Raw genomic sequence first — 56977 nt, forward strand, 5'->3', positions numbered from 1 at the left:
CCACCCCGAGGAACTCCTCCACGGCAACACCCACCCACCCCCGAATTAGTCACGGGCCCAACGCGGTTGGATGAACACGCCCTCGGCCTCGACGGTCAGGCCTTCATCGTCGGCGAGGTGACCGACGGCGTAGGTCTTCACGCCTTCGGTCCTGGCGATCCTGGCTTCGGCCCGCAGGTCGCCGAGCCGGGTGGTCCGGACATAGCGCAATGTGATGGTGCCGGTGAGCCGCGGCTTGTCCGGGGTGCTGGCCGCCGCGCCGAGGACGTGGTCGAGCACCAGCGCCGCGACTCCCCCATGGACATGGCCCGGCGGGCCTTCGTAGGCCGCGCCCAGATAAAAGTCGGTGAATACGCTGCCGTCGTCGCTCTGCTCGATCACAAGCGGCGGCGCCACTGGATTGCGCACGCCGATCACGACATTGCCCCACGGCATCTGATCGCCGTCAGCGGTGAACCGGATACCGAATGAACCGTCGACCTGCCCGCTGCGCAACCGCGCGGTGGCCGCGTCGATCTCGGCCTTGGCAGCGGCCACCGCGTCGGCGCCGACCTCGGTGCGAATGGTGGCGTCGATCAGCGCCCGCACAGATTCCGTGAGTGGCTCGTATATCGACCGCAACCGGGCTACGTCGTCCGCGCTGAGGTTTTCCAGGGTCCAGTCCAACACCTTTGAACTAGAACACGTTCTAAAGCGCATTGTCGAGTCAGCCCGGTGCGGGACCGACCAGCAATTGGCGGATCACCGGGCGGGCCCAGCCGATCAGCTCGTCGTGGCTGAGATCGGCGACCGCGGGATTGGCCAGCACGTAGCGCGTGGCGGCCAATCCTATGACGAACGCGCCCATCAGGCCGGCGCGCTGGGCGGGATGGTCCGGCGTGACGACGGCCAACTTCGGCGCGACCTGAGTGGCGAAGATCTTGCGCATGGTGTCGGCCGCCGTCTGGCTTGTCATCGCCGCGCGCAGCAACGCCACGAACGTCGGATCGTTCTCCCAGACCGCGAAGAAGCTGGGCAGCAACGCATCTGCCACGCCATTGGGGTCCACCTCCGACAGGTCGGGCAGGTCGAGAGTGAAGTCCGCTGCCTCCGCGAACAGGTCCTGCTTGCTGCCGAAATACCGGATCACCAAGGCCGCGTCGATGCCGACGTCGGCGGCCACCGCCCGCAGCGTCGTGCGCTCATAGCCGTCGGAACCGAACCGCCGGCGTGCGGCGGCCAAGATGTCGGCGCGGGTCTGCGCCGCATTGCGGTTACGGGGCGATGCCATGGCACGAGAATAAGTCATCGATCGTTGACATAGCCAGGCCGGCGGCCTACCGTCTAAGTCACCAGGCGTTGACTTATCCGGAAGGAGTCGCCATGACCTCCTCTGCTGACCTGCCCGTCCTGATCGTCGGCGCCGGTCCCACCGGCCTGACCGCCGCACTCGAGTTGTCGCGTCTCGGCGTCGGCGTCCGCGTCGTCGATCGCGCGCCCGACCGCTCCCTCACTTCTCGCGCGCTCGGCATCCAGGCCCGCACCATCGAACTGTTACGCGTCCGCGGCGTCGGCGACGAGCTCGTCCGGTTGGGTAACCGGGCCAAGCGGACGGCGCTCTACTCAAGCGGTGACCGCATCGCCGCCATCGAATTACACCGCATGCCAAGCGAATTCAACTACCTGCTGCTTCTCGCCCAGTCCGAGACCGAACGCCTGCTCACCGAACAGGTCAACCGTCAGGGCGTGAAGATCGAGCGGGCCGTCGAATTGACCGCGCTGACGCAGCGATCCGACCGCGTGTCCGCGGTGCTTCGTAGCGGCGACGGATCCGAAGAAGCCCTCGACGCGTCCTACCTGATCGCCGCCGACGGCTCGCACAGCCAGATCCGCAAGTCACTCGGCCTGCCGTTCGCCGGCAGATCGCTGACGCACAACTACGTACTCGGAGACCTGCACCTCGCAGGCGACGTGCCGCAGGACCAATTGTCGATCTTTTTGGCCCGCCACGGTTTCCTCGCCGTTTTCCCCATGGGTGACGGCCGGTTCCGCTTCATGGCCACCGACCCCGACGGCATCACCGGTGACACCGCGGAGCCCACGCTCGAGGACATTCAGAAGCTCTACGACCGCACCGTGCACCTGCCCGCGCGGCTGTACAACCTGAACTGGAGTTCGCGCTTTAAGATCAACAGCCGTCATATGACCACGCTGCGCGACTGCCGCGTGTTCTTCGGTGGAGATGCCGCTCACGTCCACAGTCCCGCGGGCGGACAGGGGATGAACGCCGGCATCCAGGACATGATCAATTTGTCCTGGAAACTCGCGATGGTGCTCAACGGTCAGGCGCCAGATCACCTGCTCGACACGTACGAATCCGACCGGCTTCCGGTGATCCGCCAACTCGTCCGGATGACCGAGCGCGCGACCACGGCGTTCAACTCGACCAATCCGCTTGTGCACGCCGCCATCACGCGGTTGGCGCCGAGAGCGCTGGCTCGCTCGCGGGTACAGGACAAGGCCGGACCGCGGCTCGGGCAACTGGCTGCAAGCTACCGGGCATGCCCGATCGCCAAGGGCGGCGGGAAGCTCGGCACGCTGCACGCCGGGGACCGGGTGCCCGATCTGCGCGTCGGCGACGGCAGGCTCTACGACCTGCTCGACCTGTCCACCCTCACCCTGTTCATCACCGGGTGGCCGGTCCCCGAGGTGTACGAGCCGTGGTGCGACACCGTCACGCTGCGCCATGTGTCCATCGACGCGATGCCGGCCGGCTGGCTGTTGGTCCGGCCCGACGGTTACCTTGCCGCCGCAGGTGGACCCGACGACGGCGCGACGTTGTCCCGATGGCTCGACAGGTGGCTCATCGCACCAGCGCGTTGAGCGCATCCCGCGCGGCCGAATCACGATGGCCGAGTTCGAGTTCCATCAAAGCGCACTCGGCCGTCGCCGCGATCCACAGCCGCGCGGACTGCCGGGGATGCTCTGCGCCCAACGCCTCGAAGTCGGCCGCCACCACGTCGACGCTCATCCTGTTACGGCGGGTCACTTCCTCGGCGATCGGCAGATGGCCGCGCGCCTCGAGCAGCAGCGCCTTGACTCCGCGGTCGCGCAGACAGCCGTCCAGGTATGCGTCGGCGGCGGCCGCAAGCCGCTTCCCGCCTGGTGGCATGTCGTCGATGATCGACATCATCTCGGCGAACAACACGTCGTGGAAGCGACGGTGCAGCGCCACCAGATAAGACACCCGATCCGGGAAATGGTGGAAGAACGTGCCTTTCGACACTCCCGCGCCCGCGACCACCGCGTTCACCGACAAGCCCTCCAGCCCCAACTCCTCGGCAAGCGCCAGTCCGGTCTCGATCAGGTTCGCCCGCGTCTGCTGGGCTGCCGCCGATCTCTTGTTCACCACATTCACATGCGTTATGGTAACTGACCGACCGACCGGTCAACGAAAGGGCGTGCTGATGGCGACGATGCAGACTTCATTCGGCACTGTCTCCTACTCCGACGAGGGCTCCGGACCGCCCATCGTGCTGCTGCACGCGGCGCTACACGACCGGACCGATTACGCACCGGTTGCCGCGTCGCTCGGCAGTGGCCGTCGCGTGATTGCGCTCGACTGGCCAGGACACGGTGGCTCTCCCCTGCCCGAAACCCCGCTGCGTGCCGTCGAATTCGGCGATCTGCTGGTCGAATTCGCCGATCGGCTCGATCTGGCCGGCGTGGTGGTCGTCGGTAACTCGGTCGGCGGATACGCCGCCTGCCGCCTCGCGCTGGACCGGCCCGACCGTGTCGCGGGCGTCGTGCTCGTCAACACCGGCGGCTTCACGCCGCACAGCGTGTTCACCCGGTTGGGCTGCGCGGTGCTGGGGCGGCCCGCGGTGATAAAAGCCGTCTTCCCCGCATTCGTCCGCGCGTACATGCGGGAGAAGAGTCCAGCCGACCGAGCGGTCGTCGATCGCGTGCTGGCTCGCGCGAAGACAACCGCGGGCGCGCGCACCGCCGCCGCGCTGTGGGCGAGCTTCACTGACCCGGGCCACGATCTGCGCGCGCGGGCCGCGGAGATCACCGCACCCGTACTGATCACCTGGGGCGCCAAGGACTTCACCGCGCCACCCCGATGGGGGAAGGCCGTAGAAGCCGCCATCCCCGGTTCCCGGTTCGAAACGTTCCCGACGGGCCACGTGGTGTTCTCCTCGGAACCGGAGGCCTGGCTGGAAACGGTGCTGCCGTTCGTCGAGTTCGCCGAACTGCACAGCTAACACAACACACGCCCGCCATCCAGCTGTCGAGAATCGACAGGCATGGCTGATGTCGCGCGTGGACCGCCCAGAGGGGCCAGAATTGTCTGCCACACGTCGGCCTCTTACTCTGCGTAAGTGATGGACACCGCGACCGTTGTCGTGACGATCCTGCTTGCGGCGCTGTTCACGTTCGCTGCGAGCATCAAGTTGCTGGGTGTCGCGCAGTCGCTGGCGATCCGCGATCACCTCGGTGTCAAGCCGCTGCAGTGGCGGCTGATCGGCGTGTGCGAACTCGCCGGTGTGGCGGGCGCGCTCGTTGGACTGGTCTGGGCGCCGATCGGCGTCGCCGCCGCGATCGGACTGGCGCTGCTGTCGATCGGAGCCATCGCTTTTCATCTGCGAGCGTCCGACGGCGCCAAGGACATGGCGGCCGCCGTGGTCGGGCTCGTGCTCGCAGTCGCGGCGGCCGTGCTGCACACGTTGTGAGGTAACGGCCGTCACACCGACCCGGGAATTTGTCTTAGATTACCTAAATTTTCGTAGTCAACTGTCTATGAAATGCCTACGCTGCTGGTGTGGCCGCTCGAACGAACAGCGTCGACCCCCGCGCGGAACGGGTCAGGACCCTGCTGCGCGACGCGGCGTTCGCGCTGGCCCATGAGCGGCCCGTCGACGCGTTGACCGTCGGCGACATCGTCGCTCGCGCCGGGGTGAGCAGGCAGGTGTTCTACCAGCACTTCACCGACCGCGACGACGCCGTCGCGAATGCGTTCACCGTGGCGTTCTCCGCCGCGACCGCGGACATCAGCGGCGATGCCCGTGCCCGCATCGCGCGACTGTTCGACTTCGCCGCCGAACACCGCTCCATGTACCGCAACATCGTGCCGAGCGCGGTGACCCAACGGGTCGTCACGGCGTTCCGCGCTGAACTGCTGCCCGCATGTGAAGAGATTGCCGCGCAGGGCATGCCGGTGGTGTCGCCGATCGCCGGCCTCACGCCGAAGTCCGTCAGCCGATTCCTGGTCGGCGGGTTCACGGAGGTGCTGCGGGACTGGATGGAGGAACCGGGAGCAACCGACCTGAGCGGCCGTGTCCGCGCCGCACTCGACACCGTCAACGCACTACTCGCATCTTCGAAGGAAGCAGAGAATGGCTAAACACCAAGCCGCCGAACGGCATCCGGTGCGCGACCGCGCCGCCGTCCGGACCGTGGCGCTCGCGCTGGCGGGGCTGACCTTGTTCGTGCTGGCCATGATCGCCAGCTACTCGGGCGCATTCGCCAAGCCGACGTTGCACAACATGTCGGTCGCCGTGGCGGCCCCGCCGCAACTAGTCGACGGCATCCGCGGTCAGGACACGCTGACGGTCACCGAAGTCGGCGACGTCGCCGCCGCTCGCGCCCAAGTCTACGAGCGCAAGACCGACGCCGCGCTCGCCGTCGTCCCCACGGGTGAGTTGAAGATCTACGTCGCGGGTGGAGGCGGCAAGAGCGTCGCCACCGCCGCCGAGACGGTCGGCCGCGCCATCGCCGCGAAGGCCGGGTTGACCGCGGCCGTCGAGGATGTCGCGCCGGCCTCGGCGGGCGACCCGTCCGGCACCGTCGAGTTCTACGCGATCATCTTCATCTCCATCGGCGCGTCGGTCGGCGCCTCGCTGCTGGGACGGCTGATGGGCACTGTCCGAACGCCGCTGGCGTTCGCGCTGCGGACGGCGTCGCTGGCCGGGTTCTCCGCAGTGCTGGCGGGCGCGGTGACCGTCTACGTCGACGTGATCCTCGGCGCGCTGACCGGTCATACCTGGCAGGTGTTCGGCGCGCTGTGGCTGTACTCGATGTCCGTCGCTGGGGCGATCACGGGTGCGGCCGCCGCCCTCGGTTCGGCGGCGTCGCTGGCGCTCACCGCCTTCCTGGTCGTCGTCGGCAACGCTGCCGCCGCCGGTCCGGTGGGTCGACCGCTGCTGTCAGGGTTCTATTCGACCTTCACCACCATCGTGCCGCAGGGTTCGGGGGTGTCGCTGCTGCGAAGCGTCTGCTACTTCGGCGGTAACGGGGTGCAGACGCCGATTGTCACACTGGCGCTCTGGGCCGCTGCGGGATGCTTGCTCGCAATCGCCGCCACCGCTTCGCGAGTGAATTATCGTGCGGTCTATGCGCGTTTCACCGATCGTGACCGATACATACTACGACCTGGGGTCGTATCACCGGCCGATTGAGACGCCGTCGCCACAGGCACAGGTGTGGTTCGACCGAGGCATGGTCTGGGCCTACGCGTTCAACCACGACGAGGCGGTCCGGTGTTTCGAGCGTGCCCTCGAACTCGACCCCGACCTGGCCGTGGCCCGCTGGGGCATCGCCTACTCGATCGGCCCGAACTACAACAAGCAATGGGAGGCCTTCGATCCCGTCGACCTGTCCGCGTCGCTGGCGCGCGCGCGGATGGAACTCGGCCTGGCCGCCAAGGGCCGGGCATCGGCCGTCGAACACGGGCTGATCGAGGCGCTGCAGGCCCGCTTCCCCACCGACGACCCCGACGACACCGAGGGACTGCAGGCCGGGCACTCGGCCTACGCCGACGCGATGGTCACGCTGGCGCAGGCGTATCCGGATGACATCGACGTCCAGGCGTTGTCCGCCGACGCGCTGGTCAACATCACGGCTTGGGCGTTGTGGGACACCGGAACCGGTGAACCCGCACCGGGGTCGCGGGTGGTCGAGGCCAAGCGGATCCTCGACAACGCGCTGACCACTCCCGCAGGCCGCGCACATCCGGGCGTCCTGCACCTGTACCTGCACACGATGGAGATGTCGGGCACCCCGCAGGAGGCGCTGCCCGCCGCGGACCTGCTGCGCGGTCTGGTGCCCGACGCCGGACACCTGCAGCACATGCCGAGCCATATCGACGTGCTGTGCGGCAACTATCGCGACTCGGTGGTCGCGAATCTGGCTGCGGTGCAAGCCGATAGAAAGTTCGTCGAGCGTGAGGGTCCACTCAACTTCTATTCGCTGTACCGCGCACACAACCTGCACTTCATCGTGTATTCGGCGATGTTCGAAGGCAATTCGAGAGAGGCGTTCGACGCTGCCGACGAACTCACATCACAGCTGACCCCTGAACTGCTGGCAATCGAGTCGCCACCGATGGCCGACTGGCTGGAGGCGTTCGTACCGCTGAAGGTTCACGTGCTGGTCCGGTTCGGCCGCTGGGACGAGCTGATCGCCCTACCACTGCCCGACGACGTCGAATTGTATTGCAGCACAACGTCGACCATCCATTACGGGCGTGGCGTCGCGCACGCCGCCAAGGGCCAGCTACCGCAGGCGCATGCCGAGCGGGAGGCCTTCACCGCGGCCTACGCCCGTATTCCCGACAGCCGATACTTGTTCAACAACACCGTCCGCGACATCTTGGCGATCGCCGGTGAGATGCTGGACGGCGAAATCAAGTACCGGGAGGGCGATTTCGACGGCGCGTTCGCCCATCTGCGCCGCGCGATCGAACTCGACGACGCACTTCCGTACGACGAACCGTGGGGCTGGATGCAACCGACCCGGCACGCCTACGGCGCGCTGCTACTCGAGCAGGGCCGCGTCGAGGAAGCCGCGCAGGTGTATGCCGCCGACCTCGGCCTCGACCCGACGCTGGCCCGGCCATGCCAGCACCCCGGCAACGTGTGGAGTTTGCACGGCTACCACGAATGCCTGCAACGGTTGGGTCGTAGCCAGGAGGCAACCATCATCGGGCAGAGCCTCGAATTGCTCAAGGCGCGGGCTGACGTGCCGATCCTGGCGTCCTGCGCATGCCGGCTCGACGTATGTCACTGAAGTCCATGTGGCGGTTCGTCAAATCGGCACCGCTGACCTATACCTGGCTGGTCGTGCTGCTCTTCACCACGATCATTCAGCACACCATCCCGGCCAGACATCTGCATGCGCTGCTGCAGAAGGAGTCGACGAACCTGCACCACCTGGGCACCGATCCGATCCGGGTGCTGATCCAGAGCCTGCTCTGGATCGACGGCCAGTACTGGTGGCCCTACCTCATCGTGTTCACCCTCTTCGTCGCACCGGCAGAGCGCTGGCTTGGGCCGCTGCGGTGGCTGACCGTCGGCATCACAAGCCACGTCCTGGCCACCTACCTGAGCGAGGGCTACCTGTACTGGCGCATCCAGGAGGCGCTCACGTCGCCGCGGCTCATCGACGCCAGAGACATCGGCGTGAGCTACTTTGTCGTCGGCATCGTCGGCGTGCTGACCTACCACATTCCGCGGCGCTGGCGATGGCCCTACGTCGTCGGCGCGGTCGCGGTCTTCGCGGCCGTGCTGGCCGTCAAACGCGACTTCACCAACGTCGGCCACTTCAGCGCGCTGTTGATCGGGCTGGCCTGCTACCCGCTGACCCGGTCGCGGCGGCGCGAACCGGTGGCTGCGTAGACTCCGGCCTGTGGCGATCAGCGACGACGACCTCGAACGCCTTCGCCGCTGCGTGGACCTGGCGCGGGTGGCCCTCGACGACGGCGACGAACCGTTCGGGTCGATCCTGGTCGACAGCGACGGGGTCACCCTGTTCGAGGACCGCAACCGCGTCAAGGACGGCGACCACACCCGGCACCCGGAATTCGCGATCGCCCGCTGGGCAGTCGACAACCTGACGCCCGAGCAGCGGGCCCGCGCCACCGTGTACACCTCAGGGGAACACTGCCCGATGTGCTCGGCGGGACACGCGTGGGTGGGATTGGGCCGCATCGTCTACGCCGCCTCATCGGAACAGCTCACTCAATGGCTGGCCGAATGGGGCGCGTCACCGCCGCCCGTCGCGCCGCTGCCGGTCAACGCCGTCGCGCCGGGACTGACCGTCGACGGCCCGGCATTGGAACTGGCCGACGCGATGAAAGCGCTGTACGAGGCGAAGTTTCGGCCATGACTGAACCGAGCTGGGTCGAACACGTCATCTGGTGGCAGGTCTACCCGCTCGGCTTCGTCGGTGCGTATCCCGCCGACGCACCCCCGACCGCCGACCAGCACCGGTTGCGCCGCATCGCCGACTGGTTCGACCACGCCATCGAACTCGGCGCGTCGGGAATCGCGTTCGGACCGATCTTCGCCTCGCGCACGCACGGCTATGACACCGTCGACCACTACCGCATCGACTCGCGACTCGGCGGCGACGGCGACTTCGACCACCTGATCGTCGAGGCCCGCAGGCGCGGATTGCGGGTGCTGCTCGACGGCGTGTTCAACCACGTCGCGACCGACTTCGCGCACACCGAGTGGTTCCGTAAGCGCGGCAACGACTTCGACACGTTCGAAGGACACGGCGAGCTGATCGCGCTCCATCACGACAACCCCGACGTGGTCGCCTACACCGTCGACGTGATGACGCACTGGCTGCGCCGCGGCGCCGACGGGTGGCGCCTGGACGCCGCATACGCCGTCGCCGACCGGTTCTGGGCGGCGGTGCTCCCCCGGGTCCGCGAACAGTTCCCCGACGCATGGGTGGTCGGCGAAGTGATCCACGGCGACTATTCGGCCCGGGTGCGTGACTCCGGCTTCGACTCGGTCACCCAGTACGAGCTGTGGAAGGCGATCTGGAGCAGCCTCAACGACGGTAACTTCCACGAGCTGGACTGGGCGTTGGTGCGGCACAACGAGTTTCTCGACGACTTCGTACCGATGACGTTCGTCGGCAATCACGACGTCACCCGTATCGCCAGCCGGCTGGACAACACCCGCCACCTCGAACACGCGCTCGTGCTCTTGTTCACCACGGGTGGCACGCCGAGCGTGTACTCCGGTGACGAAGCCGGCTACCGCGGCGTCAAAGAAGAACGGTTCGGCGGCGACGATGCGGTGCGACCGGAATTCACCGCCCCGCTGATGGGTGTCGACGAACAGGGCCACGACGTCTTCCGGTTGCACCAGTACCTCATCGGGTTGCGCCGCCGCCATCCCTGGCTGCACACCGCCAGGACGTCACCGTTGCAGCTGACCAACACGCAGTACGTCTATGCCACCCGCAGCGGTTCCGACGCGCTCTTGGTGGCGCTCAACATCGACGATGCGCCGATGCGGGTGTCGCTCGGCCAGGCCGGCTTCGGCGAGGGTCAGGTGATCGCCGGTTCGGGTGCACCGCCGCAATCGGTGGCCACCGACTTCGAGGTGCCGCCGCACGGCTGGCTGATCATCGCGCCGCGTTGAGAAGCTCCAGGGTGGCAGGGTCGTCTTCGCCGTCGTAGAACTTGTCGAGCACGGCGCGGAAATCGGTGTCGTCGTCGGTAGCCCGAGCGAACAGCGTCATCGACGAGCGCACCTTCATGTTGTCGGGCCAGCCGAAGATCTCGTCGACCGAGCGGCCGTCGATCGCGGCGACCAGTCGGGTGCACTCGCGAAGCCGCGGCCCCAACACGGGATGGGCCAGATACGCACGCGCCTCGTCGAGTGAGCCGATGCCGTAGTGCTGCGCAGTGCCGCTGCGGCCGAGCCCGCGCAACTGGGGAAAGATGAACCAGATCCAGTGGGTAAGCTTGGCGCCGTTGCGAAGTTCGTCGACCACCGTGTCGTACACGCGATCCTGGGCGTCGACGAAGCGACCCAGATCGAACGATTTCCCCACTGCCATGTCATCGGCAAGTTTCGCAGGCTAAGGTTCGGGATTCAATGACGACAACCAGCGACGCGGAAGCCCCCGTCGAACCCGAATCGGCGCCCGCGCCGAGAGGCCGCAGCCTGCGTCGTCGAATCATGTCGCGGATCAGCATCCAGTCCAAGCTGTTGGTGATGCTGTTGGTGACCAGCATCCTGTCGGCCGCCGTGGTCGGCGCCATCGGCTTTCAATCCGGGCGCAGCTCGCTGCGCGCCGCGGCCTTCGACCGGCTCACCGAGATCCGCGAATCGCAGTCGCGACAACTCGAGGCGAAATTCAACGACCTGGAGGACTCGCTCGTCGTCTACACCCGCGGCGCGACCACCACCGAAGCGATCGAGGCGTTCACCGCCGCGTTCGACCAACTCAACAACGCGCCCGTCAGCCCGCCGCAGTGGCAGTCGGTGCTCGACTACTACAAGAACCAGTTCGAGAAGGCCGAACAGGCGCAGACCGGAAGCCAGATCGACATCACCGGGTTGCTGCCGACGACGAACGCGCAGAAGTACCTGCAGGCCAACTACACCGCCCGATTCGCGAACTGGGATCAGGCGATCCGGTTCGACGACGCAGGCGACGGCAGCGCGTGGTCGGCCGCGAACGCCCGGTTCAACGAATTCTTCCGGGAGATCGTGCTGCGCTTCTCGTTCGAGGACGCGTTACTGCTCGACACCCGCGGCAACGTCGTCTACAGCGCCTACAAAGGAGTCGATCTCGGCACCAACATCCTCGACGGCCCCTACCGCGAGAACGAACTCCGCGACGCCTACACCAAGGCGCTGGCGACACACGCGGTGAACTACGTCGGGGTCACCGATTTCGGCGATTACCAGCCCGCCGACGAGCCGACCGCGTGGATGGTGTCACCCGTTGGCCCGCCAGGACGGGTGGAAGGCGTTCTGGCACTGCAGTTCCCGATCTCCAAGATCAACGATCTGATGACGGTCAACCAGAAGTGGCAACAGGCAGGCATGGGTGAGACCGGGGAAACCTACCTGGTGGGCCCGGACGACCTGATGCGGTCGGATTCGCGGTTGTTCCTGCAGAACCCCGAGAAGTTCAAAACCGATGTGATCAACGCCGGAACGTCACCCGACGTGGCCGAGGAATCCATCCGTCAGCACGGCACGACGCTGGTGCAACCGGTAGAAAGCGAAGCAATCCGGTTGGCGCAGCGCGGCCAGCGAGGGACCCTGATCGAGGACGACTATCTGGGGCATCGAACCCTGCAGGCGTATGCACCCGTCGACCTGCGGGGACTGCATTGGTCGATCGTCGCGAAGATCGACTCGAGCGAGGCGTTCCAACCCGTCGCCAGATTCACCCAAACCCTCGTCATCTCAACGGCCGTCATCATCTTCGTGGTCTGCCTGGCCGCCATGCTGCTGGCGCGCCTGTTCGTCCGGCCGATACGCAGACTCGAAGCGGGCGCCCAGCAGATCAGCGCGGGCGACTACGACGTCGCCCTGCCGGTGAAATCGCGTGACGAATTCGGCGACCTGACCGTGGCATTCAACGACATGAGCCGCAACCTCGCGATCAAGGAGGACCTGCTCGCCGAGCAGCGCAGCGAGAACGACCGACTGCTGCGCTCGCTGATGCCGGAACAGGTGGTGCAGCGCTACCGTCAGGGCGAGGAGACCATCGCCCAGGACCACCAGAACGTGACGGTCATCTTTGCCGACATCGTCGGTCTCGACGAGCTCTCCGACGACCTCAGCTCCGAGGAACTGCTGGCGATCGTGAACCGGCTGACCCGCCAGTTCGATTCCGCTGCAGAGAATCTCGGGGTCGAGCAGGTCCGGACGCTGCACAACGGATACCTCGCCAGCTGCGGTCTCAGCACCCCCCGCCTGGACAACGTGCGGCGCACCGTCGACTTCGCGATCGAGATGCAACGCACCATTGACCGGTTCAACGCCGAGACCGGCAACGACCTGAAGCTGCGGGCGGGCATCGACACCGGCACCGTGACGAGCGGCCTTGTCGGCCGGTCCACGTTGGCCTATGACATGTGGGGGTCCGCCGTCAATCTGGCGTACCAGGTGCAGAGCGGGTCGCCGCAGCCAGGGGTGTACGTCACCGCGCGCGTTTACGACGCGATGCGCGACACCCGCACGTTCACATCCACGGGCGCCATCACCGTCGACGGTGAAGAGCAGCCGATCTGGCGATTGGCAGAGCGCCAACCGTGACCGAGCTGCTGGACTCCCCCTGGTTCTACTGGGCAGCCGGCGTGGCGATCGGCTTCCCGATCTGCCTGGTGCTACTCACCGAGCTTCAGAACGCGTTGCGCAGACGAGACAGCGCACTGGCGCGCCCGGTCTACTTGGTGCGCACCTACATACTTCCGCTCGGCGCACTGCTGATTCTGCTTGTCGGAGCGATGCAGATCTCCGGCGAGACCACCCCGGTGCGCATCGTGGCCACGGTGTTCGGCTTCGTCGTCCTCGTGCTGCTGCTGTCCGGCACCAACGCCACCGTGTTCCAGGGCGCCCCAGAAGGCTCATGGCGCAGGCGGATTCCGTCGATCTTCCTCGACGTCGCGCGGTTCGCGCTGATCGCCATCGGCGTCGGACTGATCCTCGCCTACATCTGGGGTGCGCATATCGGCGGGTTGTTCACCGCACTGGGTGTGTCGTCGATCGTGCTCGGTCTGACCCTGCAGAACTCCGTCGGCCAGATCATCTCCGGCCTGTTCGTGTTGTTCGAGCAGCCGTTCCAGCTCGGCGACTGGATCGAGACCCCGACCGCCCGCGGGCGGGTGGTCGAAGTGAACTGGCGGGCAACCCATATCGACACCGGCAGCGGTTTGCTCGTGATGCCGAACTCGGTGCTGGCCGCCGCGTCGTTCACCAACTTCAGCCGTCCGCCTAGCACCCATTCCCTCGTCGTCACCACGCAGTTCGGGCTCGACGATCCGCCCGACGACGTCTGCGCGCTGCTCAGCAGAACCGCGGCGGCACTGCCGCAGCTGCGCCCCGATGCCATGCCGGTCACCAGATTCGGCGGCGGCCTGAACTATCGGACGGTGATACCGCTGCGCACGCCCGCGGACGACATCGCCGCGCAGGCGACCTTCCTGCGTTGGGTTTGGTATGCGTCGCGGCGGGCCGGGCTGCACCTCGACGAGGCCGAGGACGAATTCGAGACGCGGGAACGGCTGGAGGCGTCGTTGCGCATCGTCGCCCCGACGCTGCGGCTGACGCAGGCCGAGCACGAGGAGTTGCTGCCCCGCGTCCGGCTCGCCAGGTACGGCACCGACGAGCACCTCCAGGCGGCGGGCCAGGTGCCCAAACGGATGTCGTTCATCGTCAGCGGCCATGTTCGACTTGTCGTGATGGGCGATGACGGCGCCGTGATTCCGGTGCGTACCCTCGAGAAGGGCGACTTCCTGGGCAGCACCACGCTCACCAGGGAGCACGCCGCCACCACCGCCTACGCGCTCGAAGAGGTGACCGTTTTGCAGATCGACCGGGAACACATCGAAGAACTGGTTGGCCGAAAGCCGCTCCTGCTCCAGGACATCGGCCGCACCATCGAACAGCGAAGGGCCAGCGTCCAACGCGCGTTGGCCGCCGACTGAAAGATGGCCACCATGAAGCGCCGGGTGCCCCGGCCCAGCGAACTGGCACCGCTGATCGGCTTCAAAAAGCCGCAACTCAACGCGACGCAGCGACGGCTGGACGCGGCGTTGACCATCGAGGACCTGCGCCGGATCGCGAAGCGACGCACGCCCAAAGCCGCGTTCGACTACACCGACGGCGCCGCCGAGGAAGAGCTGTCGTTGGCTCGCGCCCGACAGGCGTTCCTGGACATCGAGTTTCACCCGACCATCCTGCGCGACGTCGCGAAAGTCGATACGAGTCGCACCGTGCTCGGGGACCATGTTGCGCAGCCGTTCGGGATCGCGCCGACCGGCTTCACCCGGCTGATGCAGACCGAGGGTGAGATCGCGGGCGCCCACGCGGCGGCCACAGCAGGCATCCCGTTCTCGCTTTCGACGTTGGGCACCAGCTCGATCGAAGACGTCAAGGCGGCAAACCCGCACGGCCGTAACTGGTTTCAGCTCTACATGTGGAAAGACCGGGACCGCTCGATGGCGCTGGTGGAGCGGGCGGCAGCGGCAGGCTTCGACACGCTGCTGGTCACCGTCGATGTGCCGGTCGCGGGCGCGCGGTTGCGGGACACCCGCAACGGCATGTCGATTCCGCCGACCCTGACGCTGCGCACGGTGCTGGACGCGGTGCCGCGGCCCCGCTGGTGGATCGACCTGTTGACTACGGAGCCTTTGTCTTTCGCGTCGCTGGACCGGTGGCCGGGTACCGTCGCGCAGTACCTGGACACCATGTTCGACCCCACCGTGACGTTCGAGGACCTGGCCTGGATCAAGACCCAGTGGCCGAACAAGTTGGTGGTCAAGGGAATTCAGACCCTGGAGGATGCCAAGGCGGCGGTCGACCTCGGCGTCGACGGCGTGCTGCTGTCCAATCACGGCGGTCGGCAACTCGACCGGGCGCCGGTGCCGTTCCACCTGTTGCCCGCGGTCGCGCGTGAACTCGGTGGCGACACCGAGATTTTGCTGGACACCGGAATCATGTCCGGCGCCGATATCGTCGCGGCGATCGCGCTGGGCGCCCGCTTCACGCTGGTCGGCCGTGCTTACCTCTACGGGCTAATGGCAGGCGGCGAGGCGGGCGTGAACCGGGCCGTCGACATCCTGTCCGCGCAGGTCACCCGCACGATGCGACTGCTCGGCGTGACTTCGCTCGACGAGTTGACCCCGCGGCACGTGACCCAATTGCACCGGTTCGGGCGCGCCGCGATCGACCCCGTCGGCTAGTCACATCCGTAACGGCTTTCCCACAGGTCACAGGCCAGATCCGGGTTTCTCGAGTCCGGCCCGAGTCGGAATCGTTAGCCAACCGCGACTTCGCAACACTGTGTCGGGACGGCGGCAGGCCCGCCTGAGCGTGTTTCATTACGCCCGAAGCAACGGCAATTGCTTTGTGGAAAGTAATGAAAGGTGGGTTGGTTGCCGTTATGAAGTTATTGGAGAGGTTTCGGACCAAGTGGTCCCGCCGACTGGCGGTGAGCGCCGTTGCGGCGGCGATCCTGCCCGGGCTGATCGGCTTCGTCGGGGGTTCGGCGACTGCCAACGCGTTCTCGCGACCGGGTCTGCCCGTCGAGTACCTGGATGTCTTCTCGCAGTCGATGAACCGCAACATCCGGGTGCAGTTCCAGGGCGGCGGCCCGCACGCGGTGTATCTGCTCGACGGCCTGCGCGCCCAGGACGATTACAACGGCTGGGACATCAACACGGCGGCGTTCGAGTGGTACTACCAGTCGGGCCTGTCGGTCGTCATGCCAGTGGGCGGCCAGTCGAGCTTCTACACCGACTGGTATCAGCCGTCGCGGGGCAACGGCCAGGACTACACCTACAAGTGGGAGACGTTCCTGACCCAGGAATTGCCCGCCTATCTGGAGGCCAACAAGGGCGTGTCGCAGAACGGCAACGCGGTGGTCGGTATCTCGATGGCAGGCAGCACGGCGCTGACGTACTCGATCTACTACCCGCAGAAGTACATCTACGCCGCATCGCTTTCCGGCTTCCTCAACCCGTCTGAGGGTTGGTGGCCGATGCTGATCGGGCTGGCGATGAACGACGCGGGCGGCTACAACGCCGAGAGCATGTGGGGTCCGTCGTCGGACCCGGCGTGGAAGCGCAACGACCCGATGGTGAACATGGCGCAGTTGGTGGCCAACAACACCAGGATCTGGATCTATTGCGGCACCGGTACCCCGTCGGATCTAGACGTCGGTGACGACGGCGGCAACCTGATGGCCGCGCAGTTCCTCGAAGGGTTCACGTTGCGGACTAACCAAACCTTCCGCGACAACTACATCGCGGCCGGTGGCACCAACGGCGTGTTCAACTTCCCGGCGACGGGCACGCACAGCTGGGGCTACTGGGGTCAGCAGTTGCAGCAGATGAAGCCCGACATCCAGCGGGTGCTTGGAGCGCAAGCGTCCGCCTGAGTTCCACCCACAAAGGGAGCCTGCCGTCACCCCCGAGCGGCAGGCTCCCTGCTGTGTGCGCTAGCCCTGAAACCGTTGGTCTGACGGCGATTTCGCCTCGACGCCGTGCGCACTACATCGTCCGTAGACTCCTGCCGCAGCGCTTCCATCACCGTGCGCAGGCGGTCGGTGCGCCGCGCACCGAGCACGACGGCAGCGCCCTGCGAGTTGACGCGCGGTGGCCACGCCGACGCCACTGCTGGCGCCTGTGATGGCGATGACGGTCATCTGACTAGTGTGGCGCCTGCTACCTGATGCTGACCCTCGGGCTCAGCCTGGCCGTCGCACTGGCGACCACCGACCCGAGTTGATCCTGTCGGGCAACACGGTGGTAAACGGCATCAGCGGCTGATCTTCCTCGGCAGCTGCGTGATCGGCACGCCGCTGACACAGGTGGTGGCCCAGCGGTTTCAACCGGGCGACGACGAGCCCGCGCCAGGCGCCGAGCAGTACGCGCGCCGGGTCCACATTCTGCTGTCAGCGATGTGGGGCGTCGGCCTGCTGATCGAGGTGGGCGTCCGGCTCGTGCTCATCGCCAGGCTGTCGGTCGACGTCGCGGCCGGTGTCACCTCGATCGTGTCGTGGACCACGGTGGGGCTGCTGATGGCGGACACGTTCGCGATCGGCGGGCGTGCCCATGCGCGGTGGGAACAAAGGAGCGCCGTCCAGGGTTGAGTCGGTCAGACTGAACTTTGGAGGATTCATGGCTGAAGCCAAATCTGTGCCCGTCTTGTTCTTGAGCGACTCGATCGTGCTGCCCGGCATGGTCGTCCCCATCGAATTGGACGATGCGGCACGCGCGGCGGTCGACGCGGCGCGGGCCAGCGAGTCCGGTGAACTGCTGATCGCGCCCCGTCTCGAGGACCGTTACCCGTCCTACGGTGTGTTGGCGTCGATCGTGCAGGTCGGTCGAGTGGCCGGCGGCGGCATGGCAGCGGTGGTGCGCGGTAATAGCCGCGCCCAGATCGGCGCTGGCGTCAACGGGCCGGGACCGGCCCTATGGGTGGAGGTGACCGAGGTCACCGAACCCGACGCGACCGACGAAACCCGCGCCCTGGCAGCCGAATACAAGAAGCTGCTGCTGGCCTATCTGCAGCGGCGCGAGGCGTGGCAGATCGTCGACTTCGTCAACCAGTTGACCGATCCGTCGGCGCTGGCCGACACCGCCGGGTACGCGTCGTATCTGACCCAGGTGCAGAAGCGCCAGTTGCTGGAGACACCCGACGTGGCCGAGCGGTTGCGGGCCTTGATCGAGTGGAACAGCGACCACCTCGCCGAGGTGGAGGTCAACGACAAGATCGCCGAGGACGTCCGCGAGGGCATGGAGAAGACGCAGAAGGAGTTCTTGCTGCGTCAGCAACTCGCCGCCATCCGTAAGGAATTGGGCGAGGGCGAGCCCGATGGTTCTGACGACTACCGGGCGCGCATCGAGGCCGCCGACCTTCCCGAGAAGGTGCGCGAGGCCGCGCTGCGTGAGGTCGGCAAGCTCGAGCGGGCCAGCGAGCAGAGCCCTGAGGGCGGCTGGATCCGCACCTGGCTGGACACCGTGCTCGAGCTGCCGTGGAACGTCAAGACCGAGGACTCCACCGACCTGACGGCGGCCAGGGAGATCCTGGATGCCGACCACCACGGCCTGGAGGACGTCAAGGACCGCATCGTCGAGTACCTGGCCGTGCGGGCGCGTCGCGCCCAGCGCGGTATGGCGGTGGTCGGCGGACGCGGCTCCGGCGCCGTGATGGTGCTGGCCGGTCCACCCGGCGTCGGCAAGACGTCGCTGGGTGAAAGTGTCGCAAAGGCGCTGGGCCGCAAGTTCGTTCGCGTCGCTCTCGGCGGCGTGCGCGACGAGGCCGAAATCCGCGGCCACCGGCGCACCTACGTCGGCGCGTTGCCTGGCCGCATCGTCCGCGCGATCGGCGAGGCTGGGTCGATGAACCCCGTCGTGCTGCTCGACGAGATCGACAAGGTCGGCTCCGACTACCGCGGCGACCCGTCGGCGGCGCTGCTCGAGGTGCTGGACCCGGCGCAGAACCACACGTTCCGCGACCACTACCTGGAACTGGATCTCGACCTGTCCGACGTCGTGTTCCTGGCGACAGCCAACGTGATCGAGAACATCCCGTCGGCCCTGCTGGACCGCATGGAGTTGATCCAGATCGACGGCTACACCGAAGACGACAAGGTCGCGATTGCCCGCGACTTCCTGCTGCCCCGGCAGCGCGAACGGGCGGCGCTGACCGAGGACGAGGTGACTGTCACCGAGGACGCGCTGCGCAAGATCGCGGCCGACTACACCCGCGAACCCGGGGTGCGGCAGTTCGAGCGACTGCTGGCCAAGGCGCTGCGCAAGGTCACCACCAAGCTGGCCACCGAGTCCGGCCCGATCACCATCGATGAGCCGGATCTCGTTGAGTACCTTGGCAGGCCGCGGTTCCTGCCCGAGTCGCGGGAACGCACGGCGGTGCCTGGCGTCGCCACCGGCTTGGCGGTCACCGGCCTCGGCGGCGATGTGCTCTACATCGAGGCCGGATCGACCGACGGTGAACCGGGTCTGCAGTTGACCGGTCAACTGGGCGACGTGATGAAGGAGTCGGCGCAGATCGCGTTGTCGTATGTCCGTTCACACGCTGAGCAGTTGGGCGTCGACCCGAAGGCGCTGGACCGTCGCATCCACGTGCACGTGCCCGCGGGCGCGGTGCCGAAGGACGGTCCGTCGGCGGGCGTGACGATGGTGACCGCGCTGGTCTCGATGGCCACCGGCCGGAAGGTGAGGTCGGACGTCGGCATGACCGGTGAGGTGACGTTGAACGGCCGCGTGCTGCCGATCGGTGGGGTCAAGCAGAAGCTCCTTGCCGCGCAACGGGCAGGATTGTCAACGGTTTTCATCCCGCAGCGCAATGAGCCCGACTTGGATGACGTTCCGGCGGATGTGCTCGGGGCGCTCGAGGTCAAGCCGATGACCGACGTTGCGGAGATCGTCGCGCAGGCGCTGGAGCCTGCGACCGCCGCGACCGCCGCGGCCTGACCCGTGCCGGAAAGGGTCATGGTGAAAAGACCTTTGCGCAAGCTGGGGTTCCTGACCATCGGCCGGTTCGACGAAGCCGATCCAGGGCCAGGGCACGAGCAGACGCTGTCGATGATCGAGCGCGCCGAAGCGCTCGGCTTCGACAGCGTCTGGTTGCGGTGCCGCCACCTGCAGCCGGGTATCTCCTCCCCCGTCGCGATGATGGCCGCCGCCAGCCAACGCACCAGCCGCATCGAGTTGGGCACCGCGGTGATCCCGCTCGGCCTGGAGAATCCGCTGCGGCTCGCCGAGGATCTGGCGACCGTCGACATCCTCTCAGGCGGACGGATCAACCCCGGCGTTTCCGTCGGCACGCCGATGCTCTACGAGCACTACAAGACCAAGCTGTACCCGGAAACCCATGAGCTGGAAAACTTTTCGAAGGACAGGGTGCTGCGGCTGCTGGAGTGCCTTCGCGGTGATCCGGTGAGCGACTTCGAGGGCAAGGTCGGCATCGAGGACTTCAGCAGGCGGGTGCAGCCGTACTCCGAGGGTTTGGCGTCGCGGGTCTGGTACGGCGGCGGGCTGTCGTCGGCGATCTGGGCGGGCCGGCAGGGCATCAACTACATGACCAGTTCCGTGGTCAGCATCGAAGGCACCGAGTCGCGGGATTTCGCGACCATTCAGGCCGAGCACATCGACGCGTTCCTCGGTCACCATCCCGACCCGGAGCGGGCCAGGGTGTCGCAGGGCTTGGTCGTGATTCCGACCGACTCGGCGTCACGCGAACAGATCGAGAAGTACCGGGCATACGCGGCGGCGCGCTTGGAGCGCACGAAGTCGCCGCAGGGCCCCCGGGGCGCGTTGTTCTCCCCCGACTACGTCGGCACCTCCGACGAATTGGCCGAAATGCTGGGCGCCCATCCGGGCTTCCAACGCGCCGACGAGGCCGCATTCGCATTGCCGTTCTCGTTCGACGAGGAGGATTACGTCCAGATCATCACCGATATGGCGGAGAAGCTGGGACCGAGATTGGGCTGGACGCCGGCATCGGGTACCTCTTAGCCGTGACAACCGAGACGTTTACGACTCGGCCGATCACAGGGTCGGATCGTGGACCGTCATCGCCGACGGACATTGAATGTCGGTGACGGGCGCTAACGTCCTGGCATGGCCTACGACGAAGACCTGGCCGACCGCATCCGCGAGCTGGTCGCCGCCCAGCGCGGCGTCGACGAGAAGCGGATGTTCGGCGGGCTGGCATTCCTGATCAACGGCAACATGGCGGTGTGCGCCAGCGGTCGTGGCGGCCTGATGGTGCGCGTGCCGCCGGACGAGACCGCCGAACACCTCAGCCGCAACCACGTCGAACCCATGGTGATGGCGGGGCGGCAGACTCGCGGCTGGATCCGGGTGTCCGACGACGGCGTGAAAACCAAACGCCAACTGCAGGCCTGGGTGACACGCGGCGTCGACTACGCGAAGAGTTTGCCCTCGAAATGACGCGGGTACGCCAACCGAGGTGGACAGCAAGCAGGTGGTTCGCAGTCTGCTGGAGCAGGCGGGCACCACCTACGCCGCCGAGGCGGGCATCCGACTGAAAGACCAGCCGATGCCGCTATTTCAACTTTTGACACTGTCCATGCTGGCGAGCAAGCCCATCGAGGCTTCCATCGCGGTGCAGGCCGCGCGGGAGTTGTTCCGCGCCGGTCTGCGCACGCCCGACGCGGTCCTCGAGGCCGACCGGAGGGACATCATCCGGACATTCGGGCGCGCACACTACGTCCGCTACGACGAAAGCTCGGCGACCCGGTTGGCGGACATTGCAACGGCCGTCCGCGACGACTACGGCGGCGATCTGCGAAAGCTGGCCACCGGCGAGGTGCCCGGCACCGTCCGTTTGCTGAAGCGCTTCAAGGGAATTGGTGACACCGGCGCGGACATCTTCTTGCGCGAGGCGCAGCAGGTGTGGCCGTGGGCCAGGCCGTACTTCGACAAGCGGGCCGTCGCCGCCGCCCGGCAACTAGGGCTGCCTGCTGACCCCGAGAAGCTCGGCGCACTCGCAGGGGCCAAGACTGCAGAGTTGGCCGCGGCGTTGGTCCGCGTATCCCTGGACGACGACCTGCGCGTCGAGGTGCAGCAGGGAACATGATCCGTATCGGCACCTCTGGGTGGTCCTACGACCACTGGGCCGACGTGCTGTACCGGCCGGGGTTACCGGTCGCCAAGCGGTTGGCCCGCTACGTCGAGGAGTTCGACACCGTCGAACTCAACGCCAGCTTCTACCGGTGGCCCAAGGACGCGACGTTCGCCGGATGGCGGCAGCGGTTACCGGACGGCTTCACCATGTCGGTCAAGGCGCACCGCGGGCTGACGCATTACCGGCGGCTCGGCACCCCGGAGCCGTGGGTGGAGCGGTTCGAGCGGTGCTGGACGGCGCTGGGCGAGCGGCGCGAGGCGCTGCTGGTGCAACTGCATCCGGGCATGGAACGCGACGACGCGCGCCTCGATCACTTCCTGAGCGTGCTGCCCGACTGGATTCCCGTCGCGATGGAACTACGCAATCCCACGTGGGACGACCCAGCCGTCTACGCGATGCTTGAACAGCATGGTGCTGCCTACGTCGTGATGAGCGGGGCCGGACTGCGGTGCATCCCGCGGGCCACCAGCGACCTGGTGTACGTCAGGATGCACGGTCCGCCACAGGATTCGTTGTACGCAGGCTCCTACCCGGAAACGGAACTGCGGCAGTGGGCCGACCGAATCGCCCAGTGGGACGCAGAAGGCAGGCGGGTGCTCGTCTACTTCAACAACGACCTCGGCGGACACGCCATCCGCAACGCCAGGACCCTCAAGGAGATGCTGGCGGCGAGTAGGCTCGGCTGACATGACATCGTCGTCAACATTCGCCATCGTCGGCGGCGGCCTGGCCGGCGCCAAGGCTGCAGAAGCATTGCGCGACAAAGATTTCGACGGCCACATCGTGTTGTTCGCCGCCGAGGAACACCTGCCCTACGAGCGTCCTCCGCTGTCGAAGGAATACCTGGCGGGTAAGAAGGCGGTCGCCGACTTCACCACCAACGCGTCATCCTGGTACCGGGATCACCACGTCGAACTGCACTTGGGCACCGAGGTCTCGGCGATCGACCCGACCGCCCGGACCGTCTCACAGCCCGACGGCAGCACCGTGCGGTACGACAAGCTGCTGCTGGCCACCGGATCGCGACCTCGGCGGCCACCCATTCCCGGCTCCGACGCTGCCGGCGTGCACTACCTGCGCACGCTCGACGACGCCGACGCGCTGAATTCCGCGTTGGTGGAGGGGTCCTCGCTGGCCGTCGTCGGCGGCGGGTGGATCGGTCTCGAGGTGGCCGCGGGCGCCCGCGAGCGCGGCGTCGAAGTCACCGTCGTCGAGGCGGCCGAGCTACCGCTGATGGCCGCGCTTGGACGCGAACTCGGCGAGGTGTTCGCCGCGCTGCACCGCGAACACGGCGTCGACCTGCGCCTCGGCGCGTCGGTGCAGGAGATCGTCACCGCCGACGGCAAGGCGACCGGCCTGCGGCTGGGCGACGGCACGTCCGTCGACGCGGACGCCGTCCTGGTCGCCGCCCGGGCGGCTCCCAACATCGCCATCGCCGAGCAGGCCGGGCTGGCCATCGGCGATGGCGGCGTGCTGGTGGACGCGTCGCTGCGCACGAGCGATCCGGACATCTTCGCCGTCGGCGACATCGCGGCGGCCGAGCATCCGCTGTTCGGCACCCGGATTCGCACCGAGCACTGGGCCAACGCGCTCAAACAACCCGCCGTCGCGGTGGCGGGCATGCTCGGCAAACCCGCCGAATACGACGAACTGCCGTACTTCTTCACAGACCAGTACGACCTCGGGATGGAGTATGTCGGCCACGCCCCGGACTATGAGAAGGTCGTGTTCCGCGGTGACGTCGCCAAGCGCGAATTCACCGCCTTCTGGCTGGACCGCGACGACCGGGTGCTGGCCGGGATGAACGTGAACATCTGGGAAGGACTCGACGACATCAAGTCGCAGATCCGGTCCCGCGAACCATGGGGAGACGCTTGATCCGCCGCCGCCTGGTCACGCTTGGCGCGACCGTCCTGCTTGCCGCCGGCTGTTCGAGCGGGACCGTGATCAACACGTCGGACAGCGCCGCACCGCCCGCCGCGGCCACCAGCGCGCCGCCATCGGCTCCGCCGAGCAACGCGCACCTGGTCAACGCCTTCGACTTCGTCGGACACGACGGCGACACCACCGGCTATTACTTCACCACGCCCAGTGGCAAGTGGAAGTGCGCCATCGTGACGCACACCAAGGCGGGCTGTCAGGCCTCCAGCAGTTGGCAGTCCGGCCTCGGCGTGGACGGCGAACCGGACTCGACCAACGCCATCGTCGTCGACGAGGAGGGCGATCCGCAGTTCGTCGCCCTCGACGAATCCGAGTTCGCCGGTACCGCTGATTCGCCAAAAGTGTTGCAGTTCAACAGAATTCTTGCGGTAGCGGGGTTCCGCTGCAACGTGCAGGAGTCCGGCGTCTCGTGTCTGAGCGAAACGAGTGGCAAGGGCTTCACGTTCTCGTCGGACGGCTACACGCCGCAATACACCGACGTGCCCGTCGACGCGCCGTGACGATGCGCTAGAGCAGGCTCGCGCTGCCGTCGGCGTTGACCTGCACCTTGGCGCCCGCGATGTCGTCGCGGACGGTGGCCTCAGCCTCGGCGGCCTCGGGAATCACCGCGAGCACGCGTGCGTCCTCACCGGTGCGCACGGCGAGGAACGCTTTCTCCGCGGTGCCCGTGCGGTTGAACGGCGTGGTCCAGGTCTCGACCGTGCCGACCCCCGACCACTCGACGACCGCCTGCGTGCTCGGCTCCCGGTCGACCTCGGATTGCACGTCCTCCCAACGGAATTCGTGATCAGGCGGCTGCGTGCCGTACACCCCGAAGCTGTGTTTGGTCAGGTAGCCGCCGTTGGCCGTGACGAACCCGCGCTGACCGGGGTTGGCGACCAGCCGCTCGGCCATCGTGGCGATCGAATGGGTGACGTAGTTGTTCCACGGCCCGCCCGCGAAAGTCAGCCCACCGGTGACGGTCAGCGGTCTGCCCGGGTCGCCGAGCGGCAACCCGAGTTCGTTGGCGGCCACCTGAACCGCGGACGGGAAGCACGAATAGACGTCGACCAAGTCGACGTCGTCGACACCGATGCCCGCCAACTGCAGGGCCCGCTGACCAGCGATTCTGATCGCGGGCGACCGATAGAATTCGGCTCGCTCACCGATCGCATAGGTGTCGTGGGCATCGGCCCCGGCGTACGGGAAAACCCAGCGCTCCGAGGGGATTTGCAGATAACGCGCCTTCTGCGCCGAGGTGAGCACCAGCGCCGCACCCTGATCGACCATGTTGTTGGAGTTCATCAACTTGGTATACGGCCAGCTGATCATCCGGTTACGCGGGCTCGGCTGCCAGATCTGGTGCGGTGCCAGCGGCTCCCGGCTCCATGCGTGTGGGTTCTTCGCCGCCACCCCACTGAACTGCGACCAGAGTTCACCGATCCGGCGTTGATGCTCGTCGACTGATTCGCCGCCTGCGATGCGGAGCGCCTGCTCGAACATCGGGTACACATAGGCAGGCCGGTCCAGCTTGATCCGGAGGTCGGCGTCGCCGACCATCTGCATGTCCTCGTCCACCCGCTCGGCCTGCGGGACGGTGTCGTCCTGGCTCGTCCACTGCGGCTTGGCGCCGCTGGCGCGCAATCGGGTTCGGGTGCGCCAGGTTTCGGCGCCGGCGATCAGCACGGTGTCGAGGCGCCCCGCCTGGATGTCAAGGCAGGCCTGGTTGACCAATGTCTGCGGCACGTTACCACCGACGCCGGTGTAGCGGGTCGCGGCGTTCTTCGCCCGCAACCGCTGAGCCAGCAGCAGGCCCGGATCCCGGTAGCGCCAGGACAGCACGTTGACGACCCAGACCGAATCCACCGCCTCCAGCACCCGCGGGTCCGCCGCGGCGCGGGCCGCCGCCACCATCAGGTCCACCGGTTCCACGGCGGGATTGTCGTCATGCTGGTTGACCTGGCCGTAGCCGATGAGCACCGGGGTCCGCGGGTCGATGGGCATGGGATCCAGTTTGACGGGGCGAGAAGATGGATTCACTTGAGGGTCGCGAACACGACGCCCTCCGCGATCAGCCGGTCGATCTCGTCGGCGTCCATCGCGAGCAGCTTGTGGCAGATCTCGCGGGTGTGCTCGCCGGGCATCGGCGCAGGCCGCAGCTCGGCCGACGGGATGTGCGCGTACGGCGCGGGCCGAGTCTCGCTGGGCATGGGCGCCTCGAACAGCGGATGCGTCATATCGGTGTAGAGGTTGCGGAATCGAACCTGAGGATCCGCCAGCACATCCACCGCACGGTTCATCGGCGCGGCAGGCACTCCGGCCGCCTGCAGAGCGTGCGCCACGTCTGACTTGCCGCGGGTGCGCGTCCATTCCGACAGTTCGGTACCGCCAGTGACCGTCGCCAGCGCGGTCCGGTCGGCGTCGTCGCGCAGCGAGACCACACACCATTCGTCCTCGCCCGCGCACGGGCACACCGCGTGCACCGCGGCGTCGTCGGTCACCGGCAACTGCATTGCCCGCGCCTCTGCGGTGACGAACGCGGTGGCGAGCTGATTCACCGCGACCTCGGCCTGTGAAATGTGGATGTGCGCGCCGGTTCCGGTCCACTCACGAGCGATTAGCCCGGCGAGCGCGGCGGTCGCGGTGACGCGCGCCGACACGTGATCGGGGAAGACGGTGGTGGCATCGAAAAAGGAAGAGGAGAAGCTTCCTCCTGAATCATGATCCGGTGATGTCCACAGCCATGTCACCCCGGTGGTGGCCCGGACGAGCGGGCCGTATCCCATCCGGTCGCTCCACGGCCCGCTCGCGCCGAAGGCGCTGCTCTCCGCCAGCACGATGCGGGGGTTGAGCTCGCGCAGGCGGTCATACGAAAAGCCCAGCGAGGCAAGCGTTCCCGGCTTGAAATTGGCGAACACCGCGTCCGCGCCCGCCACCAGCTTCGCGAAGATCTCGGCGCCCCCCGTGTGCCGCAGGTCAAGTCCGAGGCTGTACTCGTTGCGGTGGGTCAGCGCCCACGACCTGCTCATCACCTGATCGGGCGGGGTCTGGCGCAGGCCGTCGGGATACGCGGCGCTCTCGATCTTGATGACCTCGGCGCCGAGGTCGGCGAACAACCTGCCCAGTTCCCCGCCCGCGACGATCACGCCGAGGTCGAGGATCCGCAGACCGTCGAACGGTCTCTGCACCGCGGCATCGCCAGCGGGTGTGGCGAAAGATTCTGTGTTCCAGATTGTTTCGTCGGCACCAAGGGGAGGCGCAGGCGTAGAAGCGCCCATGTGCGCGCCGTCGACCACGAACGCGCCGACAGGTACTGGCACGGTCGCACCCGCCGCGAGATCGACGTCGGCCAGTGCTCCGACGGCGCGAAAATGCTCCGACGCCAACGCCTGCGCGGGGGTCAGCACCGCCGCGATCGGCACCCCGCGTCGCTGGCCCTCGGCCACCAGGTCGGCCATCGTCTCGGTGGCGAACAACGCCGCCATCGCCTCGTTGAGTTCCTTCGACGCCGCGTAGCGGGCGGCGATGGTGTCGAACTTCGGGTCGGCGAACTGCTCCGGTTCGCCGAGCCAGCCACGCATCCCCCGCCACTGCCGCGGAGACAGCACGCAGATCCGCACATACCCGTCCCGGCACGGGAAGATCGGGTAGATCTGTTGGTTGCGGGGCCGACCCCGCCACAGTTCGCTGGATTTCTTCATCCCGACGGCGGCCTGGCCCTCGGAACCGAATGGCGGATCGAGCGACTGGAGTACGCCTTCGAACCGGGAGAAGTCGATGAATTCGCCTGTGCCAGAGCGTAACCGAAGGTAGTAAGCGGCCAGTGCCGCCCACGCCGCCTGTGTTGCGGCGGTGGCGGAGGCGATGCCGAGCGGCGGCAGCACCGGCGTGCCCGCCGTCGGCCCGGTGCGCGACAGCGCGGTCGACATCGCGTAGAGCACCGCGTCGGTGGCCCGCCACGCGGAGTAGGGACCTTCGGTCCCGAAGTCGGTGACCGACAACGCCACCAGGTGGCCGAACCGTTGCGCCAGTGTGGCGCAGGATGTTCCGAATGCCGCTAACTGATTGCCGCCGTCCACGACGATGTCGGCGGCCGACGCCAGCTCCAGCAGGCGGTCGCGGTCGTGATCGTCGTCGGGGTCGAGCACCGCGCTGCGCTTGTTGGCATTCTGCAGCGCGAACGACACGCTGGTGCCGTCGATCCTCGGCGACTCGCCGCGCGCCGGACTGCCCTGCGGTGGTTCGATCTTCAGCACGTCGGCGCCGAGGTCGGCGAACAACCGGGCGACGCCGTCGGATTCGGCGCCGCCCAGATCGAGCACCCGAAGCGCCGCGAGCAGACCCGGCCTCACCGTGCCACCAACCGCTGTACCCACTGAAGGTGAGCATCGATGCCGGTGGCCACGTACAGCAGGTCGACGAACGCGTCGGGATACCCGTTGTCGGACAACAGCGACAGCACGTCGGCGACCTTGTCGACCGGAGTGCCGGCTGCGACATTGACCCGCACATAGGTGTGGATGGCCGCCGGGTCGCGACCCGCCGCGCGCGCGGCATCGTCGACGGCGCGCCGTTGCGCGTCGAGCATCGACACCATGACGTCGGCGGACATCGTGGGCACCCGCACTACGGGCAGCCATCCGTCGGCGCGCCTGCCGACGCGGCGCAGCCCTGGCGGTCTGACCGCGCCGAGATAGACGGGAGGACGCGGCTTTTGCACCGGCTTCAAGGTGACCCAGGACGACGGGATCGACCAGCCGTCGCCGCGGAACTCGACAGGATCGGTCATCCACAGCGCGTCGAGCGCATCGAGCGCCTCGTCGAGTTGTGCGCCGCGGCGGGCGAACGGCGCCCGCGCGGCCTGGTATTCCTCCGGCGACCACCCGATGCCGAAACCGGGCAGCAGCCTGCCGCGGCTGATCACGTCGATGCCGGTCAGCTGCCGTGCCAACTGGGTAGCCGGATACCAGGGTGCGACCAGCACGCTGGCGCCGAGCCGCACCCTGCTGGTGGCCGTCGCCGCGACCGTCAGCGCCACCAATGGGTCCAGGCTGGAGCGGAACTGCTCGGGGATCTCCTCGCCGCCGCCGTAGCCGACCGACGGGTGCACCGCGGCAAGCAACCGGTCGCCGACCCACAGGCTGTCGGCCCCGAGTTGCTCGGCGGCCGCGGCGAACCGCGCCAGATCGTCGTAGGCGGACTCACCGAACTGCGGCAGCGCGAATCCCAGCACGCCCGTCAGGCTAATGCGTAGGTTTCTGTGATTCGGGTACTAGGGCCCTACCTGTTGTTCACCTGCCGAGACGATGATGAGTCAGATGACCGCCCAGGCCTTGTCCCCCACGCTTTCCGATGCCGAACTCGACCTGATCAACGCTTACTGGCGGGCCGCCAACTACCTGTCGGTGGGCCAGATCTACCTGCTGGACAACCCGCTGCTGCAGGAGCCGCTCGCGCCCGAACACATCAAGCCGCGGCTGCTCGGCCACTGGGGCACCACCCCGGGGCTGAACCTGATCTACGCGCACCTCAACCGCGTCATCCGGCACCGCGACCTCAACATCATCTACATCACCGGCCCCGGACACGGTGGGCCAGGCTTGGTGGCCAACGCCTATCTCGAGGGCACCTACAGCGAGGTGTACTCGGGCATCGAAGAGGATGTCGACGGGATGCGAAAATTGTTCCGCCAGTTCTCTTTTCCCGGCGGTATCCCCAGCCATGTCGCCGCCGAGACACCAGGGTCCATCCACGAGGGCGGTGAGCTGGGATATGCGCTCGTGCATGCCTACGGTGCCGCGTTCGACAACCCCGACCTGGTGGTCGCATGCGTGATCGGCGACGGTGAGGCCGAAACCGGGCCGCTGGCCGCGAGCTGGCATTCCAACAAGTTCCTCAACCCGGTGACCGACGGCGCAGTGCTGCCGATCCTGCACCTCAACGGATACAAGATCGCCAACCCGACGGTGCTGTCGCGGATTCCGCAGGAAGAACTCGAGTCGCTGCTCTACGGCTACGGCTACCGGCCGATCACCGTCGCCGGTGACGATCCGGCCAACGTCCATCAGCAGCTGGCCACCGCGCTGGACGAGGCGTTCGACCAGATCGGCGCGATCCAGCAGGCGGCCCGGCTGGACGGCGAGAAGGGCAGGCCGCTGTGGCCGATGATCGTGATGCGCACCCCGAAGGGCTGGACCGGGCCACGGGAGGTGGACGGCAAGAAGGTGGAGGGCACCTGGCGCTCGCATCAGGTGCCGCTGTCCGAGACGCACACCAACCCCGAGCACATGGCGCAGCTGGAGCAGTGGTTGCGCAGCTACCGGCCCGAGGAGTTGTTCGACGAGCACGGTGCGCTGCGCGGAGAACTGCGCGCGCTGGCGCCGAGCGGACAACGCAGGATGAGCGCCAACCCGCACGCCAACGGCGGCCTGCTTCTGCGCGACCTCGACCTGCCCGACTTCGCGGATTACGCCGTGGCCGTTGAGAATCCGGCTTCCGAGTCGGCCGAGGCGACGCGCGTGCTCGGCACCTTCCTGCGCGACGTGATCGCCCGCAACCCGGACCGGTTCCGGCTGATGGGACCCGACGAAACCGCGTCGAACCGGCTGTCGGCGGTGCTCGACGCCACCGACAAGGCGTGGCTGGCGGAGGTCGACGACGACGACGAGCACCTCGGGCCCGAGGGCCGGGTGATGGAGGTGCTGTCGGAGCATCTGTGCCAGGGCTGGCTGGAGGGTTATCTGCTGACCGGCAGGCACGGGCTGTTCAACTGCTACGAGGCGTTCGTGCACATCGTCGATTCCATGCTCAACCAACACGCAAAATGGCTGACCCGCAACCGCGAGCTGACCTGGCGGCAACCCATCGCGTCGCTCAATTACCTTCTGACATCCCATGTTTGGCGCCAGGACCACAACGGGGCATCGCATCAGGATCCCGGCTTCATCGACCACGTGGCGAACAAGCGGCCCGAGGTGGTGCGGGTGTATCTGCCGCCGGACGCCAACACCTTGCTGTCGGTGGGCGATCACTGCCTGCGCAGCCGCGACTACGTCAACGTGATCGTCGCCGGTAAGCAGCCTGCCCTGACGTATCTGGACATGGAGTCCGCGATCGCCCATTGCACCCGCGGCCTGGGCATCTGGGAGTGGGCGGGCACCGCCACCGCGGAGCCCGACGTGGTGCTGGCCTGCGCGGGCGACATCCCGACGCTGGAGACGCTCGCCGCCGCAGACATCCTTCGCCGCGAGTTGCCCGACCTGGCGGTGCGGGTGATCAACGTCGTCGACATCATGCGGCTGCAACCGGCGACCGAGCATCCGCACGGACTGTCGGATCACGAGTTCGACGCCCTGTTCACCACCGACAAACCGGTGATCTTCGCCTATCACGGCTATCCCTGGCTGATTCACCGGTTGACCTACAGCCGGACCAACCACGGCCAACTCCACGTGCGCGGGTTCAAAGAGCGTGGCACCACGACCACCCCGTTCGACATGGTGATGCTCAACGACTTGGACCGGTTCCATCTGGTGATCGATGTGATCGACCGGGTCGAAGGGCTGGCCAACCGGGCGGCGGTGCTGCGTCAGCGGATGCTCGACGCCCGGCTGGCCGCCCGTCGCTACACCCGCGAGCACGGCGAAGACGACCCCGCGATCGCCGGCTGGACGTGGGACCCGCAGATCTGAATCGCCGGTAAACTGGCTCGCAATGTCGGCCCAGGCTCTCGCCCCCAATCCCCATCCCGTGGTGGGGCAACTGGCGGCTCTGCACCACTTCCGCACCTACGTCGACATCGGCGTGGTCGTAGTGGTGTTGGCGTTGACGAATCTGATCGCGCACTTCACCACCCCGTGGGCCAGCATCGCGACCGTGCCTGCCGCGGCGGTCGGCTTGGTGATCCTGGTCCGCTCGCGCGGCCTCGGCTGGGCCGAACTGGGCTTGAGCCGCGAGCACTGGAAGGCAGGCGCGGGCTACGCGGTGGCCGCCGTCGCGGTGGTGCTGACGGTGATCGCGATCGGCATGCTGCTGCCCTGGACGCGGCCGATGTTCTTGAACGACAACTACGCAACGGTGTCCGGCGCGGTGATCGCCTCGATGCTCATCATCCCGCTGCAGACCGTCATCCCCGAGGAGTTGGCGTTTCGCGGGGTGCTGCACGGCGCGCTGAACCGCGCGTGGGGCTTCCGCGGGGTCGCTGCGGCGGGTTCACTGCTGTTCGGGTTGTGGCATATCGCCACCTCGTTGGGGTTGACCAGCAGCAACGTCGGCTTCACCCGGTTGTTCGGCGGTGGCCTGCTCGGCACCGTCGCCGGTGTGGTGCTGGCGGTGGCGGCGACGGCCGTCGCGGGCTTCGTGTTCACCTGGCTGCGCAAACGCAGCGGCAGCCTGATCGCGCCGATCGCGCTGCACTGGTCGCTGAACGGACTCGGTGCGCTGGCCGCGGCGTTGGTTTGGCACCTGTCGCGCTAGCGCGCCCTGCTTCTCGCGCGGAACGCGCGGTTCTTCAACTTGTTGCCGCACGCGGCCATGTCGCACCAGGTGCCGCCGTGATTTCGGGCCCTGTCGTAGAACGCCCATTGGCATTCGTCATTCGCGCACGCCTTGAGACGGGCCCAGGTTCCGTCGCGCTGGGCGTCGCGGATGACCAGGAGCAGGTCGACGAGTCGATCGTCGGTTGAATCGCCGGATGCCGCGAGCTGGATGTGGCCGTCGTCACCGAGATCGACTCGGGCCCTGCCCCGTTCGGCCACCGACCGCAGCACGTCCAGCGCCGAGTTATTCGGTGGCGGCCCACCGGCGTTGTAGACCAACATGGCGCGTAGCGCCTCGCGAACCGAACGGAGACGTTCGAGATCGATCGCGGCGTGGTCGGCGTTGGGAGTGAGTAGGCGGTTGTCGATCAGCCACGGTCGGGCGTCGGCGGCATCGGCGAGCCGGTCCGCGCCGTCGGGCAGTTCGACCGTGTTGACCAACGCTTGGACCAGCCGTAGCGGCCCTGGCGCGGGTTTCGGTTCGTCGTCGCCGAGCCATTGTGTGGGCTGCGGAGTCATGACGTGAGGCTACGCGGCCATGACCGGTAAATCAATTTGACTGGTTATGCATGACCGGTATAGCGTGTTAGATAGTCACGAGGTTTCACCCGGTACGGATTGGTTAGAGGTAGATGACGATGTCGAACAACAGGATTTCGCCGGATATCCTGTCCGCCGCGAGCGACGCCCTGCGGTGGACGCCGGCGCCGCGGCCCTCGCTCGTGGCCCGGGTGACCGCGCGGTTGCGCGCGGACACGTTTGACCATCAGCTTGCCGTCGGAGTCGCCCCGGTTGACGGCAGCGCGCTGGCGGCTCACCAGGCGCGGTTGACGTCGCGGCAGGAACGCGAGGCGATCGCCCGGTCGCTGCAGCACGCCGTCAACGACGCCCGGTCCGGCGCGGTGTTCTCGTCGCGAATTCCGTTGCATTCCAGGAACATCTCGGCCGCCGAGGAGTTGATCGACAGGATCACGCTGCGGCTGCACTCCCCCAGGCCGGTGAGCGCACGCGGGATGGCGCGGCTGCGCCGGGTGCTCTCCGACGGCAGCGGCCCGTTCTACTGGTACGGCAAGGGCGATTTGGCAGGCCGGCTTGGCGCCGCGTTGGCGGCGCTCTAGATCAGCGCCGGCTCAGATTCCTGTGCACAACGACACGAATGGAATCGGCGCGCAGATGCCTATCGAGAAGTACGGTGTCAGGTCACCATTCCATGCCGGCGCCGGTGGTGGCGGCGGAGGCGGTGGCGGAAGCGGCGCGGCCACGCAGCTGTTCGAAGGCCCGTCATACACGGTTCCCCAGCCGCATTCGGCTGCCGCGGCTCTGCCTGGCATCACCAACGTCAATGATGCGAGTGGCACCAGAAGTGCCGCGCCGATTGTCAGATGAAGAATTTTCCCCTGCATCATCTGGCCTCCCTCGGACATCCCGACCTCGGCTTGGTCAGGATCATATGACCTGGACAAGATCGTTTCTCGAAAATTGACAGCGCCGAATACTGTCGAGGGAAGGCCGTTCTAGACCATTAACACTGCCGCCCCTGCGATGCGGCCTCCGCTGAGATCCGACAGCGCGCGGTCGGCACGCCCGAGCGGGTACTTCGGGGTGGTCACCTCGAGGTGATGCTTTCCGGCGAATGCCAAGAACTCGCGGGCATCGTCGCGGGTATTGGATGTCACCGACCGCACTTGGCGCTCCTGGAAAAGGTGGCGTTCGTAGTTCAGGGTCGGGATGTCGCTCAGGTAGATGCCAGCGATCGCGAGCGTGCCGCCGCGGTCTAGTGCCTCTAGTGCAGCCAGCACCAGATCCCCGACCGGCGCGAACAGGATCGCCGCATCCAGAGGCACGGGTGGCCGATCCGCAGCACCCTGCGCCGACGCCGCTCCCAGTGACAGCGCCAATTCGCGGGCGCTTTCCCCTCGGGTCATCACGTGTACCTCCGCGCCCTGAGCGAGAGCCACCTGCGCGCTGAGATGGGCGCTGCCGCCGAATCCGTAAATGCCCAGCCTGCCACCCGCGGGCAGGTCGGCCCGCAGAAGCGAGCGGTAGCCGATGATGCCCGCACACAGCAGCGGGGCGAGGTCGGTGTCGGAGTAGCCGGAGGGCAGGTGGTGCGCGAAAGTCGCTGGCACAGTGGCGAATTCGGCATACCCGCCGTCGGCGTCCCAACCGGTGTAGCGGGATTGCGGGCAGAGGTTCTCCTGACCGCGCTTGCAGAACTGGCAGTGCCCGCACGTGTGTCGCAGCCATGCGATGCCGACACGGTCGCCGATCGAGAACTCGTCGCCCACATCGGGGCCTACCCCCGCGACCTCCCCGACCACTTCGTGGCCGGGTATCACGTGAGGCCGGTGCACGGGCAGGTCGCCCTCGGTGACGTGCAGGTCGGTGCGGCACACGCCACAGGCGTGCACGGCGACGAGCAGCTCGCCCGGACCTGGCCGCGGCACCTCGACGGTGACGCGGTCCAGCGGACTGGTGGAAATCGGGCCCGGGGTTCGGACCCGCCACGCACTCATGGTTGGGGCGGCCATGCCCCTATGGTGCTCGTCCGTCGAGAGTTATGCGCCCGCTATGTCTTTCGCTGCGCCGTGGGTCGGCCCGTAACGGGCCGACCCCACTAGCCGTTACGCCGGGGGCAGCATCCCCGGTGCGCTATTCGGGTCGACCGGAACCGGCACACCGACATTCGGGTTCTGCCCCGGCGCCGGCGAGGTCACTCCGCCCGCGGGTGGTGGCGGCGCGTTCGGGTCCGGCGGCGGCGGAGGCGGCGGCGTGTACGGCCGGATCGACTGTGCCAGCGTCACGGCCTCGTCCTTGGGCACCGGGTTGTTCGCGGTGCCCAGCCACACAACAAACCACCGCTCGGGCGCGCGCTGGCCGCGCGGCGTGCCGGGCGTGGTGGGCGAGCCGACCACGCCTGCCCAGATCTGACCGGTCGGCTTGTTCGTGTCAGTGAACTTCACCTCGTAATACGACGCGACGCCCTCCATACCGCCCGCATTCAGCGGCACGGTTTGCTGGTTGACGCGCGTACCGGGGAACGGCATGAAGAACTCACCCATATCGGACGCAAGCCGCTGCGCCGCCTTGGTGTTGTCAGTTTCCGCGCCTGCGAACAACTTCAGGTCGAGCCGGCCCAGCAGCACGCTGGTGTCGCTCGGCGGCGGTGCGGGTTGGCCGTTGGGCCCGGTGGCCTCGGCCGGAATCTTGTTCAGCAGCGCCTGCCCGTAGGACAACTGGGTCGCGTCGGCCACCTTCCACCCCGCGGGTACGACGTAGCTGAAGCCGCCCGCGGCGTTGTCCACCCGACCCGGCTCCGGTGGCGGGGCGGGCGCAGGCGGCGGCGGGGCATTCGGATCCGCGGGCGGTGGCGGCGGCGCGTTCGGGTCCGCGGGCGGTGGCGGCGGCGCGTTGGGATCCGCGGGCGGCGGCGGAGGCGCGGGGGCTCCAGGAGGCGGCGGCGGACCGTTGAGGAACGTGTTGCCCGCAGGAGGCGGCGGCGGTGGCGGCGGCGTCGGGTCGGCACTTGCCACCGAAGGCAGTGTCAGCACCACCACCGAGGCGCCGGTGAGCGCCGCGATCGCCAGTGTTTTGGGGAGGCCCTTGCGGTGTTCCGGCTGAAGCATGTGGAAGAAACTACCGTGTTACGGCCGTGACGCAAGTGCGTGTTGCTCAAAAAGTGTTCAGCAGAAAGATTGCTGTATATCAAATAGTTACTGACAGAGCAATTTTCGCGAGATTGCTGGCACGGCGACGCCCCCGCGCGTCGCGCGGGCGGTCGAAGCTATGTGCATCCCCGGATTTGTGGCCGTTTCGCAACCTTTGAATCGGGCTGGAGCACGGCGTTGTTACGCGCTCGGATGGACCGCGACCTCCTGGGCCTTCACCGACATGTAGATGCGGTCGCCGGGCACCAGCCGCAGTTCGGCAGCCGACTCGGCAGTGATGTCGGCGGCCAGCCCCGGTGCGCCGTCGGGCTGCTCGTCGGCGCGCACCCGGATCACCGCGCCGCGGCTGTCGAGTTCGGCGACCGTCACCTCGACGGTGTTGCGTGGGCTGCCGTGCGGCTTGTCCCGGTAGATCGCGACGGCCGCGGGGTTGAACAGCGCCACAGCTGACTCGCCTGCCACCACGTCCGGCGCCGGGTTGCCGTGCCAGATGCTCCCCCACTGCGTGGTCAGCACCCCGTCGGCGTCCGCGATGCCGCCCACCAGGTTCACCCCGGCGAACCGCGCGCCGAAGCGACTTCGCGGAGTGGCCAAAACCGTTGCCGCCGAGCCGGATTCGACGACCCGGCCGTCGTCGATGACGAGCACACGGTCGGCCAGCGTCAGCACGTCGAGCAGGTCGTGGGTGACCATCAGCGCGCAGCGGCCGTCGCGGGCGAGCACGCGTCGCAGCACCTTGCGCATCGCGGTGGCCGCGCCGACGTCCAGACCGGTCAATGGCTCGTCGAGCAGCAGCACATCGGGCTCCGCGGCGAGCGCCCTGGCCAGCGCCACCCGCTGCGCCTGCCCGCCCGACAGCTGTCGCGGCAGCCGATCGCCGAGTTCGGCGGCGTCGACCTCGGCGAGCCAATGTGCCGCCGCCGCACGGGAACTGCGGGGCGCGAACGCCACGTTGCGGATCACGTTCAGATGCGGAAACAGCAACGGGTCCTGCAGCAGCAGGCCGACTCGCCGATCGTGGGTGGCGACGTGAATTCCCGCGGCGGTGTCGGTCAGCACCCGCTGCCCGACACGCACGTCGCCACGATCCGGCCGCACCAGACCTGCGATCACGTGCAGGGCCGTCGACTTGCCCGCTCCGTTCGGGCCGAGCACGGCCAGCACTTCGCCTGCGGCGACTTCGAATTCGAGGTCGATATCGCGACTGTCGACGACCGCCCGCAGCTGCACACCGGTCATCGCATGTCACCAGGCACTGGCGTTGCGCAGCCTGCGGCTGCCCAATCCGAGGACGACGACAGCCGCCACGGCGACCAGCAGCAGGGACAGCGCGACCGCGGCGTCGGCGTCGCTCTCGCGCTGCAGATAGATCTCCAGCGGCAGCGTCCTGGTGACGCCTTCACGAGACCCGGCGAACGTCAGCGTCGCGCCGAACTCGCCGAGCGAGCGGGCGAACGCCAGCACCGCACCGGAGATCAGGCCCGGCGCCAGGAGCGGCAACGACACCCGCCACCACACCGTCGTCGGCCTCGCGCCGAGCGTCGCGGCCACCACCTCGTAGTCCGCGCCCGCGGTGCGGGCCGCGCCTTCCAGCGCGATGACGAGAAACGGCAGCGACACGAACGTCTGCGCCAGCACCACGGCCGTCGTCGTGAACGCGATCTGGATGCCCGCGGCGTCGAGGTACTCGCCGATCAAGCCGAGCCGACCGAACGCGTACAGCAGCGCGATTCCGCCGACCACAGGCGGCAGCACCAGCGGCAACAGAATCAACGGCCTGGCGATACGGACCAGGCGGGCGTCGCCGCGGGCCAGGACCAGCGCCATCGGCACACCAAACAGCAGGCACAGCGCGGTGCTCGCCGCCGCGGTCTTGAGGCTCAGCACCAGCGCGGTGGTCGACGACTCGCTGCTGATCAGCGTCCAGAAGTGCGGCCAATCGACCTTGACCGCCACCGCGAGCAGCGGCAGCACGACGAAGCACGCCCCGATCGCCGCGGGCAGATAAATCCAGCGGGGCAGCACAAATGACGACCCTATGGCACATGCCCCGAACTGTTGCCGTGTCGAATTTCACGCGCTAGCTACTGTCCAGTAACATGACCGGTGACTCGCTGGGGTTCAGCGTTGAACGAAGGTAGGAGGGCCTTAGTCATGGAGGTGCTCGTCACCGGCGGCGATACCGATCTGGGACGCACGGTCGCGGAGAGGTTTTGCGATGCGGGGCATCGGGTCGTGATCGCAGGGGCGCGCCGCGACGACCTCGAGGTCGCCGCCAAGGAACTCGATGTCGACGCGATCGTTTTCGACAACACCGATCCGGCCAGTCTCGAAGAGGCACGCAGCCGATTCCCGCACCATCTGGACACCATCGTCAACGTGCCCGCGCCGCGCTGGGATGCGGGCGATCCGCGCACCTACACGCTGAGCGACCTGGCCGCGGCTTGGCGCAACGCGCTGGACTCGACCGCCCTTTCGGCGGTGTTGACCGTCCAGATCCTCGGCGATCATCTGCGGTCGGGCGGCTCGATCGTCAACGTCATTCCCGACCAGCCTCGCGAAGGCAGCGCGGAGTCCGCGGTGAAGGCCGCGATCGCAGACTGGACCGCCGGGCAGGCCACGCACTTCGGCACCCGCGGCATCACGGTCAACGCGGTGGCGTCGGGCCGCAACGCGGAGCCCTGCTACGACGGTCTGTCGCGCACTCCCGCGCCGGTGGCCGGCGAGATCGCCCGGTTGGCGTTGTTCCTGACGACGCCCGCCGCCCGGCACATCACCGGACAGACGCTGCACGTCAGCCACGGCGCGCTGACGAACTTCGGCTGAAATATTCCCCGTTCGCCGGGAGCTAAAACGGGGTGACCGCCCCGCTTAGTTGTGGTTACGTGAGCCGCGTGACAATCAAACTCGGACTCCAGATCCCCAACTTCAGTTACGGCACCGGTGTCGAAGCGATCTTCCCGACCGTGATCGCGCAGGCCCAGGAAGCCGATGCGGCAGGCTTCGACTCGGTCTTCCTGATGGACCACTTGTATCAGCTGCCCGGCCTCGGCACCCCCGACCAGCCGATGCTAGAGGCGTACACCGCGCTCGGCGGACTCGCGGCCATCACCGAGAACGTCCAACTCGGCACCCTCGTGACCGGCAACACGTACCGCAATCCGACGCTGTTGGCCAAGGAGATCACCACGCTCGACGTGATGAGCCAGGGCCGCGCGATCCTGGGCATCGGCACCGGCTGGTTCGAGCTCGAACACGAGCAACTCGGCTACGAGTTCGGCACCTTCACCGACCGCTTCAACAAGTTGGGCGAGGCGCTGCAGATCATCCTGCCGATGCTGCGCGGCGAGCGGCCGACCTTCGAGGGCACGTACTACCGCGCCAAGGAGGCGATGGCCAACCCGCGGTTCCGTGATCACATCCCGCTGATGATCGGCGGCAGCGGCGAGAAGAAGACGATTCCGTTGGCCGCCAAGTACTTTGACCACCTCAACATCATCGCCGGCTTCGACGAACTGGCCCGCAAGGTGGCCGTGGTGAAGCAGCGCTGCGAGGAGATCGACCGTGATCCCGCGACGTTGGAGACCAGTGTTCTGGTCATCGCCATCATCGACGAGAAGTTCTCGGCTGACCAGGTTCCGGAGGACTTCCGGCAGCAGGCCGTGGTCGGCGGCCCCGAGCAGGTGGCCGACCAGATCAAGGAAAAGGTGCTCGACGCCGGCGTCGACGGTGTCATCCTCAGCCCGGTCACCAGCATCAACGGGTATCAGCCGGGCAACATCACCGCGGTGGCCGAGAAGTTGAAGCCGATGCTCGCGGGATAGCCAGCGTTTAAACGCGTGTCGGCGTGGCAAATCTCACCGCGCTGCGGGGATACCGGGCGACTACCGTAGTGTCTGTATAAGTGCACGTGTAGTCCGTCGAGGAGCCCAAAATGAGCCATCCCGGAGCCACTGCAACTGACCGCCACAAGGTGGTGATCATCGGTTCGGGTTTCGGCGGTTTGAACGCCGCGAAGGCACTCAAGCATGCCGACGTGGACATCAAGATGATCGCGCGGACCACGCATCATCTGTTCCAGCCGTTGCTGTATCAGGTGGCCACCGGGATCATCTCGTCGGGTGAGATTGCCCCGCCGACACGCATCATCCTGCGCAGGCAGAAAAACGTGCAGGTGCTGCTGGGCAACGTGACACGCATCGACCTCGCGAACAAGACCATCAAGTCGGAGTTGCTCGGCCACACCTACGTCACGCCGTACGACAGCCTGATCATCGCGGCGGGCGCCGGCCAGTCCTACTTCGGCAACGATCACTTCGCCGAGTGGGCGCCGGGCATGAAGACCGTCGACGACGCACTCGAGTTGCGCGGCCGCATCCTCGGCGCGTTCGAACAAGCTGAACGCTCGAGTGATCCCGCGCGCCGCGAGAAGCTGTTGACGTTCACGGTCGTCGGCGCCGGGCCCACCGGTGTCGAGATGGCCGGGCAGATCGCCGAACTCGCCGACCACACGCTCAAAGGCGCGTTCCGGCATATCGATTCGACGCAGGCCAAGGTTATCCTGCTGGACGCGGCGCCTGCGGTGCTACCGCCGATGGGCGAGAAGCTCGGCAAGAAGGCGCAGGCCCGGTTGGAGAAGATGGGCGTCGACATCCAGCTCGGCGCGATGGTCACCGACGTCGACCGCAACGGCATCACGGTCAAGGATTCCGACGGCACCATCCGGCGTATCGAGTCGGCGACCAAGGTGTGGTCGGCCGGTGTATCGGCCAGCCCGCTGGGACGCGACCTCGCCGAGCAGTCCGATGTGGAGCTGGACCGTGCCGGTCGGGTGAAGGTGCTGCCGGACCTGACAATTCCCGGCCATCCGAATGTCTTCGTGGTCGGCGACATGGCGGCCGTGGAAGGGGTGCCGGGCATGGCGCAGGGCGCCATCCAGGGCGCCAAGTACGCGGCCAAGGCAATCAAGGCTGAACTGCGGGGCGCCGATCCCGCGCAGCGTGAGCCGTTCCAGTACTTCGACAAGGGTTCGATGGCCACCGTGTCGCGGTTCTCCGCGGTCGCCAAGGTCGGCCCCATCGAGTTCGGCGGCTTCATCGCCTGGCTGGCCTGGCTGGTGTTGCACTTGATCTACCTCGTCGGCTTCAAGACGAAGGTCACCACGCTGCTGTCGTGGACGGTCACGTTCCTGTCCAGGGCGCGCGGCAACCTGACCATCACCGAGCAGCAGGCCTACGCGCGCACCAGGATCGAAGAACTCCAGGAGATCGCGGCCGGGGTTCAGGACGGTGAACGGGCGGCGAGCTAGAGTCGCTCGCCCTGCCAGGTCGACAGGCAGCCGCCGCCGGCCAGCGCGAGTCTCACGCCCTCGGTGGCGGCGTCACTGTCGGGATAGTGCAATTCGCTGACGCACGCCATCGGCGTGCCGAGCGCGTCGTCGGCGACCGATCCGTTGCCCAGTTCGATTCGATGCCGAAGAAGCGGTGACCCGTCGACGTCGGCGTGCAGTGAGCCCGTCCAAAACCCTTCGCGCTCATCGGATCTGCCGATCTGGATGCGTTCGCGCAACCGGACCCGGCTTGCTTCGGCCAGTTCGAGCCGCGTCGACGTGAAGTGGCGCGAGGTGGCGGCGACGACGGTCGGTTGCGGATCGAGGTCGAGATCGCCTGCCACCTCCAGCGTCCAGACCGCGTGCGACTCCCGCGTCACCGAACCGGGGAGCGTCACCGTCGCCGCCGCGGTGCGCACCCGCAGCAGGGCGCCGGCCTCCACCACGACGCGGATGTGGATCGCGTCGCCGCCGAGCGGGGTGGCGGCCGCGGACACCAGGTGCACGGTGTCCGGTTCGGTGCGCCGCGCCGCGACCGCTCCCGCACACTCGATGTGCGGATGCCTGCCGCTGCGGGCGACGATCAGGACGTTGGAACGCACAGCTGTTCCCGCACCCAGGCCAACACCGCCGACGCGGCGGGATCTTCGGTCAACGAGATCAGGGCCGTCGGCCTGTCGCCGCGCACCTTGGCCGCGTCGCGACGCATGACCTCCAGGTCGGCGCCCACCAACGGGGCGAGGTCGGTCTTGTTGACCACCAACAGATCTGAATACGTGACGCCAGGCCCGCCTTTACGGGGCACCTTGTCGCCGCCCGCGACGTCGATGACGAAGATCTGCACATCGACCAGCCCCGAGGAGAACGTCGCCGTCAGGTTGTCGCCGCCGGACTCGACGAGGATCAGGTCGAGGCGGTCGTTGCGGGCGATCAGGTCCTCGACCGCATCCAGGTTCGCGGTGATGTCGTCGCGGATCGCGGTGTGCGGGCACCCGCCGGTCTGCACCGCGGCGATCCTTTCGTCCGGCAAAACCGCATGGCGGCGCAGGAAGTCGGCATCCTCGGTGGTGTAGATGTCGTTGGTCAGCACGGCCAGCGACAACTCGTCGCGGAGTTGGCGGCACAGTGCGGCGACGAGTGCGGTCTTGCCGGAGCCGACAGGACCGCCGACGCCGATGCGCAGCGGCTCCCCCGGTTCCCGCTGCCTGCGCGGTCGTTCAGTGTGGGCGTGGGGCTCGCCAGCCGATTCGAAAGAGTGGTAATGCGGTGGCATGGCCTGCCTTTCAGGAGACGAACAACGGGCGCTCGCGTTCGGTGTGGCGTTGGGCCAGCACGTCGAGCAGCGGATCGGACAGGTCGGCCAGCCCCTTGGCGGCCTCGGCGGCGGTGGCCTCGCACAGCGGTGCCAGCTCGAAGGTCACAGCCGCGACGTCGCCGGGATCGAGCGCCAGCAGACGTTGGGCGGCCGTCGCCGAACCGGTCATCGTGGTGTACACCACCGACACCGCGGTCTGGTCGGGGTTCAGCCCGCTGGCCCTGCCGACCTCACCCGCGGCGACCGCAAGGTGCGGGGTCGACCCGAGGGACCGCCAGTCGTGGTCGGGCCACACCCGCCGAGCCAGCCTCGCGAGCCCGCGGCCCTGGGCGCGCGAGGCCTGTCGGGCGGCGGGAGCCGGTGTGCGGGCGTCGGTTTCGCGGTCCGCCTCGTCGACGGTCAGGGTGCCGTCATGCGCAGCGACGGCCAGCGACGCCGTCACGAGGCCGTGCGTGCGGATTCTGCGGCTCAAGTAGGCCCGCAGCGTCGTCAGGTCGGTCACCAGACCGGAAGTGACCGCCTCCTCCATGCCGCCGGAGTGCACGTGACCGCCGGTGGGCAGCCGCGAGTCGGCGAGCGTGAGAAGGGTCGACAGGTTGGTCATCAGAACAGGAAATACCTTTGGGCCATCGGCAATTCGTTGGCTGGTTGTTCCTGCCACACCTCACCATCGATGCGCACCGTGAAGGTGTCGGGATCGACTTCGATGTCCGGCATCGCGTCGTTGAGAGGCATATCCGCTTTGCCGACCTTGCGGACATCTCGCACCCCAACCAGCCGGCGTTTCACGCTAATCCGGTCGGCGAGGCGATCTTCGAGTGCCTGAGGCGCAACGAAGTGCACCGAGTTGGCTGCCGCAGCAGCGGGTGCCGCGCCGAACATCGGCCGTGGCAGCACTGGCTGAGGCGTCGGGATGGACGCGTTGGCGTCGCCCATCGCGGCCCACGCGATCATGCCGCCCTTGATCACCATGTGTGGGCGGACGCCGAAGAAGGCGGGCTGCCACAGCACCAGATCCGCGAGTTTCCCGGTCTCGACGGATCCGACTTCGCGGTCGATCCCGTGCGCGATCGCCGGACAGATGGTGTATTTCGCGATGTACCTCTGCACCCGGTTGTTATCTGCCGCACCGTCACCCGGTAGCGCGCCGCGGCGCTTCTTCATCATGTGTGCGGTCTGCCAGGTCCGCATCACCACCTCGCCGATGCGCCCCATGGCCTGCGCGTCGCTGCCGATCATCGAGATGGCGCCGATGTCGTGCAGGAGGTCCTCGGCCGCGATGGTCGACGGCCGGATCCGGCTCTCGGCGAACGCCAGGTCCTCGGGAATGCTGGGGTTGAGATGGTGGCAGACCATCAGCATGTCGAGGTGTTCGTCGAGGGTGTTCACCGTGTGCGGCCGGGTCGGATTGGTCGAGCTCGGAAGGACATTCGGCTCCGAGGCGACGGTGATGATGTCCGGTGCGTGACCGCCGCCGGCGCCCTCGGTGTGGTAGGCGTGGATGCCGCGGCCTGCGATGGCCGCCAGGGTGTCCTCGACGAAGCCGAGTTCGTTGAGGGTGTCGGTGTGCAGGTTGACTTGGACGCCGTACTCGTCGGCCACCCGCAGGCACGCGTCGATAGCGGCCGGCGTCGAGCCCCAGTCCTCATGTAGCTTGAAACCCGCAGCGCCGGAACGCAACTGCTCTCGCATCGAGTCGAGCCTGATCGTGTTGCCCTTGGCGAGCAGGGCGATGTTCAACGGCCAGTGGTCGAGCGCCTCGAGCATCCGGGCCAGATGCCAGGCGCCGGGTGTGACCGTGGTGGCCTTGCTACCCTCCGCAGGTCCGGTGCCACCGGCGACGATCGTGGTGATGCCGCCGCCAAGCGCTTCTTCCATGATCTGCGGGCAGATCAGATGCACGTGACAGTCGATGGCGCCCGCGGTGAGGATCAGTCCGTTGCCCGCGATCACTTCGGTGGCCGGGCCGACAACGAGGTCGGTGCTCACCCCCGGCATGATGTCGGGGTTGCCGGCCTTGCCGATGCCCGTGATCCGACCGCCGCGAATCGCGATGTCGGCCTTGATGATTCCCCAGTGGTCGACGATGGTCGCACCGGTGATCACGGTATCGGGCGAGCCTTCGGCCCGAATGGTCTTGCCTTGCCCCATCGACTCGCGGAGCACCTTACCGCCGCCGAACACCGCCTCGTCGCCCGCGCGCCCCGGCCCGCCGCTGAGGTCGTCGGTGATCTCGATGAACAGGTCGGTGTCGGCCAACCGGATCCGGTCGCCCGTCGTCGGGCCGTACAGCTGCGCGTACCGCCGTCGCGACAATGCCGTCACCGCGAGTCCAGCCTTCCGGGCGGGTCGAGCGTCAGCCCGTGCACCTCGCGGTAGCCCCCGAGCGGTACCAGCACAACGCGTTGTGCAATGCCCGGCTCGAAGCGCACCGCGGTACCCGCCGGGATGTCGAGGCGGTGGCCGTGGGCGGCGTCGCGGTCGAAGCGAAGCGCGCTGTTGGCCTGGGGCAGGTGGACATGACTGCCGACCTGAACGGGGCGGTCACCGGTGTTGACGACGTCGAGGGTCAGCCGTGTTGCGCCAGCGTTGATCTCGATGTCACCCTCGCCGTAGATGATCTCTCCCGGCGCCCACGATGCGCGATCCGCCGTCGGCTTCTCGCTTGTCATGGAATCGGATCGTGGACGGTGACGAGCTTGGTGCCGTCAGGGAACGTGGCCTCCACCTGGACGTCGTGGAGCATCTCCGGAACCCCCTCCATGACCTCGTCGCGCGAGAGCACGTCGCGGCCACTGACCATCAACTCGGCAACGGTGCGCCCGTCGCGGGCGCCCTCGAGGAGATGGTCGGTGATCAACGCGACGGCTTCGGGATGGTTCAGTCGCAGGCCGCGGGCCTGGCGGCGGCGCGCGAGTTCTGCGGCATAGGAGATCAGCAGGCGGTCCTGTTCATGCGGGGTCAAACGCATAGCGATGGATATTGCCACGCCTCGAGATGGAGAGCAGCGTAGGAAATATGGCTGTTACTCGGGCGAAATGTTCTGCAAACGAACCTGTCCGCGCGCCACGACGCGGTCGTTGTCGTCGGTGATCGTGATCAGCCACAGCTGCTGGCGGCGACCACGGTGGATCGGCGTCGAAGCCGCGGTGACCGTGCCCGCGGAGATGGCCCGCAGGAAGTCGGTGTTGTTGTTGACACCGACGACGTGCCCGCCGCCGTTTTCCGACAGCCACACCTGTCCGGAGATGCTGGCGAGCCCCTCGACGATCGAGCAGTAGACGCCCCCGTGCACGATGCCCCACGGCTGCAGCAGTTTGTCCTTGATCTGCAGCCGCGCCCGGCCACCGTCGCCGGTGAGCTCGAGGTACTCGACCCCGAGTTCGTTGTCGAACCCCTTGCCGAACTCGGCGGTTGCGTCCGTGGTCACGACGTCGTGTTTACACGGCGATCACGGCGTTGCGACGACGGGCCCGGCGGTATCGTCGAGCATGGCCAGAACTGCGAAAGAACTCGTCGAAGCCGCGAATGCCGTAGTCCCGAAGATCACACCGGCACAGGCCCAGGAGATGATCGCCAAGGGCAACGCGTTGGTCGTCGACGTACGCGACGGCCAAGAGGTGGAGCAGAGCGGCAAGGTGGCCGGCGCGGTGCACGTGCCGCGCGGCATGCTGGAGTTCCGCGCCGACCCCGAATCGCCCTACCACGACGCGAATTTCGCGAAGGACAAGACCGTCATCGTGTACTGCGCGTCGGGTGGCCGCTCGGCGCTGTCGGGTCAGGCGCTCAAGGAACTCGGGTACACCGAGGTCTACAACATGGGTTCGTTCAAGGACTGGGCGGACAGCGGCGGGCCGGTCGACAGGTAGCGCACATGCGGACAGACCCCGCGCCGATGACGCGGGGTCTGTCCTTCGAGTGGACCGGGAGTCTCTGCAGCCCTCAGGACTCCGGCGCGGTCCGGTGGTTCGTCCAACGGACTAGAGAATAGGCAAGGCTTGCCTAATTAAGCAAGGCCTTCCGTGCGGCGATCCTGCCGGTGCCGCGGACCGGCAGCCCGAACCCGACCAATGCGTCGAGTACGGCCTGTGCGCGCCGCATGCTGGTCACCTCACTCGAGCCGGCCAACATCGGCACCTGGGTGGCCGCACTGACCACCGCGCCGCCGACGATGTGCCACATCGACGCCTCGGACATGGCGTCACCACAGATGTCGGACAGCCGCGCGAACAGGGGCGCCAGTGCGCGGTGACTGCGATGCGCGACCCAGGTCGTCAGCGCCGCCTCGCTCGGCAGCGCGATGATGCCGTCATCGTCGCGTGCCGGATCGTCGGGCAGCGCCCGCAGTTGAGGATCGACGACGCCGACCCAGTCGATCGCGCCCTCCGAATCGACGTGCACCCACAGGTTCTCCAAGCCGGTGTCCCAGGCCCGCCCTTCGAGCGCGAGCAGCGGCACCACCCGTCCGACGACGACGTGAGCGAGCGTGGCGGCCAATTGCTGGGCGATGGCGGCACGGCTGTCGGTCTCCGCGGCCGTGATGTCGAACATCGCCTGAAGGCGGTCGCCGGCCACGGCCTCGGCCAACGGCCACCACCGGCGGCGCGACAAATCGCCCATCACCGCGACGCCGTACACGCGCGGACATTCGGGATAGAGCTCGCGCAACCTGCGGCTGGACTGATGCAGGGGCAACGGCCGCCGGATCGCCATGCTCGCGATGAGCGGATCCTCGACCAGAACCGTCATGACACCTCCCGATCTTGAGTTAGGTTAGGCTTACTATAGTCAAGCGGCGGGAGGCGGCCACCCCCTGTGACTCGACTCACAACCGCCGGTGGGAGGGCTGATGACCACTGCAGGAACAGCGCGCAGGGGCGAGACCGTTGTTCTGATGCGTTCGATACGACGCGCCGTAGTAACGCCGTAGTACCCTGGTTCTACTGCCCGTAGGAGATGAACGGAACATGGCTAAGTTGACGCGTCTTGGGGAACTCGAACGCGCTGTGATGGACCACCTGTGGTCTTCCGGGGAGCCCCAAACCGTGCGCCAGGTCCATGAGGCATTGTCGGCTCACCGCGATCTGGCCTACACGACGATCATGACCGTGCTGCAGCGGCTGGCGAAGAAGAATCTCGTCGTCCAGCACCGCGACGACCGTGCACACCGGTACGCCCCGACGCACGGCCGAGACGAACTGGTCGCCGGTCTGATGGTCGACGCGCTCGACCAGGCCGCCGACTCCGGCAGCCGGGAAGCCGCGCTGGTGCATTTCGTCGAGCGAGTCGGCGCCGACGAGGCCGCCGCGCTGCGGCGCGCGCTCGCCGAGTTGGAAAGTAAGCACAGCCAGGTCCCACCCGCTGGCAATTCGGGCACCGGCTGAGAAATACTGACAGCGTGTCCGCGCTGGCCTTCACCATCGTCGCGCTGGTCCTGTCGGGACCGGTCCCGGCAGTGTTGGCGCGGGCGTCGTGGCCGATGCGCGCACCGCGCGCCGCGATCGTGTTGTGGCAGTCGATCGCACTGGCCGCCGTGTTGTCGGCGTTCTCCGCGGGTATCGCGATCGCCAGCAGGCTCTTCGTCCCCGGACCGGACGGCCGCCCCACCGCCACCGTGACCAGTGAGATCGATGCGCTTGGCTGGCCGCTGTGGGGTGCCCTCGTGATCGTCTTCACGCTCACCCTGGTGATCGGTGCGCGACTGACATTCGCCGTGGTGCAGGTGGCGATCGCCACCAGGCGCAGACGCGCGCACCACCGGATGATGGTCGACCTGCTCGACATGTCGCGCGCGTCGAATCCGCCGCACGTCTGTATGAAGGCCAGCGGCCTGCGCATCCTCGATGTCAAGCAGCCGCTGGCCTACTGCCTGCCGGGGGTACGCAGCCGTGTCGTGGTCAGTGAGGGCACGCTGAAGTCGTTGTCGGACAGCGAGATCGACGCGATTCTTACCCACGAGAACGCGCACCTGCGTGCGCGTCACGACCTGGTGCTCGAGATGTTCACCGCGGTGCATGCCGCATTCCCGCGGTTCGTCCGCAGCGGCAACGCCCTGGACGCCGTCCGCATGCTGATCGAGATGCTCGCCGACGACGCCGCTGTGCGCGTCGCGGGTCCCGCTCCCCTGGCCCGTGCCCTTGTCGCGTGCGCGTCGGGGCGCACCCCGTCCGGCGCGCTCGCCGCAGGCGGTCCGACCACACTGCTGCGGGTCCGCCGCCTCGGCGGTGAGCCGAACAGTCGCATCGTCGCCGCCACCGCTTATGTCGCGGCGGCGGCCGTGTTGGTGTTGCCCACCATGGCGCTCGCGGTGCCGTGGCTGACGGAATTGCATCGGCTGTTCACCGCGTAGTGATAAGTAGCCGATAACTCACCCACAACAAAACAACGAAAGGCCGCCCGCATGAGCTCGTCTGAAACCTCCGACACCACCGGCACCGCTCAGATCGGGGTCACCGGCCTGGCCGTCATGGGCTCCAACATCGCGCGTAACTTCGCCAGGCACGGCTACACCGTCGCGCTGCACAACCGGTCGGTGGCCAAGACAGACGCGCTGCTGGCCGCACACGGTTCGGAAGGCAAGTTCGTCCGCAGCGAAACCATCCCGGAATTTCTTGCCGCCCTGGAGAAGCCGCGACGGGTACTGATCATGGTCAAGGCGGGCGATCCCACCGACGCGGTCATCAACGAACTCGCCGACGCGATGGAAGAAGGCGACATCATCATCGACGGCGGCAACGCCCTCTACACCGACACGATTCGCCGCGAGAAGGCGATGCGCGACCGCGGTTTGCACTTTGTGGGCGCAGGCATCTCCGGCGGCGAGGAGGGCGCGTTGAACGGACCGTCGATCATGCCAGGGGGCCCGGCCGAGTCGTACAAATCGCTCGGCCCACTGCTGGAGGAGATCTCCGCGCACGTCGACGGCGTGCCCTGCTGCACCCACATCGGCCCCGACGGTGCGGGGCACTTCGTGAAGATGGTGCACAACGGCATCGAGTACTCCGATATGCAACTCATCGGCGAGGCCTATCAGCTGATGCGCGACGGCCTCGGCAAGACCGCAGCCGAGATGGCCGACGTCTTCGCCGAGTGGAACAAGGGCGACCTCGACAGCTTTCTCATCGAGATCACCGCGGAGGTGCTGCGGCAGACCGATGCCAAGACGGGTAAGCCACTCGTCGACGTCATGGTCGACGAGGCCGAGCAGAAAGGCACCGGCCGGTGGACGGTGAAGTCCGCGCTCGATCTCGGCATACCGGTCACCGGCATCGCCGAGGCGGTGTTCGCCCGTGCACTGTCGGGTTCCGTGCCCCAACGGCGCGCCACCACCGGCCTGGCGGCCGGCGACCTCGGCGAAAAGCCAAGTGACGCAGACAAATTCATCGAGGATGTGCACCAAGCGCTGTACGCCTCGAAGATCATTGCTTACGCGCAGGGCTTCAACCAACTGCAGGCCGGTAGCGCCGAATACGACTGGGGCATCGATCTCGGCGGTATCGCCACCATCTGGCGCGGCGGCTGCATCATCCGCGCGAAGCTGCTCAACCCGATCAAGGAAGCCTTCGACGAGGACCCGAACCTCCCGACGCTGATCGGCGCGCCCTTCTTCCGCAGCGCGCTCGAGTCGGCGATCGACAGTTGGCGCCGCGTGGTCGTCGCGGCCACCCAACTCGGCATCCCGATCCCGGGTTTCTCCTCGGCGCTGTCGTACTACGACGCGCTGCGCACCGAGCGGTTGCCCGCGGCGCTGACGCAGGGGCTGCGCGACTACTTCGGCGCACACACCTACGCGCGCATCGACGATCGCGACAAAAAGTTCCACACGCTGTGGAGCGGTGACCGCAGCGAAGTCGAGGCCTGACTTCCCTCGCGCGAGTGAGACGCAAAAGTGGAAGGAACGCAACCGACTAGACTTGACGTGACATGCGATTTCTCGACGGCCACCGGCCCGCCTACGACCTGACCTACGACGATGTCTTCATCGTCCCCGGACGATCGGACGTGCAGTCCCGGTTCGACGTCGATCTGTCGACCCACGACGGGTCGGGCACCACCATCCCGGTGGTGGTGGCGAACATGACGGCGGTCGCGGGCCGGCGGATGGCCGAGACGGTGGCCCGCCGCGGCGGCCTCGTGGTGCTACCGCAGGATCTGCCGATCTCGGTAGTCAAGGCGACGGTCGACTTCGTCAAGAGCCGCGATCTGGTCGCCGACACGCCGGTGGTGCTGTCGCCCGACGACTCTGTCTCCGATGCGATGGCGTTGCTCCACAAGCGAGCCCACGGCGCCGCGGTGGTGGTATTCGAAGGCAGGCCGATCGGGTTGGTCACCGAGGCGGGCTGCGTCGGCGTCGACCGGTTCACCCGGGTCCGCGACATCGCGATCTCCGACTTCGTCACCGCGCCCGCGGGCACCGATCCGCGCAAGGTGTTCGATCTGCTCGAGCACGCACCGGTCGACGTGGCGGTGCTGACCGAACCGGACGGCACCCTGGCGGGCGTGCTGACTCGCACCGGCGCGATCCGCGCAGGCATCTACACCCCCGCCGTCGACGACAAGGGCCGGCTGCGGATCGCCGCCGCGGTCGGCATCAACGGCGACGTCGGCGGCAAGGCGCGCTCGCTGGTCGAGGCCGGGGTGGACTTGCTGGTGATCGACACCGCGCACGGCCATCAACTCAAGATGCTCGAAGCGATCAAATCGGTGGCCTCGCTCGGCCTCGGCGTGCCGATCGCCGCGGGCAACGTGGTCTCCGCCGAAGGCACGCACGACCTGCTCACCGCGGGCGCGTCGATCGTCAAGGTCGGCGTCGGTCCCGGCGCGATGTGCACCACCAGGATGATGACCGGCGTCGGCAGGCCACAGTTCTCCGCAGTCGTCGAATGTGCCGCGGCGGCAAGACAACTCGGTGGCCACGTATGGGCCGACGGCGGCGTGCGGCATCCCCGCGACGTGGCGTTGGCGTTGGCCGCGGGTGCGGCGAACGTGATGATCGGCTCCTGGTTCGCCGGCACCTACGAATCGCCGGGCGACCTGATGCGCGACCGGGAGGACCAGCCGTACAAGGAGAGCTACGGCATGGCCTCCAAACGCGCCGTGGCCGCCCGCACCGCGGGCGACAGTGCCTTCGATCAGGCCCGCAAGGCGCTGTTCGAGGAAGGCATCTCCACGTCGCGGATGGGCCTTGACCCGTCGCGCGGCGGCGTCGAGGACCTGCTCGACCACATCACCTCCGGGGTGCGCAGCACCTGCACCTACGTCGGCGCGGCGACCATCGCCGAGTTGCACGAGAAGGTCGTCCTCGGGGTGCAGTCCGCCGCCGGGTTCGCCGAAGGTCACCCACTGCCGACCGGATGGTGAGCTCGCGCGGCGGTGGAGGCGGCTAACATAGGTCTTTCTTCACGCCTACTCGAAAGGGATCCTGTGCCGCAGGCACCCGTCGAGGCCGTCGGGCCTGCCGAGCGGCCCGGCGCAGACTCATCCGAGGCCGAGCCGTCCCCTAGTCGGCCGGGCATGCGGCCCGGCGAGCTGTTGGCGAGGACGCGATGAGCGTCGTGTACACCGTGCTTGCGGTGCTGGCCTTTCTGGTGCTGACCGCAGGCACCGCCGTGTTCGTCTCGGCGGAGTTCTCGCTGACCGCGTTGGAGCGCAGCACGGTCGAAGCGAACGCCCGTAGCGGCGGCCGTCGCGATCAACTCGTGCAGCGGGCGCATCGCACCCTGTCGTTCCAGCTCTCGGGTGCCCAGGTGGGCATCTCGATCACCACGCTGATCACCGGCTACCTCGCCGAGCCGTTGGTGGCGCATCTACTCGAACCGGTGTTCGGGGCGACGGCGCTGTCCGAGGGGGTGGCCGACGGCCTGGCGTTGGCGTTGGCGTTGTTGATCGCGACGTCGGTGTCGATGGTGTTCGGCGAACTCGTCGCGCAATATCTCGCGGTCGCCAAGCCGTTGGCGGTGGCGCGAGTCGTGGCGGGTCCGCAGGTGTTGTTCTCGATGGTCGTCGCTCCGCTGATCCACCTGACCAACGGCACCGCCAACTGGATACTGCGCCGGCTGGGCATCGAGCCCGCCGAGGAACTGCGCTCCGCGCGGTCGCCGCAGGAGCTCGGATCGCTGGTGCGCAATTCGGCGCGGCACGGGTCGCTGGACCCGATCACCGCGACGCTGGTGGACCGCTCGCTGCAGTTCGGGTCGCGGACGGCCGAGGAGCTGATGACGCCGCGGACTGAGATCGTCACACTCGAAGTCGACGACACGGTCGCCGATCTGGTGGACGCGGCGATCCGCAGCGGTTACTCGCGATTCCCGATCGTCGACGGCGACCTCGACGAGACCACCGGCATCGTGCACGTCAAGCAGGTCTTCGAAGTGCCGCCGGAGCTGCACAAGACGACGCGGCTGACCGGGCTGGTGCAGCCGGTCGCACGAGTGCCCTCGACCCTGGATGGCGACGACGTGATGGCGCAGTTGCGCGCCAACGGCCTGCAGACCGCATTGGTCGTCGACGAATACGGCGGCACAGCGGGCATGGTGACGGTCGAGGACGTCATCGAGGAGATCGTCGGTGACATCCGCGACGAACACGACGAACCGACCGCCGACGTAGTGCAGGCCGGCCAGGGCTGGCAGGTGTCGGGTCTGCTGCGCATCGACGAGGTTGCCGACGCCACCGGCTTCCGGGCGTCCGAGGGCGAATACGAGACGATCGGCGGGTTGGTGCTGCAACTGCTCGGGCACATCCCCGAAGAGGGCGAGTCGGTCGAACTGACGGCGTTCGATCCGGACGGGCCGATCGACGATCCGATGCACTGGCTGGCGACGGTGGTCCGGATGGACGGCAGGCGCATCGACCAACTGGAGCTCGCTCAACTGGGCCGCCGTAACGACCGGGACGCAGCCGATGGGTGACTTTTTCGGCGTCATCCTGACGATCGTGCTGTTGGCCGCCAACGCGTTCTTCGTCGGCGCGGAGTTCGCGCTGATCTCGGCGCGCCGCGACCGCCTCGAAACGCTGGCCGAGCAGGGCAAGCGCAGCGCGGTCACGGTGATCCGGGCCGGCGAGAACCTGCCGCTGATGCTGGCGGGTGCCCAACTGGGCATCACCATCTGCTCGATCCTGCTCGGCCGGGTCGGTGAACCGGCGGTGGCACACCTGCTGGAGCGGCCGTTCCACCTGCTCGGCATCCCCGACACCGTGTTGCACACCGTGTCCTTCGTCATCGCGATCACGATCGTCGTGGTGCTGCACGTGTTGCTCGGCGAAATGGTGCCGAAGAACATCGCGATCGCGGGACCCGAGTCGGCGGCCATGCTGCTGGTGCCGCCCTACCTGCTGTGGGTCCGAGCGGCGCGACCCGTGATCGCCGTTTACGACTGGTGTGCGCACGTGATCCTGCGCGCGTTCGGCGTGGAAGCGAAAACCGAACTGGAGAACACGGTTTCGAGCGTCGAGCTCTCGGAGATGATCGCCGAATCGTTGTCGGAGGGGCTGCTCGATCCCGAGGAGCACAACCGGTTGTCGCGCGCGCTGCGGATCCGCAACCGCGTCGTTCGCGACGTCGCGATGCCGCTGCGAGACGTGCACGCAGTGCCCGCCGCCGCCGACGGGTCAGGTCCGACGGTCGCCGCGATCCACGATGCGCTGGCGCAGACCGGCTACTCCCGGTTCCCGGTGGTCGATTCGCGGGACCGGTTCATCGGCTACGTCCACATCAAGGATGTGCTCGGCCTGGTCGACAACCCGGAGGCGGTGGTCGGCCTCGACACGGTACGGCCGTTGCCGGAGGTCGCCGAGACCACGTCGCTGCCCGACGCGCTGTCGCTGATGCGGCGCAACAACAGCCACCTGGCCTCGGTCACCGGCGCTGACGGCGCAGTGTCGGCGATGGTCACCCTGGAAGACCTGGTCGAGGACGTGGTCGGCGCCGTCCGCGACCGGACGCATCATGTCTGATGTCGGGCTCGGCCCGACGATGTCTGATGTCGGGCTCGACGAGCCCGACTGGACCCATCGCGAACGGCTGCACCGCAAGCGGGTGGACGAGTTCTGTGCACCCCGACGCACGCGGGCCCGGGTCGGCGAGGCCCATCCCGTTTGGGACTTCCTGTGGACCTACTACAGTCTTCGGCCCCGGCAACTGCGGGTCTGGCATCCCGGTTTCGGGGTGGCGCTCGGCGGTGCGGAGGCCGAGCGCTACCTCGGGCGCGCCGGCTACGGGCGCGGGCGCCACGGAGTGACCGTGACGATCGAACACCTGAGGGCGCGTGCCGACACGGTGAAGTTCATCGCCCGACTGCTGCGCGCGACGGCGTCACGGCAGCCGCGACTGAACTGCTTCGGGATGCACGAATGGGCGATGGTGTACCGGGCTCCGACGGTGCGCCACGAGCAGGTGCCACTGCGGCTCGGTCAGGCAGGCACCGACGCCGTTGTCGAGTCAATGCCCTTGCGGTGCAGTCACTTCGACGCCTACCGCTTCTTCACCGAACCGGCCGCGGGGCGCAACGCCGAACGCCTCACCCGCGACGGCCAGGTGGGCTCGGAACAGCCCGCGTGTATCCACGCGAACATGGATCTGTACAAGTGGGCGTTCAAGCTCGGCCCGCTGGTGAGCTCGGAGCTGGTGATGGATTGTTTGGAACTCGCCGCGCGAGCCCGTTCGCTCGATATGAGGGCCAGCCCCTATGATCTCCGCGACTACGGATTTGACGCGATCACCGTTGAGACGCCAGCCGGTCGCGCCGAGTATGTCCGAGCCCAGCAGAGCATTGCTGAGCAGGCCGCACCGCTGCGGGCCGCCCTGGCCCACCAATGTGACCTGCTGACCGCCGCTGCTGGCGAATAGCTCAGTTACCGCTGGGTAAGCTGGATCGACGGCTTAGGAGGAAAAATGACGGACCGCGTGACGGTGGGAAACCTGCGCGTCGCCCAGGTGCTATACGACTTCATCAACAATGAGGCGCTGCCGGGCACCGACATCGACCCCGACAGCTTCTGGGCGGGTGTCGACAAGGTGGTCACCGACCTCAGTCCGCAGAACCAGGACCTGCTCGCCCGCCGCGACGACCTGCAGGCGCAGATCGACAAGTATCACCGACAGCACGTGATCGAGCCGCTCGATCCCGAGGGCTACAAGCAGTTCCTGATCGACATCGGCTACCTGGAACCCGAGCCGGACGACTTCGCGATCAGCACCGCCGGGGTGGACGACGAGATCACCACGACGGCGGGTCCGCAGCTGGTCGTGCCGGTCCTCAACGCGCGGTTCGCGCTGAACGCCGCAAACGCCCGCTGGGGTTCGCTGTATGACGCGCTCTACGGCACCGACGTCATCCCCGAGGACGACGGCGCGGAGAAGGTGCGGCCAGGTACCGACGGCGGATATAACCAGGTCCGTGGCGACAAAGTCATCGCCTATGCCCGCAAGTTCCTCGACACGGCGGCGCCGCTGGCGTCCGGGTCGTGGAGCGACGCGACAGGGCTGAAGATCGACGAAGGTCAACTGGTCGTCGATAGGGCCGACGGTTCCACCGGTCTGGCGACTCCCGAGCAGTTCGTCGGCTACACCGGTGAACTCGGCTCACCGCAGTGGTCGGTGCTGCTGCGCAACAACGGCCTGCATGTCGAGGTCCTGGTGGACCCCGAATCCCCCATCGGCTCGACCGACGCGGCAGGCATCAAGGACGTCGTGCTGGAGTCCGCGGTCACCACGATCATGGACTTCGAGGACTCGGTGGCCGCCGTGGACGCCGACGACAAGGTGCTCGGGTACCGCAACTGGCTGGGCCTGAACAAGGGCGACCTCGCCGAAGAGGTCACCAAGGACGGCAAGACCTTCACGCGGGTGCTCAACCAGGACCGGGTGTACACCACCCCCGACGGCGAGGGCCAGCTGACGCTGCCCGGCCGCAGCCTGATGTTCGTCCGCAACGTCGGTCACCTGATGACCAACGACGCGATCACCGACGCCGAAGGTCACGAGGTGTTCGAGGGCATCCAGGACGCCCTGTTCACCAGCCTGATCGCGATTCACGGGCTGAAGGCGTCCGAGGCCAACGGGCCGC

Annotated in this window: 56 protein-coding genes (1 of these 56 cut by a window edge); 36 read left to right on the forward strand and 20 right to left on the reverse strand. The window is 67.4% G+C overall.

What is annotated here, in order from left to right; all coding sequences use genetic code 11:
- Window positions 1–45: 45 nt before the first annotated feature.
- A complete protein-coding gene (locus tag A5724_RS10865; RefSeq protein ID WP_067800671.1) occupies window positions 46–669 on the reverse strand; it encodes a PaaI family thioesterase in 624 nt (207 codons plus the stop codon).
- Window positions 670–706: 37 nt separating this feature from the next.
- Window positions 707–1270, reverse strand: a complete 564-nt coding sequence (locus A5724_RS10870; protein ID WP_067800674.1) for a TetR/AcrR family transcriptional regulator — start codon at window positions 1268–1270, stop codon at window positions 707–709.
- A 92-nt stretch (window positions 1271–1362) separates the two neighbouring features.
- On the opposite strand from A5724_RS10870, the gene A5724_RS10875 reads away from it, so the two are divergent.
- The gene (locus A5724_RS10875) at window positions 1363–2862 is read left to right on the forward strand and encodes an FAD-dependent monooxygenase (RefSeq protein ID WP_067800678.1); all 1500 of its coding nucleotides are present in this window, start codon (window positions 1363–1365) and stop codon (window positions 2860–2862) included.
- Here the strand turns inward: A5724_RS10875 and A5724_RS10880 are convergent.
- Entirely contained in the window at window positions 2843–3397 is a 555-nt protein-coding gene (locus tag A5724_RS10880; protein ID WP_082964966.1) for a TetR/AcrR family transcriptional regulator, read from the reverse strand. The two genes, A5724_RS10875 and A5724_RS10880, sit on opposite strands and share 20 nt — an antisense overlap.
- Window positions 3398–3446: 49 nt before the next feature.
- Here A5724_RS10880 and A5724_RS10885 point away from each other — a divergent pair, with 49 nt between their 5' ends.
- The 8 genes from A5724_RS10885 to A5724_RS10920 all read left to right on the forward strand — a co-directional run bounded on the left by A5724_RS10885 (window position 3447) and on the right by A5724_RS10920 (window position 10418).
- Window positions 3447–4244: an alpha/beta fold hydrolase gene (locus tag A5724_RS10885; protein ID WP_067801210.1), complete on the forward strand. Its 798-nt coding sequence runs from the start codon at window positions 3447–3449 to the stop codon at window positions 4242–4244.
- 120 nt (window positions 4245–4364) lie between these two features.
- A complete protein-coding gene (locus A5724_RS10890; protein WP_067800681.1) occupies window positions 4365–4712 on the forward strand; it encodes a DoxX family protein in 348 nt (115 codons plus the stop codon).
- A gap of 89 nt (window positions 4713–4801) precedes the next feature.
- Entirely contained in the window at window positions 4802–5383 is a 582-nt protein-coding gene (locus A5724_RS10895; protein ID WP_067800684.1) for a TetR/AcrR family transcriptional regulator, read from the forward strand.
- Window positions 5376–6437: a hypothetical protein gene (locus tag A5724_RS10900; RefSeq protein WP_067800687.1), complete on the forward strand. Its 1062-nt coding sequence runs from the start codon at window positions 5376–5378 to the stop codon at window positions 6435–6437. The genes A5724_RS10895 and A5724_RS10900 overlap by 8 nt, the downstream gene beginning before the upstream one ends.
- Window positions 6373–8046 (forward strand): tetratricopeptide repeat protein, encoded by a 1674-nt coding sequence (locus tag A5724_RS10905; protein WP_067800690.1) that lies wholly within the window; start codon window positions 6373–6375, stop codon window positions 8044–8046. Before A5724_RS10900 ends, A5724_RS10905 begins: the two co-directional genes overlap by 65 nt.
- Entirely contained in the window at window positions 8037–8654 is a 618-nt protein-coding gene (locus A5724_RS10910) for a rhomboid-like protein (protein ID WP_232004785.1), read from the forward strand. Before A5724_RS10905 ends, A5724_RS10910 begins: the two co-directional genes overlap by 10 nt.
- 10 nt (window positions 8655–8664) lie before the next feature.
- Window positions 8665–9144, forward strand: a complete 480-nt coding sequence (locus tag A5724_RS10915) for a nucleoside deaminase (protein ID WP_067800696.1) — start codon at window positions 8665–8667, stop codon at window positions 9142–9144.
- On the forward strand, window positions 9141–10418 hold the full coding sequence (locus A5724_RS10920; protein WP_067800699.1) for an alpha-amylase family glycosyl hydrolase: 1278 nt from the start codon (window positions 9141–9143) through the stop codon (window positions 10416–10418). The genes A5724_RS10915 and A5724_RS10920 overlap by 4 nt, the downstream gene beginning before the upstream one ends.
- On the opposite strand, the gene A5724_RS10925 is transcribed toward A5724_RS10920, so the two are convergent.
- Entirely contained in the window at window positions 10402–10839 is a 438-nt protein-coding gene (locus A5724_RS10925; protein WP_067800702.1) for a DUF1810 domain-containing protein, read from the reverse strand. The genes A5724_RS10920 and A5724_RS10925 overlap by 17 nt on opposite strands.
- 38 nt (window positions 10840–10877) lie before the next feature.
- Here A5724_RS10925 and A5724_RS10930 point away from each other — a divergent pair, with 38 nt between their 5' ends.
- The 12 genes from A5724_RS10930 to A5724_RS10985 all read left to right on the forward strand — a co-directional run bounded on the left by A5724_RS10930 (window position 10878) and on the right by A5724_RS10985 (window position 24583).
- On the forward strand, window positions 10878–13058 hold the full coding sequence (locus A5724_RS10930) for an adenylate/guanylate cyclase domain-containing protein (RefSeq protein ID WP_067800705.1): 2181 nt from the start codon (window positions 10878–10880) through the stop codon (window positions 13056–13058).
- Window positions 13055–14449 (forward strand): mechanosensitive ion channel domain-containing protein, encoded by a 1395-nt coding sequence (locus A5724_RS10935; protein WP_067800707.1) that lies wholly within the window; start codon window positions 13055–13057, stop codon window positions 14447–14449. Before A5724_RS10930 ends, A5724_RS10935 begins: the two co-directional genes overlap by 4 nt.
- A gap of 12 nt (window positions 14450–14461) precedes the next feature.
- Window positions 14462–15706, forward strand: a complete 1245-nt coding sequence (locus tag A5724_RS10940) for an alpha-hydroxy acid oxidase (RefSeq protein ID WP_067801214.1) — start codon at window positions 14462–14464, stop codon at window positions 15704–15706.
- Between the two features lie 200 nt (window positions 15707–15906).
- The gene (locus tag A5724_RS10945; RefSeq protein ID WP_067800710.1) at window positions 15907–16902 is read left to right on the forward strand and encodes an esterase family protein; all 996 of its coding nucleotides are present in this window, start codon (window positions 15907–15909) and stop codon (window positions 16900–16902) included.
- A gap of 408 nt (window positions 16903–17310) precedes the next feature.
- On the forward strand, window positions 17311–17616 hold the full coding sequence (locus A5724_RS10950; RefSeq protein ID WP_067800713.1) for a hypothetical protein: 306 nt from the start codon (window positions 17311–17313) through the stop codon (window positions 17614–17616).
- Window positions 17617–17644: 28 nt separating this feature from the next.
- The gene (lon, locus tag A5724_RS10955; protein ID WP_067800715.1) at window positions 17645–19963 is read left to right on the forward strand and encodes an endopeptidase La; all 2319 of its coding nucleotides are present in this window, start codon (window positions 17645–17647) and stop codon (window positions 19961–19963) included.
- Between the two features lie 21 nt (window positions 19964–19984).
- Complete coding sequence (locus tag A5724_RS10960) at window positions 19985–21007, forward strand: LLM class flavin-dependent oxidoreductase (protein ID WP_232004786.1); 1023 nt, start codon at window positions 19985–19987, stop codon at window positions 21005–21007.
- 105 nt (window positions 21008–21112) lie between these two features.
- On the forward strand, window positions 21113–21445 hold the full coding sequence (locus A5724_RS10965; protein ID WP_067800719.1) for a TfoX/Sxy family protein: 333 nt from the start codon (window positions 21113–21115) through the stop codon (window positions 21443–21445).
- A 19-nt stretch (window positions 21446–21464) separates the two neighbouring features.
- Window positions 21465–22094: an endonuclease gene (locus A5724_RS10970; protein WP_067800722.1), complete on the forward strand. Its 630-nt coding sequence runs from the start codon at window positions 21465–21467 to the stop codon at window positions 22092–22094.
- Window positions 22091–22828 carry a DUF72 domain-containing protein gene (locus tag A5724_RS10975; RefSeq protein WP_067800724.1) on the forward strand — a complete coding sequence of 246 codons (738 nt, stop codon included), beginning with the start codon at window positions 22091–22093 and terminating at the stop codon, window positions 22826–22828. Before A5724_RS10970 ends, A5724_RS10975 begins: the two co-directional genes overlap by 4 nt.
- 1 nt (window position 22829) lies before the next feature.
- The gene (locus A5724_RS10980; protein ID WP_067800727.1) at window positions 22830–24020 is read left to right on the forward strand and encodes an NAD(P)/FAD-dependent oxidoreductase; all 1191 of its coding nucleotides are present in this window, start codon (window positions 22830–22832) and stop codon (window positions 24018–24020) included.
- Complete coding sequence (locus A5724_RS10985) at window positions 24020–24583, forward strand: hypothetical protein (protein ID WP_369830622.1); 564 nt, start codon at window positions 24020–24022, stop codon at window positions 24581–24583. The genes A5724_RS10980 and A5724_RS10985 overlap by 1 nt, the downstream gene beginning before the upstream one ends.
- Window positions 24584–24590: 7 nt before the next feature.
- On the opposite strand, the gene A5724_RS10990 is transcribed toward A5724_RS10985, so the two are convergent.
- From A5724_RS10990 to A5724_RS34485, 3 genes are read right to left on the reverse strand one after another with little or no spacing between them, the layout of a single operon-like run.
- The gene (locus A5724_RS10990) at window positions 24591–26066 is read right to left on the reverse strand and encodes an acetyl-CoA acetyltransferase (protein ID WP_067800734.1); all 1476 of its coding nucleotides are present in this window, start codon (window positions 26064–26066) and stop codon (window positions 24591–24593) included.
- Window positions 26067–26098: 32 nt separating this feature from the next.
- Window positions 26099–28438: a CoA transferase gene (locus A5724_RS10995; RefSeq protein ID WP_232004788.1), complete on the reverse strand. Its 2340-nt coding sequence runs from the start codon at window positions 28436–28438 to the stop codon at window positions 26099–26101.
- A complete protein-coding gene (locus tag A5724_RS34485; protein ID WP_067800737.1) occupies window positions 28411–29295 on the reverse strand; it encodes a TIGR03619 family F420-dependent LLM class oxidoreductase in 885 nt (294 codons plus the stop codon). The genes A5724_RS10995 and A5724_RS34485 overlap by 28 nt, the downstream gene beginning before the upstream one ends.
- A gap of 85 nt (window positions 29296–29380) precedes the next feature.
- On the opposite strand from A5724_RS34485, the gene A5724_RS11005 reads away from it, so the two are divergent.
- Both A5724_RS11005 and A5724_RS11010 read left to right on the forward strand, forming a co-directional pair.
- Window positions 29381–31753 carry a phosphoketolase gene (locus A5724_RS11005; RefSeq protein ID WP_067800739.1) on the forward strand — a complete coding sequence of 791 codons (2373 nt, stop codon included), beginning with the start codon at window positions 29381–29383 and terminating at the stop codon, window positions 31751–31753.
- Window positions 31754–31775: 22 nt separating this feature from the next.
- The gene (locus tag A5724_RS11010) at window positions 31776–32537 is read left to right on the forward strand and encodes a CPBP family intramembrane glutamic endopeptidase (protein WP_067800742.1); all 762 of its coding nucleotides are present in this window, start codon (window positions 31776–31778) and stop codon (window positions 32535–32537) included.
- Here A5724_RS11010 and A5724_RS11015 read toward each other — a convergent pair.
- Complete coding sequence (locus tag A5724_RS11015; RefSeq protein WP_067800744.1) at window positions 32534–33118, reverse strand: CGNR zinc finger domain-containing protein; 585 nt, start codon at window positions 33116–33118, stop codon at window positions 32534–32536. The two genes, A5724_RS11010 and A5724_RS11015, sit on opposite strands and share 4 nt — an antisense overlap.
- Before the next feature lie 119 nt (window positions 33119–33237).
- Here A5724_RS11015 and A5724_RS11020 point away from each other — a divergent pair, with 119 nt between their 5' ends.
- Window positions 33238–33717, forward strand: a complete 480-nt coding sequence (locus tag A5724_RS11020; protein WP_067801219.1) for a hypothetical protein — start codon at window positions 33238–33240, stop codon at window positions 33715–33717.
- Between the two features lie 396 nt (window positions 33718–34113).
- Here the strand turns inward: A5724_RS11020 and A5724_RS11030 are convergent, their stop codons facing one another.
- The 4 genes from A5724_RS11030 to A5724_RS11045 all read right to left on the reverse strand — a co-directional run bounded on the left by A5724_RS11030 (window position 34114) and on the right by A5724_RS11045 (window position 38307).
- Window positions 34114–35130 carry a zinc-binding alcohol dehydrogenase family protein gene (locus A5724_RS11030; RefSeq protein WP_067800750.1) on the reverse strand — a complete coding sequence of 339 codons (1017 nt, stop codon included), beginning with the start codon at window positions 35128–35130 and terminating at the stop codon, window positions 34114–34116.
- Window positions 35131–35223: 93 nt separating this feature from the next.
- Window positions 35224–36225, reverse strand: a complete 1002-nt coding sequence (locus A5724_RS11035) for an alanine and proline-rich secreted protein Apa (protein ID WP_067800753.1) — start codon at window positions 36223–36225, stop codon at window positions 35224–35226.
- Window positions 36226–36447: 222 nt separating this feature from the next.
- Window positions 36448–37506, reverse strand: a complete 1059-nt coding sequence (locus tag A5724_RS11040) for a sulfate/molybdate ABC transporter ATP-binding protein (RefSeq protein ID WP_067800756.1) — start codon at window positions 37504–37506, stop codon at window positions 36448–36450.
- Window positions 37507–37512: 6 nt separating this feature from the next.
- Window positions 37513–38307: an ABC transporter permease gene (locus A5724_RS11045; RefSeq protein ID WP_197518621.1), complete on the reverse strand. Its 795-nt coding sequence runs from the start codon at window positions 38305–38307 to the stop codon at window positions 37513–37515.
- A 114-nt stretch (window positions 38308–38421) separates the two neighbouring features.
- Between A5724_RS11045 and A5724_RS11050 the strand changes: the two genes are divergently transcribed.
- The 3 genes from A5724_RS11050 (at window position 38422) to A5724_RS11060 (ending at window position 41575) form a co-directional block, all read left to right on the forward strand.
- Window positions 38422–39093 (forward strand): SDR family oxidoreductase, encoded by a 672-nt coding sequence (locus A5724_RS11050; protein ID WP_067800760.1) that lies wholly within the window; start codon window positions 38422–38424, stop codon window positions 39091–39093.
- A gap of 68 nt (window positions 39094–39161) precedes the next feature.
- Complete coding sequence (locus A5724_RS11055; protein ID WP_067800763.1) at window positions 39162–40091, forward strand: LLM class F420-dependent oxidoreductase; 930 nt, start codon at window positions 39162–39164, stop codon at window positions 40089–40091.
- A 110-nt stretch (window positions 40092–40201) separates the two neighbouring features.
- Window positions 40202–41575 carry an NAD(P)/FAD-dependent oxidoreductase gene (locus A5724_RS11060; RefSeq protein ID WP_067800765.1) on the forward strand — a complete coding sequence of 458 codons (1374 nt, stop codon included), beginning with the start codon at window positions 40202–40204 and terminating at the stop codon, window positions 41573–41575.
- On the opposite strand, the gene A5724_RS11065 is transcribed toward A5724_RS11060, so the two are convergent.
- The 7 genes from A5724_RS11065 to A5724_RS11095 are packed head-to-tail and all read right to left on the reverse strand — an operon-like array spanning window position 41572 to window position 46341.
- Complete coding sequence (locus tag A5724_RS11065) at window positions 41572–42198, reverse strand: urease accessory protein UreD (protein ID WP_067800768.1); 627 nt, start codon at window positions 42196–42198, stop codon at window positions 41572–41574. The two genes, A5724_RS11060 and A5724_RS11065, sit on opposite strands and share 4 nt — an antisense overlap.
- Window positions 42180–42869: an urease accessory protein UreG gene (gene ureG, locus A5724_RS11070; RefSeq protein ID WP_067800771.1), complete on the reverse strand. Its 690-nt coding sequence runs from the start codon at window positions 42867–42869 to the stop codon at window positions 42180–42182. The genes A5724_RS11065 and ureG overlap by 19 nt, the downstream gene beginning before the upstream one ends.
- A gap of 10 nt (window positions 42870–42879) precedes the next feature.
- Window positions 42880–43515, reverse strand: coding sequence for an urease accessory protein UreF (locus A5724_RS11075; protein WP_067800773.1), 636 nt, complete (start codon window positions 43513–43515; stop codon window positions 42880–42882).
- Window positions 43515–45236 carry an urease subunit alpha gene (locus A5724_RS11080; protein ID WP_067800776.1) on the reverse strand — a complete coding sequence of 574 codons (1722 nt, stop codon included), beginning with the start codon at window positions 45234–45236 and terminating at the stop codon, window positions 43515–43517. The genes A5724_RS11075 and A5724_RS11080 overlap by 1 nt, the downstream gene beginning before the upstream one ends.
- A complete protein-coding gene (locus tag A5724_RS11085) occupies window positions 45233–45583 on the reverse strand; it encodes an urease subunit beta (RefSeq protein WP_067800778.1) in 351 nt (116 codons plus the stop codon). Before A5724_RS11085 ends, A5724_RS11080 begins: the two co-directional genes overlap by 4 nt.
- Window positions 45580–45882: an urease subunit gamma gene (locus A5724_RS11090; protein ID WP_067800780.1), complete on the reverse strand. Its 303-nt coding sequence runs from the start codon at window positions 45880–45882 to the stop codon at window positions 45580–45582. Before A5724_RS11090 ends, A5724_RS11085 begins: the two co-directional genes overlap by 4 nt.
- Window positions 45883–45936: 54 nt before the next feature.
- Window positions 45937–46341, reverse strand: coding sequence for a PaaI family thioesterase (locus A5724_RS11095; protein WP_067800783.1), 405 nt, complete (start codon window positions 46339–46341; stop codon window positions 45937–45939).
- Window positions 46342–46402: 61 nt separating this feature from the next.
- On the opposite strand from A5724_RS11095, the gene A5724_RS11100 reads away from it, so the two are divergent.
- A complete protein-coding gene (locus A5724_RS11100) occupies window positions 46403–46780 on the forward strand; it encodes a rhodanese-like domain-containing protein (RefSeq protein WP_067800786.1) in 378 nt (125 codons plus the stop codon).
- Between the two features lie 133 nt (window positions 46781–46913).
- On the opposite strand, the gene A5724_RS11105 is transcribed toward A5724_RS11100, so the two are convergent.
- Window positions 46914–47660 carry an iron reductase gene (locus tag A5724_RS11105; protein WP_067800789.1) on the reverse strand — a complete coding sequence of 249 codons (747 nt, stop codon included), beginning with the start codon at window positions 47658–47660 and terminating at the stop codon, window positions 46914–46916.
- A 218-nt stretch (window positions 47661–47878) separates the two neighbouring features.
- Between A5724_RS11105 and A5724_RS11110 the strand changes: the two genes are divergently transcribed.
- From A5724_RS11110 to A5724_RS11145, 8 genes are all read left to right on the forward strand, one after another.
- Window positions 47879–48295 carry a BlaI/MecI/CopY family transcriptional regulator gene (locus A5724_RS11110; RefSeq protein WP_067800792.1) on the forward strand — a complete coding sequence of 139 codons (417 nt, stop codon included), beginning with the start codon at window positions 47879–47881 and terminating at the stop codon, window positions 48293–48295.
- A 14-nt stretch (window positions 48296–48309) separates the two neighbouring features.
- Entirely contained in the window at window positions 48310–49260 is a 951-nt protein-coding gene (locus A5724_RS11115; protein ID WP_067800796.1) for a M56 family metallopeptidase, read from the forward strand.
- Window positions 49261–49311: 51 nt separating this feature from the next.
- Window positions 49312–50772: an NADP-dependent phosphogluconate dehydrogenase gene (gene gndA, locus A5724_RS11120; protein ID WP_067800799.1), complete on the forward strand. Its 1461-nt coding sequence runs from the start codon at window positions 49312–49314 to the stop codon at window positions 50770–50772.
- A 62-nt stretch (window positions 50773–50834) separates the two neighbouring features.
- A complete protein-coding gene (locus tag A5724_RS11125; RefSeq protein WP_067800802.1) occupies window positions 50835–52271 on the forward strand; it encodes a GuaB1 family IMP dehydrogenase-related protein in 1437 nt (478 codons plus the stop codon).
- Window positions 52272–52456: 185 nt separating this feature from the next.
- Complete coding sequence (locus A5724_RS11130) at window positions 52457–53821, forward strand: hemolysin family protein (RefSeq protein ID WP_067800805.1); 1365 nt, start codon at window positions 52457–52459, stop codon at window positions 53819–53821.
- The gene (locus A5724_RS11135; protein ID WP_067800807.1) at window positions 53814–54866 is read left to right on the forward strand and encodes a hemolysin family protein; all 1053 of its coding nucleotides are present in this window, start codon (window positions 53814–53816) and stop codon (window positions 54864–54866) included. The genes A5724_RS11130 and A5724_RS11135 overlap by 8 nt, the downstream gene beginning before the upstream one ends.
- On the forward strand, window positions 54859–55758 hold the full coding sequence (locus A5724_RS11140; RefSeq protein ID WP_082964967.1) for a 3-methyladenine DNA glycosylase: 900 nt from the start codon (window positions 54859–54861) through the stop codon (window positions 55756–55758). The genes A5724_RS11135 and A5724_RS11140 overlap by 8 nt, the downstream gene beginning before the upstream one ends.
- Before the next feature lie 45 nt (window positions 55759–55803).
- Window positions 55804–56977: the 5' portion of a malate synthase G gene (locus tag A5724_RS11145; RefSeq protein ID WP_067800810.1), read on the forward strand. The gene runs 1028 nt beyond the window's last position; the window shows 1174 of its 2202 coding nt (coding positions 1–1174); it begins with the start codon at window positions 55804–55806; the stop codon falls past the right edge of the window.

Source organism: Mycobacterium sp. ACS1612 (assembly GCF_001667505.1).
In the GTDB taxonomy this organism is placed as follows: Bacteria; Actinomycetota; Actinomycetes; order Mycobacteriales; family Mycobacteriaceae; genus Mycobacterium.

What these genes read in the sequence shown, in the direction of transcription:
- A5724_RS10910 (WP_232004785.1), top strand. Translation starts at nt 8,037, where the DNA reads ATGTCACTGAAGTCCATGTGGCGGTTCGTCAAATCGGCACCGCTGACC.
- A5724_RS11020 (WP_067801219.1), top strand. Translation starts at nt 33,238, where the DNA reads ATGTCGAACAACAGGATTTCGCCGGATATCCTGTCCGCCGCGAGCGAC.
- A5724_RS10890 (WP_067800681.1), top strand. Translation starts at nt 4,365, where the DNA reads ATGGACACCGCGACCGTTGTCGTGACGATCCTGCTTGCGGCGCTGTTC.
- A5724_RS11090 (WP_067800780.1), bottom strand. Translation starts at nt 45,882, where the DNA reads ATGCGTTTGACCCCGCATGAACAGGACCGCCTGCTGATCTCCTATGCC.
- A5724_RS11050 (WP_067800760.1), top strand. Translation starts at nt 38,422, where the DNA reads ATGGAGGTGCTCGTCACCGGCGGCGATACCGATCTGGGACGCACGGTC.
- A5724_RS10975 (WP_067800724.1), top strand. Translation starts at nt 22,091, where the DNA reads ATGATCCGTATCGGCACCTCTGGGTGGTCCTACGACCACTGGGCCGAC.
- A5724_RS10905 (WP_067800690.1), top strand. Translation starts at nt 6,373, where the DNA reads ATGCGCGTTTCACCGATCGTGACCGATACATACTACGACCTGGGGTCG.
- ureG (WP_067800771.1), bottom strand. Translation starts at nt 42,869, where the DNA reads ATGCCACCGCATTACCACTCTTTCGAATCGGCTGGCGAGCCCCACGCC.
- A5724_RS10870 (WP_067800674.1), bottom strand. Translation starts at nt 1,270, where the DNA reads ATGGCATCGCCCCGTAACCGCAATGCGGCGCAGACCCGCGCCGACATC.
- A5724_RS10875 (WP_067800678.1), top strand. Translation starts at nt 1,363, where the DNA reads ATGACCTCCTCTGCTGACCTGCCCGTCCTGATCGTCGGCGCCGGTCCC.
- A5724_RS11030 (WP_067800750.1), bottom strand. Translation starts at nt 35,130, where the DNA reads ATGGCCGCCCCAACCATGAGTGCGTGGCGGGTCCGAACCCCGGGCCCG.
- A5724_RS11110 (WP_067800792.1), top strand. Translation starts at nt 47,879, where the DNA reads ATGGCTAAGTTGACGCGTCTTGGGGAACTCGAACGCGCTGTGATGGAC.
- A5724_RS10885 (WP_067801210.1), top strand. Translation starts at nt 3,447, where the DNA reads ATGGCGACGATGCAGACTTCATTCGGCACTGTCTCCTACTCCGACGAG.
- A5724_RS11125 (WP_067800802.1), top strand. Translation starts at nt 50,835, where the DNA reads ATGCGATTTCTCGACGGCCACCGGCCCGCCTACGACCTGACCTACGAC.
- A5724_RS11040 (WP_067800756.1), bottom strand. Translation starts at nt 37,506, where the DNA reads ATGACCGGTGTGCAGCTGCGGGCGGTCGTCGACAGTCGCGATATCGAC.
- A5724_RS11010 (WP_067800742.1), top strand. Translation starts at nt 31,776, where the DNA reads ATGTCGGCCCAGGCTCTCGCCCCCAATCCCCATCCCGTGGTGGGGCAA.
- A5724_RS11075 (WP_067800773.1), bottom strand. Translation starts at nt 43,515, where the DNA reads ATGACCAACCTGTCGACCCTTCTCACGCTCGCCGACTCGCGGCTGCCC.
- A5724_RS11035 (WP_067800753.1), bottom strand. Translation starts at nt 36,225, where the DNA reads ATGCTTCAGCCGGAACACCGCAAGGGCCTCCCCAAAACACTGGCGATC.
- A5724_RS10940 (WP_067801214.1), top strand. Translation starts at nt 14,462, where the DNA reads ATGAAGCGCCGGGTGCCCCGGCCCAGCGAACTGGCACCGCTGATCGGC.
- A5724_RS11100 (WP_067800786.1), top strand. Translation starts at nt 46,403, where the DNA reads ATGGCCAGAACTGCGAAAGAACTCGTCGAAGCCGCGAATGCCGTAGTC.
- A5724_RS11140 (WP_082964967.1), top strand. Translation starts at nt 54,859, where the DNA reads ATGTCTGATGTCGGGCTCGGCCCGACGATGTCTGATGTCGGGCTCGAC.
- A5724_RS10945 (WP_067800710.1), top strand. Translation starts at nt 15,907, where the DNA reads ATGAAGTTATTGGAGAGGTTTCGGACCAAGTGGTCCCGCCGACTGGCG.
- A5724_RS10920 (WP_067800699.1), top strand. Translation starts at nt 9,141, where the DNA reads ATGACTGAACCGAGCTGGGTCGAACACGTCATCTGGTGGCAGGTCTAC.
- A5724_RS10965 (WP_067800719.1), top strand. Translation starts at nt 21,113, where the DNA reads ATGGCCTACGACGAAGACCTGGCCGACCGCATCCGCGAGCTGGTCGCC.
- A5724_RS10990 (WP_067800734.1), bottom strand. Translation starts at nt 26,066, where the DNA reads ATGCCCATCGACCCGCGGACCCCGGTGCTCATCGGCTACGGCCAGGTC.
- A5724_RS11135 (WP_067800807.1), top strand. Translation starts at nt 53,814, where the DNA reads ATGGGTGACTTTTTCGGCGTCATCCTGACGATCGTGCTGTTGGCCGCC.
- A5724_RS10930 (WP_067800705.1), top strand. Translation starts at nt 10,878, where the DNA reads ATGACGACAACCAGCGACGCGGAAGCCCCCGTCGAACCCGAATCGGCG.
- lon (WP_067800715.1), top strand. Translation starts at nt 17,645, where the DNA reads ATGGCTGAAGCCAAATCTGTGCCCGTCTTGTTCTTGAGCGACTCGATC.
- A5724_RS11085 (WP_067800778.1), bottom strand. Translation starts at nt 45,583, where the DNA reads ATGACAAGCGAGAAGCCGACGGCGGATCGCGCATCGTGGGCGCCGGGA.
- A5724_RS10980 (WP_067800727.1), top strand. Translation starts at nt 22,830, where the DNA reads ATGACATCGTCGTCAACATTCGCCATCGTCGGCGGCGGCCTGGCCGGC.
- A5724_RS11130 (WP_067800805.1), top strand. Translation starts at nt 52,457, where the DNA reads ATGAGCGTCGTGTACACCGTGCTTGCGGTGCTGGCCTTTCTGGTGCTG.
- A5724_RS10900 (WP_067800687.1), top strand. Translation starts at nt 5,376, where the DNA reads ATGGCTAAACACCAAGCCGCCGAACGGCATCCGGTGCGCGACCGCGCC.
- A5724_RS11060 (WP_067800765.1), top strand. Translation starts at nt 40,202, where the DNA reads ATGAGCCATCCCGGAGCCACTGCAACTGACCGCCACAAGGTGGTGATC.
- A5724_RS11105 (WP_067800789.1), bottom strand. Translation starts at nt 47,660, where the DNA reads ATGACGGTTCTGGTCGAGGATCCGCTCATCGCGAGCATGGCGATCCGG.
- A5724_RS11005 (WP_067800739.1), top strand. Translation starts at nt 29,381, where the DNA reads ATGACCGCCCAGGCCTTGTCCCCCACGCTTTCCGATGCCGAACTCGAC.
- A5724_RS10925 (WP_067800702.1), bottom strand. Translation starts at nt 10,839, where the DNA reads ATGGCAGTGGGGAAATCGTTCGATCTGGGTCGCTTCGTCGACGCCCAG.
- A5724_RS11015 (WP_067800744.1), bottom strand. Translation starts at nt 33,118, where the DNA reads ATGACTCCGCAGCCCACACAATGGCTCGGCGACGACGAACCGAAACCC.
- gndA (WP_067800799.1), top strand. Translation starts at nt 49,312, where the DNA reads ATGAGCTCGTCTGAAACCTCCGACACCACCGGCACCGCTCAGATCGGG.